The organism is Streptomyces sp. NPDC016677 (genome assembly GCF_055562815.1).
Window position 1 is genome coordinate 57,672 of sequence record NZ_JBVHEO010000018.1, and the last position, 54,759, is coordinate 112,430.

The following is a 54,759-nucleotide window of genomic DNA, read 5'->3' on the forward strand; positions in this document are numbered from 1 at the left end:
GCCCCCACCGCCCGCAGCGAGCCACGCGCCACCCCGGCCCGGCGCAGCAACTCGGCGACGGCGCCCCGCAGCCGCTCCAGCCGCTCGTCGGCCGACGCGTTCTCGTCGACGTCCTTGGCCTGGGCGCCGAGCACCGTGCCGTCCAGGTCGGCCAGGAGCGCGGACACCCGGTGCGGGCCGATCTCCAGCCCCAGCAGATGCCCCGCCTCCGCCCGGAACCGGAACCGCCGGGCGGGCCGCCCCTGCCGCCGGGCCAAGCCCTCCTCGGCCGCCGTCTCCACGACCAGCCCGGCCTCGATCAGCCCGTCGACCACACCCTCCACGGTCGGCCGGGACAGTCCCGTCACCCGGGTGATCTCGGTCAGCGTCGCGCAGTCCGTCGAGCGCAGCGCGTGCAGCACCACCGCGGAGTTGATCCTCCGCAGCAGCGAGGGATCCCCGCCGGTCAGCCGCCCCACGGTCCGTCCTCCCAGCTCGTGCGCGTGTTGGCCGGATCGTACTCGGCACACCGGGCCCCGGCGAGAGCCGGTCCGCCCGGTCCCGCACGGCTCAGCCCGGCGCCACGAACCCCGACTCGTACGCCGCGATCACCGCCTGCGTGCGGTCCCGCGCCCCCAGCTTCCCCAGCACGGCGCTCACGTGCGACTTCACCGTCTCCGTCCCGACGACCAGCTTGGCGGCGATCTCCGCGTTCGACAGCCCGCGCGCCATCAGCCGCAGCACCTCGCCCTCCCGCTCGGTCAGTTGCGCCCGGTCCAGCGCCGCGCGGGCCGCGCGGTTGCCGCGGCCGTCGCCGTACTCCGCCGCCAACTGCCGCACCGACGCCGGGAAGAGCAGCGACTCGCCCTCCGCCACCAGCCGCACCGCGTGCACGATCTCCGCGGGCCGGGCCCGCTTCAGCAGGAACCCGTCGGCCCCGGCGCGCAGCGCCTCGTACACGTATTCGTCGTTCTCGAACGTGGTGATCACCAGGATCTTCGGCGGATCGGCGACCGTCCGCAGCACGGCGCGGGTGGCCTCGATGCCGTCCAGCAGCGGCATACGGACGTCCATGGCGACCACGTCCGGACACAGCTGCCGCACCAGCGGGATCACCGCCGCCCCGTCGGCCGCCTCCCCGACCACCTCGATGTCGGGCTGCGCCTCCAGCACCGCCCGCAGGCCGGCGCGGACCAGGGGTTCATCATCGACGAGGAGAACGGTGACCGGCATCCGGCCAGGGTAGATCAGCGCACCGGCAGCACCACATTGACCTGCCAGTCACCGGCGTCGGGGCCCGTGCTGGCGTGTCCGCCGAGCAGCGCGGCGCGCTCCCGTATGCCGCGCAGTCCGCTGCCCCGGCCCGGACCGGGCACGGCGGCCGCGAGCGGGCTGCGTATCTCCAGGCCGAGAACGCTGTCCTCCACCCGGATGCGGACCCGGACAGGCACGGGTCCCGCGTGCCGCAGCACATTGGTCAACGCCTCCTGGAGAATGCGGTACCCCTCTCTGGACACCGGCCCGGGCACGGTCTCCAGCGGCCCGGTCACCTCCGTGTCGAGCTTCGCCCCGGAAGACCGCGCGGACTCCAGCAGCCGGTCCGCGTCCGCCAGCGTCGGCCGGGCGCTCACCGGCCGCCGTTCCTCCCGCAGCACCCCCAGGACCCGTTCCAGGTCCTCCAGGGCGGCCCGTCCGGTGTCCTCGATGGCCGACAGCGCCCGGTCGGTGAAGTCCGGGTCACCGGCCGCCCGCGCCGCGCCCGCCTGCACGACGGCGACGGTCAGCGCGTGCCCGATGGAGTCGTGCAGTTCGCGGGCGATGCGGTTGCGCTCCAGCAGTTGTTCGGTGCGTTCCTCCATCGTGGCCAGGCGCTCGGCCGGGGAGGGCCCGAGCAGCGCACGGGCGGCCGCGGTGACCAGGACACCGAGGCCCACCACCGCTCCGTACAACGCGACCAGGGGGACCGGCACGAGGAGCGCGTACGCCCAGTGCGGGGCGATCGTTCCGGCGAACGTGTCGATCCGGTGGCCCGAGGCGAGCCGTATCAGCCAGTACGCGGTGATGGGCAGCCAGACGCAAGCGCCCGCGACCAGCAGGCCCAGCGCTACCCGCACTTCCAGCCACACCACCGTGCGCAGCCGGTCCGCCCAGGTCACCGAGGGGGCCGGGGAGAAGCCGGCGCCCTCCTCACCGGGCAGCAGCAGCCACTGCGCCTGCAGCCGCTCACCCCCGCGTACGCCCGCGATCAGCCCCAGCGGGGCCAGCGCCGCCGCCGGCACCCACATCCGTGTGTCGTCGATGAGGATCCACAGGCTCACGACCAGCATCGGCACCCACAGGTGCAGCAGCCGGGTGTACGTCGTTCCCCGCACCAGCGGGCGCAGCAAGCGGACCATGGCGTCATCGTGCCAGCCGCCACTGACACCGGCCCTCCCCCGCACGGGGGAGGCGGACTCCACCGGCGGGGGAGGCCCGGGCCGGGCACGACCGGCCACGCTGTGGTCATGACCAGCATCGAACTGCGGGCCCTCACCAAGGAGTACGGCACCCGACGCGCCGTCGACGACCTGACCTGCACCGTCCAGCCCGGCCGCGTCACCGGCTTCCTCGGCCCCAACGGCGCCGGGAAGTCCACCACCATGCGCCTCGTCCTCGGCCTGGACCGGCCCACCTCCGGCACCGCCACCCTCGGCGGACGCGCCTACCCCGCGCTCGACGAACCCCTGCGGCACGTCGGCGCCCTCCTCGACGCGCACGCCGCGCACGGCTCGCGCACCGCCCGCGACCATCTGCGCGTCCTGGCGGTGAGCAACCGGCTGCCCGAACGCCGGGTGGACGAGGTCCTGGAGGAGACGGGCATCGCGTCGGTGGCCCGGCGCCGGGTGCGGACGTACTCCCTGGGCATGCGCCAGCGGCTCGGCATCGCCGCCGCCCTGCTCGGCGACCCGGAGGTGGTGATGCTGGACGAGCCCTCCAACGGCCTCGACCCCGAAGGCATCATCTGGATCCGGGAACTGCTGCGCCGGCTCGCGGCCGAGGGCCGCACGGTCCTGGTCTCCAGCCACCTCATGAACGAGACGGCGTCCTTCGCCGACCACCTCGTGGTCCTGGGCCGGGGCCGGCTGCTGGCCGACACCCCGATGCGGGAGTTCATCCACGCGCGCGTGCGGCCACGCGTCCGCGTCCGCACCTCGGACCCCACCGCCCTCACCGGCGTCCTCGCCCGCCACGGTCACGACGCCGTACGGCACGAGGCGGGGCACTGGACCGTGTCCGACGCGCGCGTGGAGGACATCGGCCGCGTCCTGTCGGTGGCCGGCGTACCGATCCTCGAACTCTCCGCCGAGGAAGGCACCTTGGAACAGGCCTACCTCGACCTGACGGCCGCCGAGGCCGAGTTCACCGCCCAGCCCCAGGAGGCCTGACATGACACACGCGCCCGTCCTGCGCTCCGAGTTCCTCAAGGTCCGCACCCTGCGGTCGTCGTACGGCGCGCTGCTGGCGGTGGCCGCCGCCACCACGGCGTTCTCCGCGCTGGCCGGTGTCTCCGACACCTCCGATCCGGACTTCGACGCTCTGTTCATCGCACTGTCCGGCGTCCTGCCGGGTCAGATAGCCGCCATCTCCTTCGGTGCCCTGGCCGTGTCGTCCGAGTACCACGGCAACGCCGTCCGGCTGACCCTGGCCGCGGTGCCGCGTCGCGGGCGGTGGTACGCGGCCAAGCTGACGACGATCGCTTCCCTCTCCCTCGCCGTGGGACTCGTCGCCGCCCTAGCCGCCCTCCTGGCCGCACGGGCGGGGCTGGGGCCGGCCGCGAGCGGACTCAGCACGGCCGAGCAGGCACGCGGCGTCGTGGGCTGCGCCGTCTACCTGATGCTGATGACGCTGTTCGCGGCCGGCCTCACCGCGCTGTTCCGCAGCGGCGCGGCCACCCTCTCGGTCATGATCCCGTTCGTCCTCATCGTCTCCTTCGTGATCGGCGATGTGGCCGGTGGCGTCACCGACTTCCTGCCGGACAAGGCGGGCCAGGTGGTCCTGTACGAGACGTACGACGGAAGTGTCGGCCCCTGGACGGGACTTGCCGTGACGGCGCTGTGGACGGCCGCCGCCGTACTGGCGGGCGGGTGGCGGCTGCGCCGCCGGGACGCCTGACGGGCCGCCAGTTGTCAGTGGTGCCCGCTTTACTGGTGCCATGGACATCGCGCGGCACATCACCCTCATCGACGAGCTGTGCTTCCGCCCCTTCCCGGCGGAGCACGGCCACCACCTCGTGGTGCTGAGTGGCAGCCACGGCCTGCGCGGCGGCGGCGACCCGGCCGAGCGTGCGGCGACCGTCGACCAGTACGAGAAGGAGCGGGACGCCGTCGACGCCCGCCTGACCGAGCGCTGGGGCGAGTCGGAGATCCTCAACCTGCTCACGGTCCTGCTGCGCACCGAGCGGGCGGAGGAGATACCCGAGCCGTGGACCGAGCTGAGCGCCCGCGCCCGGCTCGCCTACCTCTGGGAGGTGGCGGGCACCGGCCGCTGGGTCGCGCTCGCCGTCGCCGACCGGGACGCGACGGACGAGGTGCAGTTGCTGGCCGCCGTCACGGAGGAAGCCCCGCCATGAACGATGCCCACGCCCACGCCTGCTTCCACGCCCACGTCCGCAGTTACGCCTGGGCCTGCGTCTACATCTGCGTCTACGTCCGCGCCGCGACCCGCAGCCGCGCGAACTCCTCCGCCATCGTCTGCGCCGTCCAGTGCGCGTTCAGCCCGCTCGGGTTGGGCAGCACCCACACCCGGGTGTCCCCGATCATCCGCTCCTGCGGCCCCACTTGGGCTTTTCTGTCGTCGAAGGCGGCCCGGTACGCGGTGACGCCGACCACGGCCAGCCAGCGCGGCCGCAGCCGCGCCACCTTGAGGGCCAGCTCCCGGCCGCCCTGCCGGTACTCCTCGGCGGTCAGTTCGTCGGCCCGGGCGCTCGCCCGCGCGACCACGTTGGTGATGCCGAGCCCGTACGAGAGGAGTTCCTCCTGCTCGGCGGGCTTGAGCAGCCTCGGGGTGAACCCGGACAGATGCAGTACGGGCCAGAACCGGTTGCCGGGGCGGGCGAAGTGGTGGCCCGTCGCGGCGGTCATCAGGCCGGGGTTGATGCCGCAGAACAGCACGTGGAGACCGTCCGCGACGACGTCCGGTACAAGACGGTCGCGGGCGGCCTCCAGTTCCGCCGGGGTGAAGCGGGGCATGTCCGTGCGCGCGTCAGAGGATCGCGCCGGGCGTGTAGCCGGCCGCCTCGGGGTGCTGCTCGACGATCTCCTCGACCCGGGCCACGACGGCGGCCACCTGGTCGGCGGCGGCACCGGTGAAGGACAGCTTGTCGGCCATCAGCGCGGTGAGCTGTTCCCGGTCCAGCGGCAGCCGCTCGTCGGCGGCGAGCTTGTCGAGCAGGTCGTTGCGCTCGGCGCCCTGCTCGCGCATGGCCAGCGCGGTGGCGACGGCGTTCTCCTTGATCGCCTCGTGCGCGACCTCACGGCCGACACCGGCGCGCACGGCGCCCATCAGGACCTTGGTGGTGGCGAGGAACGGCAGGTAGCGGTCCAGCTCGCGGGCCACGACGGCCGGGAACGCGCCGAACTCGTCCAGCACGGTCAGGAACGTCTCCAGCAGCCCGTCCAGCGCGAAGAACGCGTCGGGCAGGGCCACCCGGCGCACCACCGAGCAGGACACGTCGCCCTCGTTCCACTGGTCGCCCGCCAGCTCGCCGGTCATCGAGGCGTAGCCGCGCAGGATCACCATCAGGCCGTTGACGCGCTCGCAGGAGCGGGTGTTCATCTTGTGCGGCATCGCGGACGAGCCGACCTGGCCCGGCTTGAAGCCCTCGGTGACCAGTTCGTGCCCGGCCATCAGCCGGACCGTCTTGGCCAGCGACGACGGCGCCGCCGCGAGCTGCACCAGCGCGGTGACGACCTCGTAGTCCAGCGAGCGCGGGTAGACCTGGCCGACCGAGGTGAACGCCTGCGCGAATCCGAGGTGCCCGGCGATCCGCCGCTCCAGCTCCGCGAGCCTGCCCGCGTCCCCGCCGAGCAGGTCCAGCATGTCCTGGGCGGTGCCGACCGGGCCCTTGATGCCACGCAGCGGGTAGCGGCCGAGCAGCTCCTCCACCCGGCCGTACGCCACGAGCAGCTCGTCGGCGGCGGTGGCGAACCGCTTGCCCAGCGTCGTGGCCTGCGCCGCCACGTTGTGCGAGCGCCCGGCCATCACCAGTTCCCCGTACTCGCCGGCCAGCTTGCCCAGTCGCGCCAGCACCGCCACGGTCCGGTCCCGCACCAGCTCCAGCGAGAGCCGGATCTGCAGCTGCTCGACGTTCTCCGTCAGGTCCCGGGAGGTCATGCCCTTGTGCACCTGCTCGTGCCCGGCGAGGTCGTTGAACTCCTCGATCCGCGCCTTCACGTCGTGCCGGGTGACCTTCTCGCGCTCGGCGATCGAGGCCAGGTCCACCTGGTCGAGCACGCGCTCATAGGCGGCGATCGCCTCGTCGGGCACCTCGATGCCGAGATCCTTCTGCGCCCGCAGCACGGCGAGCCAGAGCTGTCGCTCCAGCCTCACCTTCTGCTCGGGCGACCAGAGCGTGGCGAGCTCGGCGGAGGCGTAGCGTCCGGCGAGGACGTTGGGGATGCGGGGCTTGGCGGGAGCGGAAGTCACGTAAACGGAGCATACCCGCTGTACACGGCGCCCTCCGCACGTCTTCACCGTGCCTGGAGTCCACGGTCAGTGGTCTGTAGTCCACCCCGCGACACACCGTGTGTGAGACGTGTGTGAGACAGGGCAGCCCCGGACCGGTGGTGGAACACTGCCGCAGGTGGTCGTAGCCGTACCCCTTGTCGCCATGGAGCTTGGCGGGCCGTGCCTCAACGAGATCGCCCGAGCGTCGTTCGAGGCTGAGCTTCTGCCGCACCCGCGGGAGGACCGACTCCATCCACCGCCCAGGGACCTCACGCGTTGACGGGTTGTTTATGGGCTTGCCGGTGATCATCGGTTACGTGTGCCGGACACGGACGCATGCACGGCGTCGGTGATCATGTAGGTGCCGAATCCGCATGACCACGACCGAAGACCCCGTGTGCCGCTTCTTCTCGATGTACGTCACCTCGTCGGTAACGATGCCCCGTATCCCGTTGCCGCCCTCCCGCATCGTGGCCGTCACCAGGCAGTCGCGCAGGTGCCGGACGAACCGGCGACGCCACTGGACCGGAGCCTCCACAGCGGTACGCTGCCGCAGTTCGGCCAGCGAGGCGACCGTCCGCGGCATGCCCCACCGCCCACAAGGCTCACCCCGAGGTCGGGCGACTCCGGCACTCCCATCAGCCGCGCGCCCACTCCACCGTGGGTTCGCGTGACTGTTCCTGGGCCGCGGCCAGATGGACGGCGGCGGGGCGGGCCGGGCCTCGGAGCAGGTGGGGCAGATGGTGGGCGGCACGCGTGAGTCTCGGCAGGTCGAACACCATGAAGTGGTCCGGTCGCTCTCGTCGACCGGACCGCACCGGCCCCGCGCCGGGCAAGCCGGTCTTCCACTCGCTCGAAGGCGAGGCGACCCGTGGCATCGGATGCGACCGCGCTGGGCGGAGAGCGGAAGCAACGTATCCCCGGCCACGACCTGCGGAATCACCGGCCCCATCTCCGTGCCGCGTCATGCGGCGCTTACGAAAAGTAAGTACCTAACGGGCGCTTTGGCGGGTGGGTGATGGTGGCGCCAGTGTGGATGCAGGCTGCTCGCGAGCCGCCCGATCTGATCATTCGTCCAGACCCGGAAGCACACACCATGGCAACCTTGCTGCACATTGACTCCTCCCTGAACCCCGGCACCACCTCGAAGTCCCGCACCGTGGCGATGAGGTTCTGCGACGCGTGGCGGGAGCAGCACCCCGGCGGAGAGATCATTACCGTGACCTTGCCGCAGAGCCCCTGCCGCACCTGGATCAGCACGCCTTCTCCGCGGCGTTCGTGGACGCTGCCGCGCATACGCCGGAGCAGGCCGCGGCCATGGCCCGGCGCGTACAGCTGATCGAAGAACTCGAGCGGGCTGACGCAGTGCTCCTGGGCGCACCGATGTACAACTTCACGATTCCCTCGACCCTCAAGGCGTGGATCGACCACGTCCTCATGGTCGGACGCACGACCGGAGACACCTCCAGCGTCAAGGGCCTCCCGGTGACTGTGATCGCCAGCCGCGGTGGGTCGTATGCGCCGGGCACGCCCAGGGAAGCGTCGGAGTACGTGCAGAACTACCTGCGGTCCATCCTCAACGAGTACATGGGCCTCGAACTGGACTTCATCGTTCCGGAACTCACGGCCGCGCACTCCAACCCGGAAATGGCCGAACTCATCCCGTTGGCTGAGAAGTCCTGGGCGCGGGCCCTGGGCGACGCCGATCTCAAGGGCAAGGAGATCGCTCAGCGCGTCACCGCGGCCTGATCCTTCCGTCGGGCACCGTGCCGTCGGCGGGATGGGCAGAACGTGGTCGCCCGGCCGCTGCCAGAGGCCGGGCGACCACCGTGGCGGCCTTCAAGGCACGAAGGCCAGCCGCATCTGCCCGTGGAAACGCGGCGGAGGGTCATGCCGGGGTTGCGCGTCCTGTTCTGTCCAGACGGCCTTACCGGTGTCGCTGAACCGCGTGCCCCATCGCTGGGTGAGCTGCGCAATGAGGAAGAGCCCTCGCCCTCCTTCGTCGCCGGTGCGGGCGTGGCGCAGGTGGGAAGCCGTCATGCTCGCGTCGGACACTTCACAGAGATCAGCGCCTGATCGCGTATGGCACGCAGGTGCATGGGGCCGTCGGCGTAACGGATGGCGTTGGTGACCAGCTCGCTCACCACCAGCTCGGTGGCAAACCCGTTTCCCTCCAGCCCCCGGACGGCCGGCTGGCGCTGCACCAGGCTGCGGGCGGTGGCCACGATCGCCGGGTCGCTGGGCAAGATCCACGTGTGCGCCTGGTCGTCGTCCAGGGGGTGGGTGCGGAGCGGCAGGAGAACCGCCCCGCTGGGCGTGTGCCCGCTGTCGGGGAAGGAGGTCACGATGGTTTCGCGCAGATCGTCCAGCGGTGTCCCGGTGGCCGAGGCCATGGGGCCTGTAAGCGGAGGGCGATACCATCCGTGAGGCCCGGATCGGACTGGGCGGAGTGGGGACCGTTCCCTGGCGGGCAGGGAGCGGAGCACGTGCCGCGCGGCGCCACAGCCAGTGCCGAGAACGTCCGAGCGGCCGCAGAGGCGGCTCTGGAGGCGCCCGGACACTGCCCGGTACCGCGTTCAAGCGTTCAAGGTGGAGCTGGCCAAGCGCACCCTGGTGCGCACGCTGGAGACCGTGGCAGGAGCCTCGTCATGACCACTCTGGAAGATCCGACGCGCACGGTCATAGGTGAAGGCGTGGACCGTGTCGACCGCCCCCTGAAGACCGCGGGGGCCGCGCACTACCCCAACGACTACACCTATCCGGGCATGGTGCACGCGGCCTTGGTGGGCAGCACGATCGCCGCAGGGCGCATCCGCAGCATCGACGCCGCCGCAGCCAAGCGGGCCCCCGGCGTCCTCACAGTGATCACCCACCTGACCGCTCTCCAGCTGGAACGCGGCCCGATGACCCTGCTCGGGCCTCCGCCACCGGCCCCGATGCAGGACGACCGCATCCTGCACTACGGCCAGCACGTCGCCATCGTCATCGCCGACAGCCCGGAGCAGGCACGGCACGCCGCCTCGCTGGTCAAGGTGGAGTACGAGCCCGCCGAGGCGCTGCTCGACATCGAAGACCCCCGGGCCGAAACCCTCGAGAACCCGTGGGGCCTGGACACCGAGCGTGGTGACGTGTCAGCCGGCTTGGCGCGGGCCGACGTCGTCGTGGACGAGCGCTGCACCACTCCGGACCACACCAACAACCCGCTCGGGCTGTTCACCACCATCGCCTCCTGGCACGGCGACTCGGTCACCGTCCACGACTCCACCCAGTGGCCGCACAACGTGCGCACCTCCTGCGCCCGGTTCTTCCGCATCCCCGAAAGCGGTGTGCGGGTGCTCGCCCCCTTCGTCGGCGGCGGCTTCGGCGCCGGACTGCGCGTGTGGTCCCACACCATCCTCACGGCGAGGGCCGCGCGTGAAGTCAAACGCCCGGTGAAGCTCGTCCTCACCAGGCCGCAGATGTTCACCTCCGTCGGGCACCGCCCCAACAGCGTCCAGCACATCAAGATCGGCGCGACCTCCAGCGGCGACCTGACCGCGATCGAGCACCGCGCCATCTCGTCGGTGGCAAGGGAGGACGACGACTACGAACCGGTCGCCGCCGGATCAGCAGTCGCCTACGCGTGCCCCAACCCCCTGACCCGCGACCGTCAGGCCCGCCTCAACATTCCCTGCCCGGGCTCCCTGCGCACCCGCCGAGGGCCAGGGCAACTGCGCCCTGGAATCCGCCATCGACGAGGTGGCGCACGCCCTCGGCATGGACCCGCTGGAACTGCGGCTGCGCAACGACGCCGAGCAGGGCCCGGTCCTGGGCTTGCCCCGGTCGAGCAAAGCGTTGCGTGAGTGCTACACCCTCGGCGCGGAACGCTTCGGCTGGTCACGCCGCACGCCGGGCATCGGCTCCATGCGGGATGGCGACTGGCTGATCGGATACGGCATGGCCAGCGTGTCCCACCCGTTCTGCCAGGTGCCCTGCCAGGCACGGGCGTCGCTGCGCCGCGACGGGTCCGCCTACGTGACCAGCGCCGCCACGGACATCGGCACTGGTGCCTACACAGTCATGGCCCGGCCGGCTCGGTAGCCCATGACGGTGTGGTGAGGGGTGTGCATCCGTACCGCACCGCCGGCCAGCGCCTGATGCATGAGATCCAGGGATGCCTCGGTGAAGGCGACCATCTGCGCGCCGCGCCGGGACAGGCCGCCCATGAAGGCGATCGCGTCGGGGAAGGCACCGCCGCCGACCCCCAGCTGTACACGGCCGTCGGTGAGGACATTCAGGGAAGCGGCCGCCTTGGCGAGCAGCGCCGGAGGCCGCAGCTGGAGGTCGGCCACGTCGGTGAGGAAGGAAACGCGCTCCGTCGACGCTGAAGGTGACTGAGCGGCGTCCAGGTCTCCAGGTGACCCGGCTGGTACGGGTGGTCCTGGATGGCGATGTAGTCGAGCCCGCCGGCGTCGGCCCGGCGCGCGAGCCGGTGGGTCTCTTCGAGTGCGTCCCTGCCGGGTCGAGGCTCAGGCCGAACGACAGCGGGTGTCCGTAATCGGTCATGGCGTCACAGCGCGACCTCTCTCACGCAAGGCCAAACGCGACGTAAGGCACTAACCTTTAGTAAGTTGATAGGAGGAGATTGTATGCCTCGGCAGCTTGAACGCGGTTCCATCCATGACGAGACCTGCCCCCGCTTTCAGGATGCTCTCGAAATGGTGGGCCGCCGCTGGACCGGGTCCATCCTGATGGCCGCCGTCCAGGGCGCGAGGCGTTTTGGCGAGTACCGGGCAGTGATCGACGGTATCTCCGACCGCCTGCTCTCCCAGCGCCTCAAGGAACTGGAAGCCGAAGGACTCATCGAGCGGACCGTGGTGCCGACCACGCCCGTCCAGATCGCCTACAGCCTCTCCCCCTCGGGGAGAGCCCTCCTCGACGCCCTGCAGCCCCTGGTTCGCTGGAGCATGCGCAAGGCAGCCGAGGACGCCCACACCCCAGTGGATGCAAGCGAGGCGCACAACTGAGCCTCCGCCAACTTGAAGTCCCAGTGCGAAGGGCTGGTGTGACTGGTCCTCCGGGTACTCGTGCTGGTCGTGGGCGGGAGTCCGCGGAGAACATCATCCGTCAATGGTTGACTCCGAGGTTCGTCAGGACGAGCAGGGCGCGCAGAAGTCGGGTGGCTCGGGCGGGATCAGTACGGAGCTTCGTGAGGATCCGCGAGTTCTGAAGATGGGCGAAACCGTGCCCGACCGGTACATATCCGACGGCGAGGACGCCGTGGGTGATCCGGTCTCCTCCGTCGGCCTGCTCGGTCCGCCGGTCTCCGCCGCGCTGCTGCCCGCCACCTGCCGGGCGGCCGACGTGCCGCCCGGACAGTTTCCCGAGGGGCTGTGCCCCGGCGGGCAGCCGAGCCCGACCGCGCCGAAGGGCATCGTGACGTGGGCCATACCGCCTATACCTAGTGATGACTAAGTTTTGGGAACGCGTCATACACACCAACCGTCGTCGAGTGCCCGAGTGCCCGAGTGCGGCGCCCCGGTCGAGAAGCCGAGATACTCCTGTAAAACTCCCCGTCCAGCCGGTCGTCCCCGGCTTCCATCCGGACCCCAGCGTCTGCCGCGTGGGAGACGACTACTACCTGGCCTGTTCCAGCTTCGAGTACGCCCCGGGTGTACCGGTCCACCACTCGACCGATCTGCGGACGTGGCGCCGGATCGGCCATGTGCCGGACCGCCCCGCGCAGTTGCCGCTGCAGGGGGTGGCCTCCTCGGCCGGCATCCTGGCGCCGACCCTGCGCCACCACGCGGGCCGCTTCTGGATGGTGACCACCTTGCTGTCCGCCGGCCCACCGACCTTCCTGGTGACCGCCGACGACCCGGCCGGCCCCTGGTCGGACCCGGTGTGGATCCCGGGGGCCCGGGGCATCGACCCCGACCTCGCCTGGGATGACGACGGGACCTGCCTGCTCACCTGGACCGGCTTCGGCGAAGGGATCGTGCAGGCCGCACTCGATCCGCAGACCGGGGAACTGCTCGGCGAACCCCGCCGTCTGTGGCAGGGGACGGGCGGGAAGTTCCCCGAGGGCCCTCACCTCTATCGAGTCGGTGCGTACTGGTACCTGCTGCTCGCCGAGGGCGGCACCGAACGCGGACACGCCGTCACCGTCGCCCGCGCGTCCTCACCGGCCGGGCCTTACGAGGCATGTCCGCACAACCCCCTCCTCACCGCGCGGGGGACCGGCGCTCCGGTCCAGAGCACCGGGCACGCCGATTTCGTCGAACGGCCCGACGGCACCTGGGCGATGGTCTACCTGGGCACGCGGCCGCGGGGCAGCAGCCCCGAGTGGCACGTCCTGGGACGGGAGACCTTCGCGGCGGAGGTGAGCTGGAGCGACGGCTGGCCCGCCGTGTCGGGGCCGATCGAGCCCGACGCGCCCGCAAAGACCGTCGAGGACCTGCCCGACGGGACGCTGTCGTCGGCGTGGGTGGCACCCGGAGCCTTCCCGGACGCACTGCTCCACTGGAGCGACCAGGGCTGGCGGCTCACCGCGGCGGACGGCCCCGCCTTCGTGGGCCGCCGCCAGGAGCACCTGCACATGCGGGCGCGGGCTGTGGTCGCCCCGCAGGAAGAGCGAGTGGAGGGGGCCACCTGCGCCGGAGGGCTGGAACTGCGCATCGATCCTCGGCACGCCGTCCGCATCGAGGTACGGGGACCGCGCGTGCGCGCGGTCGCTCTGATCGGCGGGGCGAGCGTCTTCCTGGAGGAGACCGCCGCCACCCCGGAGACGGTGCTGGAACTGCGCGCCGAGCCGCACAGTGCCCCCACCGCCTTCGGGGTCGACATGGGACCCGACGAGATCGTGGCCGGAGTGTCCGGACCCGACGGTTTCGTCGAACTCGGCCGTCTCGACGGCCGGTACCTGTCGACCGAGGTCGCCGCGGGCATGACGGGCCGGATGATCGGGCTGGTGTGCTCGGAGGGCGAAACGCTGTTCCGGTCGTTCACCTACAGCGGCGCGGACGACCCGAAGGCGCTGTTCGACAACTGACCCCCGGCGGCTCACACCGGTCCGAACGGTCCGTGTACGGAATGACGTGACACCGTGTCATTGCCGGGCGAAGGAGACAGGGGGCGCAGGCGGACCGCATGCGCCCCGGTTTCTGCACGCTCTGCTCGTCCTGACGAACCTCGAGACCTTGTGTCGCGCGGTAACCGTGGCCCGCCGGGGTGAATCTGCCTCGTATCGTATCGAGGTGAGATGCCCGATCTGGAACGGGTCGGTGAGGTCTACGCCCGTACGTCTCGCCGGATCTGATCGGCCAGAGCATCGGCCGGTCTCTCTGATCAGCGGCCGATCTGGTGGTTTCCGCTCACCGCAACCGGACGGCCTTCTACCATCCGGTCCATGCTGGATCCCGGGCTGCTCGAACGGATCACCGCGCGTCGCGCGGAACCGGACGGCGTCATCTGAAGGCGATTCGGTCCCGGTGGCGGATCCTGCCACCGGGAAAGATCGCGGTGATCGTCCTGACCGTACTGGGGCCCCAGTAGTACTCGCCGACGAAACAACGGAGTAGCCCTGACTTGGCCCCTTGCTGTGGAGCCGGTGGCTCGTTGGGCTGAACGAGCGAATCCGGCGGCGAGAGGGACGGGCAGATGGCAACGCGGGTGTTCTCCGATGAGGAGTTGGGGGCCCTGCGTTCGTTCCCGGCGATCGGCAAGGACGAACTGATCCGCTACTTCACCCTCACCCCGGCGGATGAGGGGTTCTCGCGGAAGTTCGTGCGTCCCCAGACGGTTCTCGGCGCCGCGGTGCAGTTGTGCACGCTGCCGGCTGGGCTTTGGCCGGACGAAGTGCCATCGGCACCGTCGGCGGCGGCGGTGGGGCGGCTGGCCAGGCAGCTCGGCCTGCCGGTCGAGGTGTTGCGCGGCTACGTGGTGTCCCGGGAGCAGACGCGTACGGATCATCTGCGACAGGTGGCGAAGTATCTGGGGTGGCGGTCGGCGAAGTCGCTGGAGCTGAAGGACCTGGACGAGTTCCTGCTGGCCCGCGCCATGGAACACGATTCCCCGTCGCTGTTGTTCCGCCTGGGGTGCTAGGGATCGTATTGAGTTCCGATCAATGGGTGGCTCGGGTGAGGTCCTTGAGCCAGATCATCGAGGCGCGTAGGTGGAGGCCGGCGAGGTAGCTGTCGGGAGACTTGTCGTACCGGGTGGCGAGGCCACGCCAGGCCTTCATCTTGTTGATCAGCCGCTCGACGGTGTTCCTCTCCTTGTAGAACTCGGCGTCGAAGTCGACGGGCCTACCGCCCTGGGAGCCCTTCTTCCTGCGGTTGGCCAGCTGGTCCTTCTTCTCCGGGATGACCGCACGGATACGGCGTTTGCGCAGGTGGGCGCGGTTGGCACGGGAGGAATAGGCCTTGTCGCCCGCCACGGCGTTCGGCCGGGTGCGCGGACGGCCCACGGGCAGACGGACGCGCATCTGGTTCAGGACGGGGATGAACTGAGAACTGTCGGCGGCCTGCCCGGCGGTCAGGAGCAGCACCTGCGGGCGGCACCTGCGGTCGCCGGCGAGGTGGATCTTGCTGCTCTGCCCGCCCCGGGAGCGGCCCAGCGAAGCGGCCTTCAGCCGCAGCCGGTGCCGGCGCCGGACGCGGCGCCGCTCCTGTCGTCCGGGGTCGGTGTCGATGTCCTGTCCGGTTCGTCCGTTGTTGTCGCCCCCTTTGACCTGGCTTTTTCTTTGGCCGCGGCCTTCTCCAGCGCGGTGAGGACGTCTGGGCTCAGGTGCATGCCGGGCGCGTCCTGGTGGGCGCGCACGGTGGTGGAGTCGATACTGACCAGGGACAGGTCATCCTCGTCCCGCCGGGCCGCCTCCGCGATCAGCCCCTCCAGCAGGGCCTGGAAGACGCCCGCGTCGCGCCACTGCCTAACACGGTTGTGCACGGTGGGCCAGGCACCGAACTCAGCCGGCATCTCCCGCCACTGCCCACCGGTCCTGAACCGCCAGATCACCCCCTCGAACTGCTGCCGCAACCGCTCGGGATACGGAACGAACCGGCCGATCGGCGGATAGGACTCGATGAACTCCCATTCAGCGTCGCTCAGTTGCACCTGTGTCATGACACCAGGCCTACCGGCTCACGCCGTGCCGCGAGGTCGAATCCCGCAGATTGATCACAACTGGATACGGTCCCTGGCAAAAACTCAGTAATCACTCGTCCGGTCACAGGCCCAGGACCGTCGCCACCAGTTCGCTGCGGCTGCGGACACCGGTCTTCGCGAACACACTCTTCAGATGGTCCTGCACGGTCGCCGCGGTGATGTGCAGTTCCACGGCGATGGTCCGCGACGGCAGACCGGCGACGACTCGCGCCAGCACGTCCCGCTCGCGCGGTGTAAGCCCGTACGCGAGCAGCAGTATCTCGGCCACGTCGGCGGCCGGCGCCGGATGTACCGTCACGGCGATGGCCGCAGGGTGCGGGCCACCACTCAGCGGCGACGCCTGGACGGAGAGCCACCGGCCCGAGCGGCCGCGGATGCGTCCGTACGCCGGCAGCTCAGCGCCTCTTCCCCGTGCGGCCACCTCCAGGATCGCGGACGGCAGTTCCGCCTGCGACGGGCCCAGCTCGTCCCGCCAGAGTTTCGCGGCCAGGTTCTCCGAGAACAGCCGCAAGTCCTGGTCGAGCAGGAGCACTCCGGCCTCGGACGGGCCCGCAGTGGTGTCGTCGGGTGCCCGGTGGGCGGCCCGGCGCAGGGCCGCACCGACCGGGGCGGACAGCCGCCGCAGGACGCCGACGTCGGCCGGGGTGAAGTCGGGCCGCCGGCCGCCGCGGAAGAGGGCGACGACGCCCCAGCAGCGGCCGTCCACCACGAAGCCCGCCCGCAGCTCGTGCCGTGCGTCGATCATCGGCAGCACGGTCCGGTAGCGGTGGCTGGATTCCGGATCACCGCCGGTGGCCGCACCGAGCGTGCCCGCGGACACCGCGGAGCGGGCCAGCGCCGCGAACTTCAGGACGTCGTCCACCAAGTACTCGTTGTGCGCGGCGGCCGCGGCCGCCTCCGGTACGAGCCCGGCGCTGACTTGGTCGGCGGTCAGCAGCGTCATCGGGTCGATCGTGCTGAAGCAGTAGGAGTCGGCCGGGATGAGGCGTGTCAGCCGGCCGGCGATCCGGCGGCGCAGTATCCGGGAGTCGAGGTCGAGACGGCAGATCGCCTCGATGTCGCGCACGGTCTCGCGCCGGACCATCGGGGAACTCACCCTTGCCACGGTATCCCAGAAATGTGGGAGGGCCGCCCGACCTCCAGGCGCCTACCGTGGGTCCGAGAAACCCCAGGTCACCGGAGGTACATCGACATGTCCCCGTCCATGCTCAACGTCGGACTGGATCCAGCGCTGGTGGACGACGCGCCCTCGTCACGGGCGGCGTTCCCTGAAATCGACGCCGAGGCGGTCCGGGCCGGAATGGCCGCGGGCCGGGCTCGGCTCGAGGAGCTCGGCCTCAGTGTCGATGTCTGCCTGCTCGACTACGGCCGTACGGCCGAGGCGGTCTTTCGCGCCGCGTTGACCGCGAAGGACTACGACATCGTGCTGATCGGCGCCGGCGTCCGGCTGGACCCGGAGCTGACCCCGCTGTTGGAGGTGCTGGTCAACACCACCCACGAGCTGGCACCCGGCGCGAAACTCTGCTTCAACGTCAGCCCGACGACGGCTGTCGAAGCCGTTCAGCGGTGGTGGCCCGAACACAAGCCGCTGGTCTAGGCGCTCCATAGCACTCAAGAGACGATTCGATGAACGGGAGGCGGTCTTCCGCCATGTCTGCAAGAGCACTCGAGGACAAGGTCGCACTGGTCACCGGCGGCAGCCGGGGCATCGGCCGGGCGATCGCGGAGCGGCTCGCCCAGGACGGCGCCGCCGTCGGCGTCACCTACGCCCGCGACGAGACGGCGGCGAGCGAGACCGTCGAAAACATCCGCAAGAACGGAGGACGGGCCTTCGCACTCCAGGCGGGGCTGGGCGAACGCGGCGACGCGGCCCGCCTCTGGGCCGCCTTCGACGCCGCGGGCACGGAGCACGTGCCCGACGGGAAGCTCGACATCATCGTCAACAACGTCGGCATCGGGGATTTCGCATCCCTGGAGTCGTTGACCGAGGACGCCTTCGACAAGGTCTTCGCCGTGAACGTGCGTGCACCGTTCTTCGTCACGCAGCAGGGACTGCCGCGCCTGCGCGACGGGGGCCGGATCATCAACATCTCCAGCTCCGTGGCCCGCCTGGCCACGCCGGGAATGATCGCCTACGGCGCCACCAAGGGAGCCCTGGACAACTTCAGTCTCGCCCTCGCCAAGGAGCTGGGCCCCCGGGGCGTCACGGTCAACTCGGTGGCCCCCGGCACCGTCCTCACCGATGCCAGCGCGGCCACCCTGCTGGGCGATCCGCATGCCGAGGCGCAAGCGGCGTCTCTTGCCGCCCTCGGCCGGATCGGGCGGCCGGAAGACATGGCCGACATCGTGGCCTTCCTCGCCTCCGACGACGCACGCTGGGTAACCGGCCAGGTCATCGACGCAACGGGAGGCATGGCCCTCTGACGTGCTAAGGAGAGGAACACCGTCGAGCGGCTGATCAACAAGATGAAGGCCTGGCGTGGCATCGCCACCCGGTACGGCAAGTCTCCCGACAGCTACCTCGCCGGCCTCCACCTACGCGCCTCGATGAGCTGGCTCAAGGACCTCACCCGAGCCACCCATTGATCGGAACTCAATACGGTCCCCAGCACCTGCGCTCGGCGACGGTGATCCGGCCCGGCGTGGTCACGCTGCTGGAGAAGGTGGGCACCGCCCGCCAGGCCGCCGAGCAGCAGACCCACGCCCGTGTGGCCCATCTGCTCAGTCCTGAGCGGGCGGAGGCTCTGGACGGGCTGCTGGTCGTCGATGCGACGCTGAAGTCCTCGCGCCTGCACTGGCTGGTCGCCGGACCGGTGCGGGCGTCGCCCAACAGTGTGGGCGGCGAGGTCGAGAAGCTGAAGTTCCTGGGCGGCCTGGACACCGACACGCTCGATGTATCCGCGCTGCCCGCCGAACGTGGCCGTCACCTCGCTCAGATCGGCGTCCAACTCGGCGATTCGCTTCCGGAGACGGTCCATCTCCGGGCGTCACAGAAAGGGCGGCCGCGGCCAACTGCGGGGTAGCAGGATCATCGGCCGTAGAAACAACGGATATCCCTGACCGGCGGCGTTGGGACATGGGGGTGAGCAAGAGTCTCGCTGGCTGACGTAGAGACGGAACGTTTGGCACATCGTTCTGACATCAGCTTCTGACTCGCGCTGGCCTGCGGATATTCGGCCGCGGTACGCCACCGACAGTCTGTGTCAGAACCCTGCTTCTGACACAGACTGTCCACCTTGGACCACGGCGGCCGGCTTGCGGCGTCGACCAGCAGCTTCCAGACGATTTCACCCGTCGAGGAAACGCAATAGCTGGGCGGTGACGAACTGGGGGTTCTCCTCGACGAGCCAGTGCCCGGCGTTCGGCACGTCCACCGCCCGCACGATGTTGGTCATGCGCGGAGCCACTGTGCCCTGGACCGCGTTGAGCTGCCCTTGGGCGGTCATGAGCAGGGTCGGGACACGTATCGGTGCTGCTGCCACGGTGTCGCGGACGTCTTTGTCGAGGGCGCGGTAGAGCTCGAAGCCGCCCGACAGGACCTTGGGCCGGCTGTAGGTTCGTGCGTACTCGTTGATCTCGGTGATGGTGAACGGGGACCGGTCAGAGGTGCCACCGAACGCCGTGCCACCGAACGAGACCTGGGGATAGAAGAGTGCCAGGTACTCGCGGACATCGTCGCCGACGACCGCCTCGGGGACCCGTCGCTGGGAGTGGAAGGCGATGTGCCAGCTCAGTGAGCGGTAGGTGGGCGCATCGATCGCGGGCCCAGGCAGCGGCAGGTCGAGGTAGCCGAGGCGTGCGGTGTCGTCGGGGAATTGGCTGGCGTACTGGAATGCCACTGCGGCGCCGAAATCGTGCCCGATGACACGGGCGTCCCTCACCCCGAGATGATCGGCGATCAGCGTGTGCACATACCGCGCCAGCGTGGCTTTGTCGTAGCCGGTCGGTGAGCCGGTGCTGTCACCCAGTCCGGGAAGGTCAACGGCGTAGACGGTGTGGTGCTTGGCGAGTTCCGGCATGATCGGCCACCAGCCGTACCAGGTCTGTGGCCAACCGTGTATCAGCACGACTGGCGTGCCGCTGCCGCCGGTCACGTAGTGCATACGGACGCCGTCTACGTCGGCGAACTCGTGGCGGAAGGTGTTCTCGAACCGGGGATCGTCCTGGGTGGCGGCGGCGTAGACGGGAACGTCGTCGCCGGCTGTCGGCGTGGAACAGGCTGCGATGCCGATCGTGAGCAGGAGGCTGAGCATGACGGTTGCCACCGTGTGCGCGGATCGGAGGAAGCGGCGCGGTAACGGCCGTGGTGCTGTGATCATGTGTTCCCGTCCTGGAGAAGGTGGTCAGCGGCCGGTCGTGCCGTCGATGAGTTCGCGGAGGATGTCCGCGTGGCCCGCGTGTCGGCCGGTCTCCTCGATCATGTGAGTGAGTGCCCAGCGGATGCTGGGAGCGGGGCGGTCCGGGCGCGGTCGGGGGACCGGTGCGCCGAGATCGGCGCACCCGTCGAGAACGTCGTTCGCGCGCTTGACCGCGTCTCGGTAGCGGGCGACGACATCGGCCACGCTGTCCGCCGGTGCGGCTTGGAACGTCGCCTGCCAGTCGGTGACGTCGTCCCCGAGGAACATCGAGCGCTCGACGAAAGTCAGGTGGTTGAGCAGGCCGAGCAGGTTCGTGCCCGATGGCACTGCGGCTGTTCGCACCTGCGGTTCATGGGCACCGTCGACCTTCGCGGCGATCGAGGTCCGGAGGTAGTTGAGGAATCCGCGCAGGACCTCGGTCTCGTTGCTTCCGGTCCGGGGCGGCGGGGTGTCGCGGCGGCGGTTGCGGCGGGTGGTGCTGGGCATCGTGGTCTCCCTTCCTCTGTCGGGGGCGGGCGCCGGCCGCCGTGTCAGGCGGTGCGGCGGATGAGGAGGACGTGGTCGGTGACCTCAGCGGTGCGCCCGTCTGGTCCGGTTGCGATCCGGCGGGGTGCGTTGGCTCGCTCGACCGTCCATGTCTCCGGGGCCAGGCCGATACCCGCGGCGACTTCCCGCGGGCTCGGGTAGCGGATGTCTTGATCTTGGTTCCACGACCACGGCGCGGCCGAGCCGTGGTCGACGACCAGCAGCCGCCCGCCCGGGCGCAGCGCGTGCGCGGCCGAGCGCAGTACGGTTGCCCGGTCCAGGTCAAAGGGGGTGTGCAGGTAGTGGGCACAGACCAGGTCGAATCCGCTGGGAGGGAAAGACTTGTGCAAGTCGGCCCGCACGGTGGTGACGCGGTCACCCAGGCCGTGTGAGCGGGCGAGGGCGGCGAGCCGCTCGACCGCCACGGCCGAGATGTCGGCGGCGGTGACCTGCCACCCCTGGCCGGCGAGCCACAGCGCGTCGCCGCCGTCGCCGCATCCGAGGTCCAACGCGTCACCGGGCGGCAGGCCCGTCACCGTCTCGGTGAGGCGAGCATTCGGCTGCGGGTTGCTGGCCGCCGGTCGGGCCGCGTAGACGCCGTCCCAGAAGGCGACCGCTTCGGTGGTGCTCATCAAGGCTCCTTGTGCCGGTAGGCGCTCAGTCTTGCCAGGCGCACCACGACTTGGCGCGAAATCTTGCGGTAATGGCAAGATGGCCTGATGGATCGCAAGACGGACGACGACGTGCTGGACGCGGTGGGGCCGCGCCTTCGTGCGCTGCGTCGTGACCGCGGCATCACCCTCGCCGACCTCGCGGCGAAGACCGGCGTGTCGGAGAGCAGCCTGTCCCGGCTGGAGAGTGGGCAGCGTCGGCCGAGCCTGGAACTGCTGCTGTCGCTGGCCCGTATCTACGACGTTCCGCTGGACGACCTCGTCGGCGCCCCGCGCACCGGCGACCCCCGGATCCACCTCAAGCCGATCAGGCGGTTCGGAATGACCTTCGTGCCCCTGTCACGGCAACCGGGCGGGGTGCACGCGTTCAAGATGATCATCCCCGCCCAGCCGGAACCACTCGAACCGACCCCGCAGACCCACGAAGGCTTCGAATGGCTCTACGTGCTCAACGGACGCCTGCGGCTCGTGATCGGCGACCGCGACCTGACGCTGCCGCCCGGTGAGGCGGCCGAGTTCGACACGTCCATGCCCCACTGGCTGGGCAGTGCCGACGGCGGCGTGGTTGAACTTCTCATCCTGTTCGGCCTGCAAGGGATGCGTGCGCACATACGCACCGGCCCTCATCGGTCGTCTCAGGCCCGGAGTCGGCGGTGAACTCGGGGTGCCGGTAAGAATGCTGTCACCAGCCGCAAACGGCGAGGGTCACGTCCTACGACGTGCGGCGGGGTCGCGTTCGGCGACGTGTCGGGCGACCGAGTCGACGCCGGGGGCGGGCGTACCGCTCCAGGGAGCGGACGGATGCGTGGCCGGAGCGTGCCAGCAGCATCGGGGTGGAGGTGCCGTCTTCCGCGTCGTGCGTCAGGGCACTGTGACGGAGCCGGTGAAGCGTCCAGCCGTCGAGATCCTCGATGTCGTCGGATGAGGCGAGGGGGTTGGCCGGCAGCCGGGTGTTCTCCTCGAAGACCTCCTCAGCGCGACGGTAGGAGAGCCGGGCCCGGCCGGTCTCGGGGCACACGTCGAGCGTCGGTGTTCCGGCGAGGGCCTGGCGGTCGGTGAGGAACAGCGGGCCGCGGGTACGGCGGGCGATGAGGCGGGGCAGGATCTGGGCGGTGCCGGACTGCCCGTGAGTCCACTCCGTCGCCCCGCCCTCGGCAGTGATTTTCCCTCGCTTGTCCTGCGAGTACAGGTCTTCGACGTTCAGGCACAGCACCTCGTCGGCCCGTGCGGCGGACTCGTAGAGCGTCTTCCACTGCGTCTTCTCCCGTAGGGCGACGTCCAGGCGCCACGGGGCGGCGATCTGGTTCTCGGTCAGGGCCTTGGCGCGGTCCGGCGGCGCCGGCCGCCGCTCGATGCCGATCGTCGGGTCGCCGTCGATCCAGCCCTGGCGCTGCCACCATCCGACCGCCTTGCGGGCGATGGACAGTTCCCGGTTGACGGTGTCGGCGTCCATCTCGTCCGCCCGTGCCGCCGCCGGCTCGGCCAGAGCCTCCGGCAGCGCCGGGTCGTCGATCGCGGTGACGGGGAAGACGGGCGGCTTCGCGCCCCGGCGGGCGGGTCCGGTCGGCGCCGGTTCCCCGGCGAGCATCCACCCCCACGTCGTCAGCGAGATCCGGTAGACCGCGCGGAGGACTTCGCGATCCCGGCGCCGGTGAGGTATCGCTCGACCGCCGCGGTGTACGACGCGGGCGGGGCGGACAGGGGCACCACCTGGGCGCGCGGCACACGCAGCACGCCCCCGCTCCCGAGTTCGGTCACCGGTTCGCTCGCCACGTCCGTCCCGCCCCTCCGGTCCTGCCGCAGTAAATGCGTACACCTCGCCTGCGGCGGTCGGAGAGTCCGCCGCAGGTCGCGAAGATCACGGTGACATGCATCTGTCGGCCGGGTCGTCGTTCGCGTCGGCCCCGTGCCCGCCTGGTGGTCGGCTCAGACCGGGAGCGGCAGACCGGCGGCGTGGAAGAGCCGGTCACGGGAGGCCGCGGCCTCGTCGAAGACGGCGTCGCCTCCCTTCAGTACGCCGTTCTCCTTGAGGATGGCACCGGCCACCACGACCAGGTCGACATTGCCGGCGTGGCCGCCCGCGACGATCGTGGCCGCGACGTCCGTGGCGGGCAGCATGTTGGCGTGATCGAGGCGGATCATGATCAGGTCTGCCTCCTTGCCCGGGGTCAGGCTGCCGGTGCGGTCGTCGATCCCCGCGGCCCGTGCGCCCTCGATGGTCGCGAAGGACAGCAGGTCGGCGGCGTTGAACGTGGGCAGGCCGGGAACACGGTCCATGGGCCCGGCCGCACCGGCGAGGATCAGCTGCTGGTAGGCGAGGGTCGCCCGCATGACGCCGAACATGTCACCGCTTACGATCGTCTCGGTGTCCACGCTGAGGCTCGGGCGGACACCGGCGGCCAGCAGCCGGTTGGTGGCGGGCTGGCCCAGGCCCGGCATGAAGACCTCGAGGGCGCCGGCCACGGACGCGGTGGCGCCGCGTGCGGCCAGCATTCTCAGCTCCTCGTCCGTCGACGTGCACAGGTGGATGAACGTCATGTCGGAGGCGAGCAGCCCGGCCTCCTCCAGTTGCCGTACGGCCTGCTGCTTGGCCCCCCACTCGCCGAGGCCCACGTGCATGCTGATGCGCAGGCCCAGTTCACGGGCGAGCCGGATGTCACGCTCGGACACATCGGGGGTGGACAGCTCCGGTCCGCGGAGCATTGCGTTGAGGGTCACCCGCGCCGAGTCGTCGGAGAGCACCTCGTTGCGGATGCGCCGAATGTCGTCGGGGTGGGTGCGGGAGCTGCCGAACTGCCACTGTTCGGCCTCCGTCGACGGCCAGCCGTGGTCGAAGACGGCACGGATGCCCGACTCCCAGTGCGCGGTGATCGCCGCGTCCGAGTGCTCGGGGCTGTTGCTGATGTGCGATTCGTCCCGAACGGTCGTCACCCCGGAGTCGAGGGACATCAGGTCCGCCGCCAGGTTGCCGATGTGTACGTCCCGGGGGTCGAAGTACTGTCCGAGGCCGATTTGCACCTGGCTGCGGTACTCCTGGTAAGTCCAGGCGGGGCCGAGATTGCGCAGCGCTCCCTGCCAGTTGTGGCGGTGGGTATCGATGAAACCGGGCAGCACGGCGTTCCCTGTGCCGTCGATGACCCTGGCCCGGTCGTCGGACAGGTCCCGGCCGGCCTTGAGGATCCTGCCGTGGGCGATGAGGATGTCGCCCACGAAGTTACCGAGCTGATCGTCCTGCGTCATCAGGTATGCGCCCTTGATCAGGATGCGTTCGTTGTTCTGCGGCTGGTTCTGGGACACCTGTGGTTCCTTTCGTGCCGTGGGCGGCACTGTGTTGCTTCTCCATCGAGAGAGGGGTGGTGGTCGGGTCCGCGTCCGGTCGGGGCGCGGACGTGGATCACTTCGCGGTGGTGTCACGAGGGCGTCGGGAGGCAATCCAGACGGCGCCAAACGTGAGCAACGCACCGAGGACGGTGAGGACGGAGGGGGACCGACCGCCCGAAGGGGCCAGGAAGTCCAGGGCGATCGAACTGGCGAGCTGCCCCGCGATAGAGGCCATGCTCAGCAACAGGACACCGATCCGGCGCACCAGGAACGCCGAGGCGCCGATGAACACCACGCCGCACAGACCACCGAGGTAGACCCACAAGCTGGTGGGCAGCGGGTCCCCCGCGGTCCCCTGCACGAGTGTTTTCACCCCCCAGGCCGCGGCGAGGAACACCGCACCGACAAGGAAGTTGAGCCAGGTCGCTGCGATCGGCGAGCCCGACGCGGCCGTCGTCGCTCCGTTGAGTGCCTGTTGCACACCGAGGAGGAAGCCGGCGGCGAGGGCGGCGAGGGCCGGCAGGATGATCGTGGCCGGCGCGAGGGTGTCGGCGAAACGGGGCAGGGCGGACACGACTGCGGCCACCAGGATGACGGCCGCTCCCGTGAGCCGGGCGGCGCCCGGGCGCTGCCGCAGGCCGCCGCCGATACCCCGGCTGTCCACGATCAGACCGCCGAAGGTCTGACCGGCGATGGCCGACACGGTGAACACGGCGACTCCAGTGACCAGCGCGGCGGTGGACTGGGCCAGGGCGAACGTGCCGCCGAGCACACCGGCCAGCAGGTACCGGCGGGGGAGCCGGCCATCCCGTGAAGCGCCGGCCAGGCGGCGCAGCGCGCCGCGCAGCCCGGGGGAGAAGAGCGCGAGGAGGGACAACAGGACGAGTCCGCCCGAAAAACTGATCGCCGCCGCGGCGATGCCGTCGTCGAGGCGATGACTCAGCTCGCCGTTCAGACGGGCCTGTACCGGCACCACCATGCCGGCTGCGATGGCTGCCGCGACGGCCAGCGAGCCGCCGCGAGGCACGGATGGGCGGGACTGTTCCGCCGACTGGGGACCGGGCCCAGCGGGACGGCGATGACCTGACCCGGTGGGAGCGGGGGGAGTACTCATGTCGAAGTTCCTCAAGAAGGGTTGCGGCCGGGCAGGGCCCGGTCGGCCCGGCCGCCGACGGCCGGTCGGGTCCCGCCTGCGGCGGGACCCGGGGCGCGGGCCTTTCTCAGAAGTCAGTACGCGCGATGTCGTCGAGGACCGACGGTCCCGTGGGGGTCCACCCCAGGACACGCCGGGCCGTGTCGCCCGAAGCCTGCTGGTCGAGGAGAAGGGCCTCACCGAGCAGGCCGAGCCGGTCGAGCGTCTGCACGACGGGTTCGGGCTCGACGCGTCCGGCCAGGCCGACGGAGCGGCTCACCGCTTCGGTGATCTCCCGTACCGTCGGGTTCGTACCGCTGGCACCGATGAAGTACGAACCGGCCGGGGCCTTCTCCAGCGCGAGCACGTAAAGCTCGGCCAGGTCGTCCACGTGCACGGTGCTCCAGTGCTGGTCACCGGAACCGATCATGGTGAGCGCCGGGGTGTTTCCGGCGGTCCGAGGACCGGCGGCGACGAGGTTCAGCAGACCGCCGCCGTGGCCGTACACCACTGCCGGTGCGATGACCGAGGTCCGGACGCTCTGCGCGTCGCGCACGAGCTTGCCGAGCGGCGCCCGCCAGGCGGTCAGCCGCGGGGCGTTCATTCCGGACGACTCGGTGATCGCCGAACCGCTGCCGTGCAGCCACACGCCGGTGGTGTGCACGAACGGCCGGTCCGTGTTCCGCAGCGCGTGCAGGAAGCTGGTGACGGCCACCTCGTCGACGGACGCGCTGGTCTCGTCGCCCGGCGACGCCAGGTGGATCACGCCGTCGCTCGCAGCCGCGAGTTCCTCCAGGGCGTGGCCGTCTGCCAGGTCGGCAACCGCAGGCTCGGCGCCCTTGGCCCGCACCAGCTCGGCCTTCTCGGCCGAGCGGACCAGGGCAGTGACCTGGTGGCCGCCGGAGATGAGCCGATCGAGCACCGCGGCTCCGATGTAGCCGGTGCCGCCGGTGAGCAGTACGCGCATGGTCATCCTCTTTCGCTGACGTCTCCAGGTCCGGGCGTTGGCCCGCACGACAACAGTCGCCCTGCCCGGCTATCGTGTCCAACGAATGTTTTCTAATATTCGATCGGATCTACCGATGAATGAGGTGAGTGTGGACCAGAAGCGGCTGGAGTACTTCATCGCCGTCGCCGAGGAGCTGAACTTCACGCGGGCGGCCCAGCGGCTGCACGTCACTCAGTCCACGCTCTCGGCCGGCATCAAGGCCCTGGAGCACGAACTCCGGACCGAACTGCTCCTCCGCTCCACGCGGTCGGTCAGGCTGACGGAGGCCGGCTCGGTGTTCCTCCCCGAGGCGCGGACCGCGATCGAGGTACTCGACCGGGCCCGGGCGGCAGTGGAGCCGCTCTCCACGGGGCTGCGCGGCAGCCTCACCGTTGGCGTCCTCAGCGGGCTGACGGTGATCGACGTACCCGCGCTGGCCGGTGCGTTCCACCGCCGTCATCCCGAGGTCCGGTTGCGTACCGAGACCTCCCAACGGGGAACCTCCGGGCTGATCGAGCGGATCAAGGAGAGCCACGTCGACGTGGCCTTCGTAGGAGCCGACATCAAGGACGAACACCTCAGATCGAGGGCCATCAAGAGGTACGAGGTCCAGCTGCTGGTCCCCGCCGATCACCCACTGGCCCGCCGGAAGCGTGTGCGGCTCAGAGACATCGCCGGGGAATCCTTCGTCGACATGCCCGCCGGCTTCGGGCAACGCCAGATCGCGGACGACGCGTTCACGAAGGAGGAGCTGTCCCGGCGGGTCCTCATCGAGGTCTCGGACATCACCACGATCGCGGACTACGTGGCGCACGGCTTGGGCGTGGCGCTGTTGCCCCCGGACTTCGCCGCGGCGGCCGGGGACGCCGTTTGTACCGTCCCCCTCGCGGATGCCCGACTGGCCTGGACGCTCAGCGTGGTCGCCTCCGCGACGCGTCCGCCGACGCGGGCGCTGCATGCCTTCCTCGACCTGATCCCACACCACATCCGGCGCGACCGCGTGTTCTGAACGGACATCCGCGGCCGTGTCCGGATCACTTCCCGAGATCCACCGGGCTCGCGTGGGCGGGGTACTTGCGTTCCTGTCCCGTCCGGCGGAGCTTGCTGCTTCTCCTCGTACCAGTCCAGGGCGTTCTTCTTGAACTCGCGGTGCGGTGGTGTCACCACGCGCCCGCCTGTCTGGACTCCCAGACCCTGGTAGCCGGCATCCGCGAGCGCCAGCGCAAAGCGCACTCCTCGCGGCGTATCCGCGTCGAGCACGGCATTGCGCACCTGAAGAACTGGCGGGCGCCGGCCCGCCGCCTAGGCCGCCGCGAGCACATGAGCGACACCGTGCAAGCCGTCGCCGGTCTGCTGTCCCATCAGCAGACCGCGGACCGGATCCCGGCACGGCAGGTGTGAACACCAGGGCCCCGCTGAGGTCCTCGGCGTCTCACCGCCAACCGTGCACCAGCTCGTTAGGGAGCAAGCAAGCTGATTCGATCGCTCACGGGTGAGAAGAGCTGATGCAGACCCTCGGAACCCAGCTCCCTCTCAGCCGGCCTGCCAGGATGTGCATTACACGGAATTTCGGGGCCTCTCGACGAGGTTGTCGAGCGCCGCGTTCATACCCGCTCCCGCCCAGCCGCGGATTACCGGAGAGCGGCTCTCGCCGGTCAGGAAGGGAATCAGAGATTTCTCGATCTGCCGGAATTCGCCATCTCGATTCGCTGTCGTGAGTGCGTGCGACGTGCTGGATGGGGCTCGCGTACGTGCAGACGGCGCCGAAGCGGAACTGAGTCTTCCCTTTATCGCCGTCGGCTTTTTGAAGTGGCCCCGAGGGTACAGTGCAGGACAGGACCAAAAGGGCGGGGATCATGATGCACCCGCACCAGGCACCTGTCATTTTCCTGTCGATCTCAACGGCACGGTACGGCATGCGAGATTTCGATGTTCCACTTGGAGTCGATCTTCGAAGCAAGCGCTATTGATGGAGAAGTGCGGGCCCCCTGCTGTCGGACAAAATGCGAGCCCTACGGAGGTGTACGGTGCCCAGCCATCAGCTGAAGCGGCTCGTCGACGCCTTCTTCCGCAGCAGCCCGGAAACGACCGGCGCGTTGCGGGAGCGAATGGAATGGCTGACCGGCTCGTGAGTCGGGCGGAGGTTCCTGGGCGTGAGCATGAATGCGGGCAACTGGATGATCTGCTCGACGCTGTTCGCGGTGGTGAGAGCCGCGTGCTGGTCCTCAAGGGCGAGGCGGGGGTGGGGGAGACCAGATTACTTGAGTACGTGGTCGCTCGTGCACGAGGCTTCCAGACGACTCGTGTCAAGGGTGTCCGGTCGGAGACAGAACTTTCCTACGCTGGGTTGCACCAGTTGTGTGTGCCCATGATGAACGGCCTGAGCGGCCTTCCGCCAGCGCGGCGCGACGCTGTCAGTGGGGCCTTGGGACTGGGGTCACGCCGTGCTCCCGACGGTTTTCTCGTGGCCCTCGGTGTCCTCGGCCTGTTGTCCGGGGCCGCTCGGGACCGGCCCCTGCTGTGCGTCGTGGACGACGCCCAGTGGCTGGACCGCGCCTCTACGCAGGCCCTGGCCTTCACGGCGCGGCGCCTGCTCGCCAAGTCGGTGGCCCTCGTTCTCGCGGTCCGGGTGTCGGAGGACGCACCGCACGGAGCCACAGAGCTCGCCGGCCTGCCGGAGCTGCCGGTAGGAGGACTGTCCCGGCGTGAGGCCGAGGCCCTGCTGCGTTCCACGCTGCTGGGCCCGTGGGACAAGCAGGTCCTCGACCGCATCCTCGCCGAGACCCGCGGTAACCCGCTCGCGCTCCTGGAACTCCCGACGGCGTCGACACCAGTGGCCCTGGCCGGTGGCTTCGGCCTCCCCAGCGCTTATCCCGTCGTGGAGCACGTCCGCGAGTCCTGTCTGCGGAGAATCGCGGGACTACCGAAAGAGACGCGTGACTTCCTGCTGGCCGCAGCGGTGGATCCGACCGGTGAACCGACACTGCTGTGGCGCGTGGCGGAGAGGCTGGGCGTTGACATCGATGATGCCGCGGACGCCGCGGCAGCCGGCCTCCTCCGCATCGGCGATCGAGTGGGGTTCCTCCATCCCACGATGCGCTCCGCCGTCTACTGCGCGGCCTCGCCCGAGGAACGGCGCAACATGCACCGCACGCTGGCGGACGCGACCGCCCCTGCGGCGGACCCCGATCGCCGCGCCTGGCATGCGGCGCACGGCGCGTCCGGCCCCGACGAGTCCCTCGCAGCGGCACTCGAACGCTCGGCCGGGCGGGCATGGGCACGCGACGGGGTCGCTGCGACGGCCGCGTTCATGGCACGTGCGGTGGAACTGACACCCGAGCCCGCCCTCCGCCAGGGGCGGGGACTGGCTGCTGCTCGCGCGGCGCATGAGGCGGGCAGCCCCGCTCTCGCTCTGCGGCTGCTGTCCCTCGTCGAGACAGGTCCCCTCGATGAACGTCGCCGCGGTGAAGTGGCCCTGGCGCGTGCCCGGATCGCGTTCACCTCCAACCACGGCAGTGAGGCTCCAGGCCGGTTACTCGAAGCCGCCGGTCAGCTCCTCGCCGCCCACGACATCACAGGTGCCCGGGAGACATACCTGGAGGTCGTCACCGCGACGATCTTCGCCGGCCCCCAGGCGTACGCCGACGGCCAGTACCAAGCAGCCAGGGCGGCGCGCGCGACGCCGACCTCTCAACCACCCCGCCCGACCGACCTCTTGCTCGACGCCCTGGCAACGCGCATCATCGACGGCCATACGGCCGCAGTGCCCGGTCTACGAGTAGCCTTGAGCGCCTTCAGTGAGCCGAGCCTCCCCCCGGACGACGGGCTGCGCTGGCTCTGGCTGAACTGCGTGACCGCCATGGGCCTGTGGGACCACGAGACCATGTCCCTGCTCGCCACCCGGCATCTCAAGCTCGCGCGGGATGCCGGACAGGCCATGGCACTGCCATACGCGTTGACCATGCGGTGTGTGGTGCACGTCCTCGACGGCGAACTCACGCAGGGCGCGGCGCGGGCGGAAGAGGCACAGACGGTCGCCGAGGCCATCGGTACTGCTGCCCCCGTCTACGGAGCACTCTTCGTCGCGGCCTGGAGAGGACGGGAAGCGGATTGCAGGGACCTGGGCACAGTCGCCGACACCGGGGCCAGACAGCGGGGAGAAGGCACCGGACCGGTCGTGAGCCGGTGGGCGCGGGCGCTGCTGTACAACAGCCTGGGACGGTATGCCGAGGCGGCCGAGGCGGCGGAGGCGGCCGCCCGGGACTACAGCCAGCTGGAGATGGGTGTCCCGGTGTGGTCCCTGGTCGAATACATCGAGGCGGCCGCCCGGTCCGGGACACCCGGAAAGGCCGCTGACGCACTCGGCCGTTTGACCGAGTCGACTCGGGCGAGCGGAACGGACTGGGCCATGGGCATCGAGGCCCGTTCGTGTGCTTTTCTGAGCGAGGGAGACGAGGCCGAAGCCCACTGCCTGCGCGCGATCGACGCCCTCGGCCGCACCGGCATTCGCGGCGAGTCGGCCCGCGCCCACCTCGTCTACGGCGAGTGGCTGCGCCGGAACGGACGCCGCCGTACCGCGATCGAGCAACTGCGCGCGGCCCACGATCTCTTCGTGGCCATGGATATGCGGGGCTTCGCCCAGCGAGCCGTGCGTGAGCTGGCAGCCACCGGCGAAACCATCAAGTCACACGGGGGCCGGACCGACACCGGCCTGACACCCAAGGAGACCCGGATCGTCAGACTGGTGCGTGAAGGCCTCACCAACCCTGAGATCGGCGCGCACCTCTCCATCAGCGCACGTACCGTCGAATGGCACCTGCGGAAAATCTTCGGGAAGCTCGGCATCACCTCGCGCAAGCAACTGCGGGCCCGTGCAGGCACGCACTGAGTGTTCCCTGGCCTCGATCTCGCACAGTGGCCCGCCGGTACGTCCGGCGGGCCACTCGCCTGCGGGGCGACCGATGAGGTGCCTCGCTGCTTGCGAGGGCACGAACCGGCCGGGTCCGCGAGGGACGTCCGGCGGCCGCTCAGCGGGCGGATTCAACAAGCCCGGTCATCCGCGGGCCGTGTCGGCAGCTCGCGGCACCACGTGCGGCCAAAGCGGTGGCTGCCACCGCGAGACGGCGGCCGGCCCCGCCCCGTGGGCACCATCGGCTGTGCACCAGGACGTGCCCGGCGCGGCGAGGATCCGGTTCCGCACGTGCCCCGGGGATTCGACCAGTGTTCCTCCCGGGTGCGACCGGGGTCACAGCCCGGGGATAGTCGTCCCCGTCCCACAATGCCAGGGGGCCCTGACTCCTGGCGAAGGTTGTCGTTGATGCTTGAAGTCGACGGAGGAGGCATGCACGTCTCGCTCCGGGCGTGCCACTTGTCGGACTGCCCCACGGACTCGCGTGCGTGGCAGCACGAGAACACTCTCCCGTGGGGTGTGTGACTCTCGGGCGTCTCCGCCAAGCGCCTTCAGATGCCGGCCGAGCGATGCGAGCACGACCCGCAGAAGCGAAGGCGTGCAGCCTTCGGAGCATCGGTACCCGCATCGTGCGGTGTCGTACGCGGTGGGGAAGTCGCCGGAGAGACGGGCGAGGTGGGCCGGTCCGCGGCGGGCGGCGGGGGCGAGGCGGCCGCCGCCGGCGGCGACGAGTTGCATTCCGCGCCGGGAGGCGGCGGAGTCGCGGTGGGCCTTGGCCCAGCTTGTGTTACAGGCATGGTGTCCCGATCTTGTCCCGGGCCCGGCGGGCGGCATAGCGGAAGGAGTTCTCGCGGTGAACACAGCGTCCCTGACGTCGTCCTCGCCGCGTGGGCTGGGCACACCAACGCTTCGTTCATGAAGCGCATGTACGTCACCGTCGACGTCGAGGACATGAGGGCCGCGGCGGAGGCGTGGGACGGCTTCCATGGGGAGTGATCGAAGGGTCCCTGTGTGTGCGTGAGAGACGATCTCCCCGGAGATCGCTCCTAGGGGGTCTGACCTGCGGAACCTGTCGCGACGTAGAACTGTGGACGGATTCTGCTGGCGATTCGTGCAGGCCGGCGCCGAGGGGGGAACTGGGGGAGCCTACGAGAACCCCCTCCGGCCCGGCGTCCCCCTGCGCGCGGTGAGTGAATGGGTGGCCGACGCACCGCCTGACCCGCTTCCCCCTTCCCCCGGTGCGGCCGTCTCCGCTCCACACCCCTTCGCTTTCGCGTGCCTGCGTGGTAGCACCGTGGTCCGGTGACGGGCGCCCGGCGAATTGACGGCGTCCCGGAGGGCCGCGCGGGCCGGCGGCCCAGATCCATATCCGGGTGTCGAAGTCCTGACCGGAGTGGGCGCTTCGGGATGCGCGACGAATGGATCGCCTTACGTTGTCGTCACCTCCGTGAAGGCGATATGGGTGATATCCGCCGTAAGCTCTCTTTTAGTTCCTCTGCGCTACCCAACGCACCGAAATGCAACCGCCGGTTGATCCCCGGCGCCATCACGAGGGACACTATCCGGCGGTTGCGTGTCCCCGGCCGAGTGGCGCTCGCTTCGGTATCCTCCCGTGCAGGTCATCCGAGGTCATTCACCCAGAGATTACTGGGCAGTTGACCTCACGTTTTCGTGGTAGCGTCCTTGTTCGGAGGGACAGTGCAACCTGAAAGGGAAATCGTGAACACGGAGAAGATCGCCGCTCGCCGCCTCTCGCTGGAAGAGGTGACGAAGCTCGGCGTGAAGGACAAGCTCTTCGTTTCCGCCGACACGGCAGAACTCAAGCTTCCCGACTGCTATGTCCCTGCTTTTCTGACCAAGTCCGGTGAGGATTTCGAGGGCGGCTCGGTAACGGCGCGAACCGTATTCCAGGAAGAAGTGTCCTGCCTTCCGGACGACGAGAACGACGCCGGGATCTACGTGGCCGACGAGAACGGCCCGGTGACCATCGAGGTCCTCCAGTCCGCCGGTGTCGTGCTGGACCTGGCGCTTTTCGTCCCTGGTGGGGACAAGGGGGCCCTCTCGGCCCTCTACGCCGCGGCCCGGCAGGCGTTCGGCGCCGACGTCGTGCAGATCTGGCGCCAGGGCCTCAAAGAGGTTCCCGATGTGAAGGTCGACATCTTCGAGGAGCAGATTCCCCGGGGGCGCAAGGCGACCGACAGTCCCAAGCGTGACCGTCGCGCGATCGACACCTACCCCACCCGTGCGGACTTCATCGAGTTCTCCGCGGGGTGGAAGCCGGTCGTCGAGATTCACCGGCCGATTGTCGACGACACCCCGACCATCTGAGGCCGCGTAATCTCCCGGTCCCGGCCTGAGGGAACGCGGAGAACGCATGCGCCGGGCCGCTCGGACTGATGCGCGAGTTGTCGCCCGAGGGGTGAAGGTCGGAACAGGACGACGAGGCCCGGTTCTCGCGTGCGCATTGTCTGGCCTCGCACTGTCGTGACGGTCCGCCGACGGAGTCGGTGGACCGTTTTCGTGCCGTGGACGTCACGGTCCGCTGACTGGTAGACGGTCATCCCGGGCTCGGCGGGCAGTTCCTGGGACTCGACGTCCAAGCCGAGTCGGCCCGCTGTCGGATGGCGTACACGCGTGCGGCCGCACCGGTGCGGCCGCACGGCCCGAGATGCCCACCGCCGCGACATCTCTGGCCGCCTCCGGGTCCGGGCAGACGAACCGCGCTGTGTTCGTGGGCCGTCGCGGGTCGGCCGGCACCGGATCTTCGACCCGGCGGTGCCGCCGTAAGCGGGCAGGATCGCCTGCCCGGGTGGGATGCGGGCGCGACGCGAGCCTGCCGTCGCGGAGGTGGGCGAGAGCGAGAAGGGCCTGTCGGCCCCCGCGCAGGCGCCGCCGGCGGGGGCCGAGCCTTCGGCGGCGCTGACGGAGTTCGGCGGACAGGGAGCGCGGGGCGGAACGGCCTCGGGTCAGTGCCCGACCCGCAGCCAGTCCGTCACCGGGCCGGGGTTCACGCGGTCCGCGGGGGTGACCCAGAACGCCTTGCCCAGCACAGCGTCGAACTGGGCGCCTGTCCGGCCGTCCCCGGAGGAGCGGCCGGTCAGCCGGCGGCCGATCCACGGCAGCAGGTGCATCCGGGCGAACCGCAGGTCGGCGCTCCGCCGCAGCATCCAGCCGGGAGGCGGCGTCGTCGGTACCGGCGTGCGCCACTCGGGGTCCTCGGCCTCGTACCCGAGCGTCTGCCACACCGCCTCGGCGACCCTGCGGTGTCCCTCGGCGGTCAGATGCAGCCGGTCCACGTCCCACAGCCGCGGGTCGGCCAGCGAGGGCGCCCCGTACAGGTCGACGACCACGGCACCGTGCCGGGCGGCGAGGTCGTCGACGACGGTGAAGAGCGCCTCCATGCGCGGGCGGAACCGTTCCAGGACCGGGCCCTGGCGGCCGGGGCTGCGCATCAGCACGAGCTGCTTGCAGTTCGGGGCCAGCCGCTCCACGGCCTCCGTCAGCAGGTCCCGCACCCGCCCCATGTCGCACTTGGGGCGCAGGGTGTCGTTGAGACCGCCGACCAGAGTGATCACGTCGGCGCCCATCGCGGCGGCGACGTCCACCTGCTCGTCGACGATCTGTCCGATCAGCTTGCCGCGCACGGCGAGGTTGGCGTAGCGGAAGCCGGGGGCGCGGGCCGCCATCCGGGCGGCCAGGAGATCGGCCCAGCCCCGGTAGGAGCCGTCGGGCAGCAGGTCCGACATGCCCTCGGTGAAGGAGTCGCCGACCGCGACCAGGCTGGTGAAGGTGGGGTTCGTCTGCATGGCGACGGAAATGGTATCCCGAGGCACCCAACGGCATACCCGCCGGTCGGTACCCGGGGCTGCCGGCCGGTGTCCTCACGTCCGCTGCCCGAACAGCTCCCGCAGGACGTCCTCCATGGTCACCAGCCCGGCCAGCCGTCCGTCGGCCTCCAGGACGGCCGCCAGATGGGTGCGGCTCGCGCGCATCGCCGTCAGGACGTCGTCCAGCGGGGTGCTCTCCCGTACCCGGGCGATGGGACGCATGTCACCCGCCCGGAACGCCGCGCCGCGCGGGGAGGCGTCCAGGGCGTCCTTCACATGCAGGTAGCCGACGATCCGCCGCCCGTCGTCCACCACCGGGAACCGGGAGAACCCGGACTCGGCCGACAGCCGCTCCAACTGCTCGGGGGTGACGCCCACGCGCGCGTGCACGACCCGTTCCAGCGGGAGCGCCACGTCGCGCACCGGCCGCCGGCCCAGTTCCAGCGCGTCGTGCAGCCGCTCCTGGGCGCGGTCGTCGATGAGCCCCGCCTCGCTCGCGTCCTTCACGATCTCGGCCAGCTCGGTGTCGGTGAAGGACGCCGACACCTCGTTCCGCGCCTCGACCCGCAACAGCTTGAGCAGCGCGTTGGCGAACGCGTTGACCGTGAAGATCACCGGACGCAGCGCCCGGGACAGGGCCACCAGCGGCGGCCCGAGCAGCAGCGCGCTGCGCACCGGCTCCGCCAGCGCGATGTTCTTCGGCACCATCTCGCCCAGCAGCATGTGCAGATACGTCGCCAGGGCCAGCGCCAGTACGAAGGAGACCAGGTGCCCGGCCCCGGACGGCACCCCCATCGCGTGGAACACCGGTTCCAGCAGGTGGGCGATGGCAGGTTCCGCGACGATGCCGAGGACCAGCGTGCACAGCGTGATGCCGAGCTGGGCCGCGGCCATCAGCGCAGACACGTGTTCCAGCCCCCACAGCACGCGCTCCGCCCGCCGGTCGCCCGCCTCGGCGTGCGGCTCCACCTGGCTGCGGCGCACGGAGATCAGCGCGAACTCCGCGCCCACGAAGAAGGCGTTGACGACCAGCGTCAGCAGACCGATCAGCAGCTGTACGACGGTCACCGCCCGGCCTCCCCGTTCCCTGGACCGGAGCCCGCGTCTCCGGTCCGCTCGCCCGCGAGCGGTGCGCGCAGCAGGACGACGGCGGCCCGGCGGCCCGTGGCGTCCAGGACGTCGAGCCGCCAGCCCGCCACCTCCACCCGGTCACCGACTGCCGGGATACGACCCAGCTCGGCGGCGACCAGCCCGGCCACCGTCTCGTACGGCCCTTCCGGCACCCGCAGCCCGACCCGCTTCAGCCGGTCCACCCGGGCCGAGCCGTCCGCCCGGAACAGCGCGTGCCCGTGCTCGTCCGTCCCGGCCGGGGCCAGCTCGGGCGTCTCGTGCGGGTCGTGCTCGTCCCGCACCTCGCCGACGACCTCTTCCACGATGTCCTCCAGCGTCGCCACGCCCGCCGTGCCGCCGTACTCGTCGATCACCACGGCCATGGTGCGCCGCCCGGAGAGCCGGTCCAGGAGCCGGTCGACGGTCAGTGTCTCCGGGACCAGCAGCGGGTCCCGCATCAGCTCGGAGACCGGGACCTCGGCGCGCCGCTCGGCGGGCACCCCCAGGACGTCCTTGATGTGCGCGGTGCCCACCACCGCGTCCAGGGTGTCCCGGTAGACGGGGAACCGGGACAGCCCGGTCGCCCGCGTCGCGTTCGCCACGTCCGCGCAGCTCGCGCCGGCCTCCAGGGCGATCACCTGGACGCGCGGTGTCATCACGTGCTCCGCGGTGAGGTCGGCGAGGTTCAGCGTCCGGACGAACAGTTCGGCGGTGTCCGCCTCCAGCGAGCCCTCCCTGGCCGAGTGCCGGGCGAGCGCCGCCAGCTCCTGCGGTCCGCGCGCGGACGCCAGCTCCTCGGCGGGCTCCACACCGAGACGCCGTACGAGACGGTTGGCGGTGTTGTTCAGATGGGTGATGAAGGGCCGGAAAGCGGCGCTGAACCAGCGCTGCGGGGTCGCCACCCGCTTGGCCACGGCGACCGGCGACGAGATCGCCCAGTTCTTCGGGACCAGCTCGCCGACCACCATCAGCACCACCGTGGACAGCGCCGTACCGATCACCAGCGCGATCGAGGAGGCGGTCGACGGAGCAGCGCCCAGGTCCCGCAGCGGACCCGCGAGCAGCGCGGCGATCGACGGCTCGGCGAGCATGCCGACCACCAGATTGGTCACCGTGATGCCGAGCTGCGCGCCCGACAGCTGGAACGTCAGATTCCGTACGGCCTTCAGGGCGCCCGCCGCGCCGCGCTCCCCGCGTGCCGCGGCCCGCTCCAGCGCGCCGCGTTCGACGGTGGTCAGGGAGAACTCGGCCGCGACGAAGGCGCCACAGGCCAGCGCGAGCAGGACGGCCACCAGCAGCAGGAGCACTTCGGTCACCGGTTCACCTCCGTCCCACGATCGCCCGTCATGACGCGATCGTCCGTCGTCCCGTGCTCGCCCGTCGCCCTGCGCTCGCCGGTCCCACGACCGTGCGTCCTTCGGTCGTCCGTCCCATGATCGGGCAGGGCGGGGCGGCCCGCGCGCTGTCGCACGCCGGCCGGCGGTCCGTGGACAGAGGCTCGGCATCCGTCATGGTCGCGCGAGTGCCCGCCCCGGGCCGGATGAGGCCACGGAGCCGAGGCGCCTCAGGAGACGAGGTGCTTCACCCAGCGCCGCCACTGCTCCTCGGGCTCGTAACCGGCGGCCCGCCACGCGTGCTGCGCCCGCTCGTTGCGCACCAGCACCATCGCGTCCCCGCGCCGCCCGCCGAGGGCGACGAAGCGTGCCTCGGCTGCGGTCAGCAGCGACGTGGCGACGCCCTGGCGGCGTCGGTCCGGGTGCACCGCGAGCCGGTACAGATGACACCGCCAGCCGTCGAAGCCGGCGATCACCGTGCCGGCCAGCTCGCCGTCGACCTCGCCCAGCACCAGGGCCTCGGGGTCGCGGGCGACCAGGCGCTCGACGCCCGCCCGGTCGTCGCTGATGCTGGTGCCCTCGGCGGCCACCTTCCAGAAGGCCAGCACGGTGTCCAGGTCCGCGGGCCCGGCGGCCCGTACATGAAGATCGGTCATGAACCGATCCCATCAGCCGCGCAGACGGGTGACCAGCGATTTCCGGTATGTGGACGGCGGCGTGCGGTCGGCGGGGATCACTCCCCGCGCAGCGCCCGCAGCACCGGGGCGAAGGCATCCATGTACGGCTCCAGCACGGTCAGGTACGAGAAGCCGTACCGCTCGCGCTGCGTCCGCACCTGGCCCGCGATCTCCTCGACGGTCCCGGCCAGCAGGGTGGGCAGCTCCAGCAGCTGCGTGGTGGTCAGTCGCGGTACGTGCTCCGCGAACGGGCGGACGGCGGCCTCCCGGTCCTCGGTGACCAGCACCATCTGGATGAGCAGGTTCAGCTCCGTGGCCGCCTCGTCCGCCGTCCGCGCGCGGTAGTCGGCCACGCTCGCGTCCAGTTCCTCGGCGGTGCGCGGGACCAGCCGCCCCGTCGTGCTCCCCGGCACCGCACGCGCGCCGGTGAACGCCGCGATGTCGGCGTGCCCGGCGGCCAGTTCCAGCATGCGCGGACCGCCCGCGCCGATCAGCAGCGGCACCCGGTGCCGTGCGGGCCGCGGCTGGTGATCGGCGGACTCCAAGAGCCGCTTCAGCTCCCGTACCGTGTGCCGCACATGGTCCACCCGCTCACCCGGCGAGCCGAACGGCAGTCCGGCCGTGTCGTGCTCCGCCCGCACGTACCCCGCTCCGATCCCCAGCTCCAGCCGGCCGCCGGTCAGCGCGTCGGTGGTCGCCACCTCGCGGGCCAGCAGCGCCGGGTTCCAGAAACCCGCGTTCAGCACGAACGTGCCCAGCCGTGGCCGCGCGGTGGCCTGCGCGGCCGCGACCAGGGCCGGGAACGGCGCCACCATGCCCAGATGATCGGGGACCAGCAGTACGTCGTACCCCAGCTGCTCCGCCCGGCGGCACTTGGCACGCCACTCCTCGGCCGGGGCCGGCACGGTCAGGCTGACACCGAAACGGAACGGTCGCGACATCAGCTCTCCCCAGTGCTCGGCGACGTGGGAACGTACCGACGACTTGAGAACGTACCGAGTCGATCACTCGGACCCGACGCCCGTCAGGACGTCCGTCCGCGACCCCGCGACCCCGCGGGGCCTAAGGGGCGACGTCTTCGTGGCCGTACGGCGTCCCGCCGCTCAGCGCGTTGGCGCCGTGCCGGTCCCCGACCGCCAGGCGGTGCCCAGTACGCAGTACGACGTGGGCAGCCGTGGGCCCTTCTCCGGCATCAGGGTCCGCCGGTAGGGGCCCAGCGTGAACCCGGCCTCGCGCAGCGCGGCGAGCGGGTCCCGCGACACATGGCAGCCGCCGGCCAGCGGCGGCCACACCGTCCGGTCCAGGGCACGCTGGGTGAGCGTCATCAGCCGGCCGCCGCCCCGTCCGTGCTCGAAGAACCGCACCTCGCCGCCGGGCCGCAGCACCCGCCGCAGCTCCGCCAGCGCCCGGGGCACGTCACGGACGCTGCACAGCACCAGGGAGACCACGGCCGCGTCGAACCCCTCGCTCTTGACCGGCAGCGCCTCGGCGGTGCCCGGCACCACGTCGACGGGCGTCTCCGCGCGCAGCGCCGCCTCCACCGCCAGCTGCCGCAGCACCCGCTCCGGCTCGATGGCGACGACCTCGGAGACGGTGCGCGGGTAGTGGGTGAAGTTGAGGCCGTTGCCCGCGCCGATCTCGATCACCCGCCCGGAGACTCCGGTGAGCAGCCGGTCGCGGACCGGCCCCATCCCCATCCGGGTCTCGGCCCTCACGCTGAGCCGGGCGTAGCGGCGCGCGAACCACGGGTGGTGCACGGCGTCCCGTGGCATGGCCGGGTCGCGGGCGGAACGGAGCGGCATGGGACCTCCCTCGCCGAGGGACGTGGAAGCGGACGCGCTACCGCGATTGTCCCCCGTACCGGGGCGGCGCACCCCTGCCCAGGCCCTTTCTTCGCCCGGACCGCGCGGGCGGTCCCGGTGCCGACGGGCGGGCGCGGCGTGCCGTCGTGGGGGTCGCGGGGGCTGCGGCCAGGACACCGCACGCCCGCTCAGGCTCCCTCCCGCCTCCGGAACGCCTCCGCGTCCCAGGTGCCGCCCACCTCCGGCGCCAGCCAGCTCCGCGCCGCCGCCCGGAAACCGGCCGGGGCGCGGGTGGCCGCCCCCGCGGGCACCGCGCCCAGCAGTGGTGCGCCGGCGACGTCCGGCAGGTCCGTGACGTTGCAGCGCGCGGCGAGGTCCGGACGCGCGGGCCAGCTGCCGATCACCACGCCCAGCGGGACCAGCCCCCGTACGCGCAGTTCACGGGCCGTCAGCTCGGTGGCGTTCAGCGTGCCGAGACCGGCCGGTGCCACGATCAGCACCGGCGCGCCCAGCGTTGCGGCGACGTCCGCCAGCGTGCCGCCCGCCGCGTCGAACCGTACGAGCAGCCCGCCCGCCCCCTCCACCAGCACCAGGTCGTGCGAGGCGGCCAGCTTCTCCGCGGCGTCGGCGACGTCGTCCGGCCGCACGGGAGCCAGGCCGGCCCGCCGCGCGGCCGTCGCGGGCGCCAGAGGTTCGGGATAGCGGGCCACCTCCGCGGTGGTGACCGGGCCCGCCAGCCGCGCGACCTCCTCGGCGTCCCCGGGCTCACCGGGCGCCACCCCCGTCTGCGCGGCCTTCAGCACCGCCACCGACCGGCCGGCCGCCACGGCCGCCGCGGCGAGGGCGGCGGTCACCACCGTCTTCCCGACCTCCGTGCCGGTCCCCGTGACCATGAGCACGGTCATGTCATCCATACCGGGAATCCCCTCCTGTCCGCCGGGCCGCCGGGTGCACCCCGTCCGGTCACGTCACCCCTCCCGCGCCGCCGCGCACACCGCGCGGCCGATCCGGGCCACGTCCGCGTCGTCCGTGACGTACGGCGGCATCGTGTAGACCAGGTCGCGGAACGGCCGCAGCCACACGCCCTCGCGCACGGCCGCCGCCGTCGCCGCCGCCATGTCGGCCTCGTGGTCGAGCTGGACCACGCCGATCGCGCCGAGCACCCGCACGTCCCGCACCCCCGGCAGCGACGCGGCCGGCGCCAGCCCGTTCCGCAGCCCCGCCTCGATCCGCCGCACCTCGGCGCGCCAGTCCTGTTCGAGCAGCAGCCCGATCGAGGCGCAGGCCACGGCCGCCGCCAGCGGATTGCCCATGAACGTCGGCCCGTGGGCCAGTACGGGAACCTCGCCGCGCGAGATGCCCTCGGCCACCCGGGACGTGCACAGCGTGGCCGCCATCGTCAGATAACCGCCGGTCAGCGCCTTGCCCACGCACATGACATCCGGCGCCACCGCCGCGTGCTCCGCCGCGAACATCGCCCCCGTACGCCCGAAGCCAGTCGCGATCTCGTCGAACACCAGCAGCACACCGTGCGCGTCGCACACCTCGCGCAGCACCCGCAGATACGCGGGGGAGTGGAACCGCATCCCGCCCGCCCCCTGCACCACCGGCTCGACGATCACCGCCGCCAGTTCCCCGGCGTGCCGTTCGACCAGCGCCCCCAGCCGGGCGGCGTACGCCTCGTCGTACTCCGCGGGCGGGGCGTCGGCGAAGACCTGGCGCGGCAGCAGTCCCGCCCACAGCCCGTGCATCCCGCCCTCGGGGTCGCACACGGACATCGGCTGCCAGGTGTCGCCGTGATAGCCGCCGCGCCAGGTCAGCAGCCGCCGCTTCGCCGGCCGGCCGAGCGAACGCCAGTACTGGAGACACATCTTCACCGCCACCTCCACCGACACCGAACCGGAGTCGGCGAGGAAGACGTGTTCCAGGCCGTCGGGCGACAGGTCGACCAGCAGCTTCGCCAGCCGTACGGCGGGCTCGTGGGTGAGCCCGCCGAACATCACGTGGCTCATCCGTTCCAACTGCTCGCGCGCCGCCCGGTTCAGCACCGGGTGGTTGTAGCCGTGCACGGCCGACCACCAGGAGGACATGCCGTCGACCAGTTCGCCGCCGCCGTCGGCGAGCCGCAGCCGCACCCCGTCCGCCGACGCCACGACCAGCGGGTCGCGCCGGCCGGGCATCGGACCGTACGGATGCCACACGTGCCGCCGGTCCAGGGCCAGCAGTTCCGCCACCGTCAGGTCAGGCATTGGGCGCGAGGTCCGTCCCGGCCCCGCGACGGCGTACGGCCACCAGATCGGCGCGTTCACCGCCCGCCCGGTGCTCCGGCAGGGTCGCCTCACCGGCGCCCTCCACCTCGAAACCGGCGTCCGCGATCATCTCCAGGTCCGCCCGGCCCGCCTGGCCCTCGCTGGTGAGGTAGTCGCCGAGGAAGACGGAGTTGGCCAGGTGCAGGGCGAGCGGCTGCAGGGTGCGCAGATGGACCTCCCGGCCGCCCGCGACGCGCACCTCCACGTCCGGGCAGACGAACCGCGTCATCGCCAGGATGCGCAGGCACCGCTGCGGGGTCAGGTGCCACTCGGTGGCCAGCGGCGTCCCCTCCATCGGGATCAGGAAGTTCACCGGCACCGAGTCCGGGTCCAGCTCGCGCAGCGAGAACACCACGTCCACCAGGTCCTCGTCGCTCTCGCCCATGCCCGCGATCAGCCCGGAGCAGGCCGACAGACCGGCGGCGTGCGCCTTGCGCACCGTGTTCACCCGGTCGGCGTACGTGTGCGTGGTCGTGATGTCCCCGTACGTCGCCTCCGACGTGTTGAGGTTGTGGTTGTAGGCGTCGGCGCCCGCCTCGCGCAGCCGCTCCGCCTGACCGTCGGAGAGCAGGCCCAGACAGGCGCAGACCTCCACGTCCTCGTGCCGCTCCTTGATGGCCGCGATGGTCTGCGAGACCCGGTCCACGTCCCGGTCGGTCGGGCCGCGCCCGCTCGCCACCAGGCACACCCGCTTGGCGCCCCCGGCGACCCCCGCGGCGGCGGCCTCGGACGCCTGGTCCGGCTTGAGCCAGGTGTACTTGAGGATCTCCGCCCCCGAGCCGAGCCGCTGCGAGCAGTAGGAGCAGTCCTCGGGGCACAGGCCCGACTTGAGGTTGACGAGATAGTTGAGCTTCACCCGGCGGCCGAACCAGTGCCGGCGCACCTTGCCGGCCGCGGCCACCACATCGAGCAGATCGTCGTCCGACGTGGCGAGGACGGCCAGCGCCTCCTCGCGGGTCGGCGGTTCGCGCCGCAGGCCTTTGTCCACCAGCGTGTTCAGCAGTGTGCTCAGCAGGTCCATGGCAGGCGATCCTGGCCCATCAACAGCCTCCGGCGAAAGGAGGGTTTCCACAACACGTCCAATTCGACCTGTGGGGATTGCCACACCGTGAGCCACTTGCCGGGCCGCTAGGGTCTGTTCGCTGTCTACAAACCTCCGCGTCTACAGACCTCTGCTCACAGACCACCCGGAAGGACCGTCCCATGGCGTTCGACTGGATCGACACGCAGCGGGAACTGCGCCGGCGCTCCGGGCTGCTGCGGAGCCTGCGCCCCCGCCCGGCCGAGGACCCGCTCCTCGACCTGGCGAGCAACGACTACCTGGGACTGGCCCGGCACCCCGAGGTGACCGAGGGGGCGGCCCGGGCGGCCCGGATCTGGGGCGGCGGCGCGACCGGCTCCCGGCTGGTCACCGGGTCCACGGAACTGCACGCGGAACTCGAACACGAACTGGCCGCCTTCTGCGGCTTCGAGGCCGCCCTCGTCTTCTCCTCCGGTTACGCGGCCAACCTGGCCGCCGTCACCGCGCTGGCGCCGCACGGCTCGCTGCTGGTCTCCGACGCGGGCAACCACGCCTCGCTGATCGACGGCTGCCGGCTGGCCCGCGGCACCACCCAGGTCGTGCCGCACGCCGCGCCGGACGCGGTGCGCAAGGCGCTGCGGACGCACGACGGGCCCGCGGTCGTCGTCTGCGACACGGTGTTCTCGGTCGACGGCGACGCCGCCCCGCTGACCGCGCTGGCCGCGGTCTGCCGGGAGCGCGGCGCCGGGCTGCTCCTCGACGACGCCCACGGCCTCGGCGTACTCGGCGACGGCGGCCGGGGCGCCCCGCACGCCGCCGGACTCGCGGGCGCCGAGGACGTCGTCGCGACGGTCACGCTGTCGAAGTCGCTGGGCAGCCAGGGCGGGGCGGTCCTCGGCCCGGCGCGGGTGATCGGCCAGATGGTCGACACGGCCCGGACGTTCCTCTTCGACACGGGACTGGCGCCCGCGGCGGCGGGGGCCGCGCTGGCGGCGCTGCGGCTGCTGCGCCGCGAACCGGAACGGGCCGCGCGGGCTCGCGCGGTGGCGATGGACCTGCACGCGCGCCTGACGGCCACGGCCGGGACGGCTCCGGCCAGGACGGCCGCGGGCGGTCTGGAGGCGGTGCGCCCCGACGCCGCCGTGGTCTCGGTGCGCGCGCCGTCCTCGGTACAGGCCGTACGGTGGGCGGCGGACTGCCGTACGGCCGGCCTGGCCGTGGGGTGCTTCCGTCCTCCTTCCGTGCCCGACGGCATCTCACGGCTCAGGCTGACCGCCCGGGCGGACCTCACCGAGGGTCAGATCGAACGTGCTGTGCGGACGATCCACGAAACGCGGCCATGAGTCGGCGTGACACGGCCGTGCGTCGTCGGCTGCCGCACGGGGTTACTCCTGGCGGAGCCCAGCGGTGAAGTCCGTCCAACTCCCGGGGGAGATGAGCAGAGCCGGTCCGGCGGGGTCCTTGGAGTCGCGCACGGCGAGGAGTCCGGCCCAGGGGCCGGCCGACGGACGGGCCGTCTCCACGCAGTTGTTGGCTCCGGTGCTGTAGCTGCTGCGCAGCCACCGGACACCGTGCAGTCGGGTACTGGAAGGGACGTGCCGCGGAGGTGTTGACATGGTGCCTCCTTACGCGCCGGCCGCTGTCGCGGCGATGAGATCCAATGAGTCGTCGGGCGAAAGGGCGTGAACCTGCAGGGCGTTGAAAGCCTCGGTGTAGGCCTCCAGGTCTTCTTTCCGTTCCAGATAGAGGCTACTCGTCAAGTGGTCGAGAACTACCACGTCTAGATCAGAAGTGCTCGAAAATGAGAAGATAACGAAAGGCCCCGTGACGCCGATGTGGGCCCCGGCGGCGAACGGCAGCACCTGGAGCCGGACATGGGGCAGCCGCGCCGCGTCGACCAGCCGTTCCAGCTGGCGGGCCATCACGCCCGGCTCGCCGACCGTCCGGCGCAGCACCGCCTCGTCCAGTACGGCGCTGAGGTGCAGGGGGGTGGCGGAGCGCAGTACGTCCTGCCGGGTCAGCCGCACCTCGACCAGCGCGTCGATCCGCTCCTCCGGCAGTCCGTCCATCGCGGCGCGGGTCACCGCACGGGCGTACTCCGGTGTCTGGAGCAGGCCGGGGACCACGGTGGTCTCCAGGGTGCGCATCGTGCTCGCCTGGGACTCCAGGCTGATGAAGTCGCGGTAGGCCGGCGGCAGCACGCCCCGGTAGGGGTGCCACCAGTGCTGCCGGCCGCCGTTGTCCTCGGACCCCGCCAGGGCGAGGATGACCTCGCGCAACTGGGCGTCGGCCACGCCGTAGACGTCCAGAAGTAACCGCACGTCGCCCGGTTTCGCGCCGCTCGTGCCGGTCTCGATCCGGCTCACCTTGGACTGGTGCCATCCCGCCAGCCGGGCCGCCTCGCCACTGGTGATCCCCGCCTCCGTGCGCAGCGTGCGCAGTTCGGCGCCCAGTTTCCGGCGGCGCACCACGGGACCGTGCCGCATGGGCCAACTCCTTTACTCCTTATGAGCCGCGCAAAAAGGGTCTGCAGTCGCAGAGTTCACCGCTTCGAGCGACAGATATATGCATATCTTGGGGGATCGCCACCCTTCACCGGCGTGGTGATGGCACTCTGGCGACCAAGCACAGTCCGGGACCGTACTCGAACCATCCGCTCCGTGTGGGGCTGCGGTCCCGTCGGAAGGGACGACGTCGCCATGGCAGACCACCTGGAAGCATCCGTCACTCTGCCGAGCGATCCCGCCTCGGTGTCCGCCGCCCGGACCTACGTCGTCGGCACGCTCGCGGAGTGGGGACTGTCCGCCGGCACGGAAGTGTCCGACACCATCCGGCTCATCGTCTCGGAGCTGGCGACCAACGTCGTGCAACACACCCTGGGACAGTCGCCCACCTTCACGGTGGACCTGGCGCTCGACCGTGACGAGCACCTGCGCATCGGTGTCACCGACAGTCACCCGCGCTTCCCCAAGCGTCTGCCCGCGGCCGTCCAGCAGGACAACGGCCGCGGCATGGTCATCATCCGCTGCCTCGCCGCGGAATGCGGCGGGCGTCTGCGGGTCCGCCCCACCCGGGAGGGCGGCAAGACCGTCTCCGTCGAACTTCCCTGGACGCCCCCGGCCGAGCCGCTCCCGACGACGGTGCGGCGCGATCGGCGACGGTGACGGGGGTGGGGGCGCCGGACCACCCGCCGGGTCCGCGCCACACCTGAGGGCTCCCGTACGCCCGCGTACGGCTTCGTACGCCTCGCACGCACCCGTACGCCCCGTGTGCACCCGTACGCGTCCTTACGGCACCCATACTGGCCCGTATCGGACCCGTGAGGTCCCTGCGGCGTCCGTGGGGCCCGTATGCCCGGTACGGCGCCATACGGGACCCGTACGCCCGGTACGGCCCCTACGCCCCAGAGGGAGCGCGCCCCGCCCCGGCAGGGTGGGCGGCGCGCCCCCTCGGGCGGATCACTTCACCCGGCCGTACCAGACGCTCTTCGTCCAGATCTTCTGCAGCCGCACCACGTCACCCGTCTTCGGGGCGTGCCAGATCTTGCCCTTCCCGGCGTAGATGCCCACGTGGTAGACGCTGCGGCCGGAGTGGAAGAACACCAGGTCGCCGGCCTTGCGGCTGGAGGCGGAGACATGGCGGGTCCGGTTGTACTGCTGGGCCGCCGTGCGGGGCAGTTTCTTGCCGGCCTTCTTGAACGAGTACAGCGTCAGCCCTGAGCAGTCGAAGCGGGACGGTCCGGTGGCCCCGTACCGGTACGGGGCGCCCTTCTTGGAGGCCGCGATCTTCAGCGCCTTGGTCGCATGGGTCGCCGCGGCGGCCTCGGAGGCGATGCCGGGGACCACGATCGAGCCGCCCACGGCGGCGATGGTGAGGGCCGAGGCCGTACCGGCCCGGACCATGAGCGACGGGACACGATTGAGCGCAGTCATGCGCAACCCTTCGTCAGCCGCCTGTGAAGGATGACCTGTCGGATTCGGGCTGGCGAAGTTGCCCGGCCGCACGAGTGCGGCTTCACCCCAAGGGCTGCTCGGTTCCGGTCATGGCGTGACCGGGCCGGCGACCCGTCGTGCTCGGGTCCTCCACTCCTGCCGATCCACTCCTGTCGACCGGTCATCCGGGCGGCGGCAGGACTCGGCGTCCGCCCGGATCGCCCCGCCGCTGCGGCGGGGTCTTGTCGTCAGTCAGGGATCTTGACGCACCGAAGTGGGAAAATCCCAACGGAACGTGGAGTTTGTGTTGTTACTCACCACTCATCCGTTCGGGTGGACGGTGTCCCGTTCGGGCCACCCCCGCCGGGGCCGACGACCTTCCCACCAGCGGCGGAATGCCCATTTCGCCGACGAACCGGGCGCGTTGCGCAAGCCGGACGGTCCCCGAAAGGGACGTGAACCTCCACCGATGGGGGGTACGCCGTTCGGCCTGTTCCGGCTCCGATCGGCCCCGCGCGATACGAACCCGGAGCGGGCGCCGGAAACCGGCCTCGGCGCCCACGCGTCCGCTCGGGCCGCCCCCGCGTCCGCGTGAGCCCGTCCGCGCGCGCCGTCCGCGCGCCGTCCCTGCGTCCGCCCCCCGTCCGTCCCTCCCCGTCCGTTCACGCGCCCGTCCCCCCCGTCCGTTCACGCGCGGGCAAAGGGACGCCCAAGAAGTAGCCCCGGGCAACGAAAAGTGATCTTGGGCGGGTTAACGTGAGCGAAACCCGGTGCAACTAGCCTGCCGCTCCGGCCACCTGGGACGTCGCCCCGTGGCCGAGGCGACCGGACCCGGCACGGTCCGGAGCGAGGACTGTGAGGTGGGACGTGCGACTGACCCCGCATGAGCAAGAGCGGCTGCTGATCCACGTGGCGGCCGACGTCGCCGAGAAGCGCCGGGCGCGCGGCCTGAAGCTGAACCATCCCGAGGCCGTCGCCCTCATCACGTCGCACATCCTGGAGGGCGCGCGGGACGGCCGCAGCGTCGCCGAGCTGATGTCCTCGGGTCGCAAGCTGCTCACCCGGGACGACGTCATGGACGGCATCCCGGAGATGCTCCACGACGTGCAGGTCGAGGCGACCTTCCCGGACGGCACCAAGCTCGTCACCGTCCACGACCCGATCGTCTGAGGGGGAGCCGCGCCGTGATACCCGGAGAGATCCTGTTCGCCGACAGTCCGATCGTCTACAACGAGGGCCGCGAAACGACGCGGCTGACCGTCCTCAACGCCGCCGACCGTCCCGTCCAGGTCGGCTCGCACTACCACTTCGCCGAGGCCAACCCGGGACTGGAGTTCGACCGCGCCGCGGCCCGCGGCAAGCGGCTCGACATCGCCGCCGGCACGGCCGTACGCTTCGAGCCCGGCATCCCCGTCGAGGTCGAGCTCGTCCCCGTGGCCGGCGCCCGGATCGTGCCCGGACTGCGCGGGGAGACCGGGGGTGCCCTCGATGCCTGAGATCTCCCGCCCCGCCTACGCCGACCTGTTCGGCCCCACCACCGGCGACCGGATCCGCCTCGCCGACACGGACCTGCTGGTCGAGATCGAGGAGGACCGCTGCGGCGGCCCCGGACGCGCCGGCGAGGAGGCCGTGTTCGGCGGCGGCAAGGTGATCCGCGAGTCGATGGGCCAGTCCCGCGCCACCCGTGCCGACGGCACCCCCGACACCGTCGTCACGGGGGCCGTGATCATCGACCACTGGGGAATCGTCAAGGCCGACGTCGGCATCCGCGACGGCCGGATCACCGGCATCGGCAAGGCCGGCAACCCGGACACCATGGACGGTGTCCACCCCGGCCTCGTCATCGGCCCCGAGACCGAGATCGTCGCGGGCAACGGGCGGATCCTCACCGCCGGGGCCGTCGACGCCCATGTGCACTTCATCTGCCCGCAGGTGGCCGACGAGGCGCTGGCGTCCGGCGTCACCACCCTGGTCGGCGGCGGCACCGGACCGGCCGAGGGGTCGAAGGCCACCACCGTCACGCCCGGCCCCTGGCACCTGGCCCGGATGTTCGCGGCGATGGAGGCGTACCCCCTCAACATCGGCCTGCTGGGCAAGGGCAACACCGTCTCCCACGAGGCGATGCTCTCCCAGATCCGGGGCGGTGCCGCCGGTCTGAAGATCCATGAGGACTGGGGCGCGACCCCGGCCGCCATCGACGCCGCCCTCACCGTCGCCGACGCGACCGGCGTCCAGGTCGCCATCCACACCGACACCCTCAACGAGGCCGGTTTCGTGGGCGACACCCTCGCCGCGATCGGCGGACGCGGCATCCACGCGTACCACACCGAGGGCGCGGGCGGCGGCCACGCGCCCGACATCATGACGGTGGTCTCCGAGCCGCACGTACTGCCCAGTTCCACCAACCCGACCCGGCCCTACACCGTCAACACCGCCGAGGAACACCTCGACATGCTGATGGTCTGCCACCACCTCAACCCGGCCGTCCCCGAGGACCTCGCCTTCGCCGAGTCCCGCATCCGGCCGTCCACCATCGGTGCCGAGGACGTCCTGCACGACCTGGGTGCCATCTCGATCATCTCCTCCGACTCCCAGGCGATGGGCCGGGTCGGCGAGGTGATCCTGCGCACCTGGCAGACCGCCCACGTCATGAAGCGCCGGCGTGGCGCGCTGCCGGGCGACGGCCGCGCGGACAACCACCGCGTCCGTCGCTATGTCGCCAAGTACACGATCAACCCGGCGCTCGCCCAGGGAATGGCCCGTGAGATCGGCTCCGTCGAGACCGGCAAGCTCGCCGACCTGGTGCTGTGGGAACCGGAGTTCTTCGGCGTCAAGCCCCTGCTGGTGATCAAGGGCGGCCAGATCGCGTACGCGCAGATGGGCGACGCCAACGCCTCCATCCCGACCCCGCAGCCGGTCCTGCCCCGGCCGATGTACGGGGCGATCGGACGGGCCCCGGCCGGCAACTCGGTCAACTTCGTGGCCGGCCCGGCGATCGACGACGGGCTGCCCGAACGCCTCGGCCTGGGCAAGGGCTTCACGGCGATCGACTCCACCCGCGCGGTCACCAAGGCCGACATGCGGGAGAACGACGCGCGGCCCGATGTACGGATCGACCCCGACAGCTTCGCCGTGCACATCGACGGCGAGCTGGTCGAGGCGGAGCCGGCCGCGGAACTGCCCATGACCCAGCGTTACTTCCTCTTCTGATGTCCAGGGCCGCGCTTCTGGTCCTGGCCGACGGCCGCTTCCCCGCCGGAGGACACGCGCACTCCGGGGGCGCGGAGGCGGCCGTACGCGCCGGACGGATCACCGGGGCCGAGGACCTCGAAGCCTTCTGCCGGGGCCGGCTGCATACGACGGGACTGGTGTCGGCCGCGCTCGCCGCGGCGGCGGCCCTCGGCGTGGACCCGGTGGCCCTCGACGCCGCCGCGGACGCCCGGACGCCGTCACCCGCGCTGCGCACCGCCGCCCGGAAGCTGGGCCGGCAGCTGATGCGGGCGGCCCGCGCCACCTGGCCGTCCGCCGAACTCGCCCACCTCGCCGGGGCCTTCCCCAAGGGCGCGCACCAGCCGGTGGTGCTCGGGCTGACGGCGCGCGCGGCGGGGCTCGGCCCGGACAACGCGGCGTACTGCGCGGCGTACGAGAGCGTGAGCGGGCCGGCGACGGCCGTGGTGCGGCTGCTGAGCCTGGACCCGTTCGACGCCACCGGGGTGCTGGCGCGGCTGGCGCCGGAGCTGGACCGGGTGGCCGACCGGGCCGTCGAGACGGCCCGCGAGGCCGTCGGCGCGGGGACGGAGGCGTTGCCCGCGGCCTCCGCGCCACTGCTGGAGATCCTCGCGGAGGCGCATGCGGCGCGGCCGGTGCGGTTGTTCGCTTCCTGAGCTGCCGACCTGAGGGGCTGCGCCCCCCGATCCCCCCGTTCGAAAAGGAGTCGTCATGCACCTCGATCACCCCCACTCCCACGGTCCCGCCGCCGTCAGCGCCGACGCGCACCGCCCCGACGGCACCCGCCGCGCCCTGCGGATCGGGCTCGGCGGACCCGTCGGGTCGGGCAAGACCGCCACCGTCGCCGCGCTCTGCCGGGCGCTGCGCGACGAACTGTCCCTCGCGGTCGTCACCAACGACATCTACACCCGCGAGGACGCCGAGTTCCTGCTCCGCGAGGCCGTGCTGCCGCCCGAGCGGATCGCCGCCGTGGAGACCGGGGCCTGCCCGCACACCGCGATCCGGGACGACATCTCCGCCAACCTCGAAGCCGTCGAGGACCTGGAGGACGAGGTCGGCCCCCTGGACCTGATCCTGGTCGAGTCCGGCGGGGACAACCTGACCGCCACCTTCTCCCGGGGCCTGGTCGACGCGCAGATCTTCGTCATCGACGTGGCCGGCGGCGACGACATCCCGCGCAAGGGCGGCCCCGGCGTGACCACCGCCGACCTGCTCGTCGTCAACAAGACCGACCTCGCCCCGTACGTCGGCTCCGACCTGGCCCGGATGTCCGCCGACGCCAAGGCGCAGCGCGGAGAACTGCCCGTCGTCCTCCAGTCGCTCCGGGCGGAGACGGGCGTGGCGGACGTCGCCGCCTGGGTCCGCTCCCGGCTCGCGGCGTGGACGGCGTGAGCCGCACGGACGTCGCCCGGGAGACCGCCGGTGCCCGGGGAACCGCCGGCGTCCGGGCCACGGCCCGCGTCCACGCCCGCCGCGACGGACGGGGCGGCACCGCGCTGCCGGTGCTCGACGGAGAGGGCCCCCTCGCGCCACGCCGGACCCGGTCCGCCGGGGCCGAGGCGCGGGTGACGCTGGTCGGCGCGATGAGCGGGCCGCTCGGCGGGGACCGCCTCACCGTAGAGGCGGACGTCGGCGAGGGCGCCCGGCTGCGCGTCGGATCGGCGGCGGCAACCATCGCGCTGCCCGGCCAGACCAAGGACGAGGCCCGCTACGACGTCCGCCTCACCGTCGCCGACGGCGGCGAACTGTACTGGCTGCCCGAGCAGTTGATCGCCGCCCGCGGCAGCGACCTGTACGTCACCACCCGGGCCGACCTCGCCGCCGGCGCCCGGCTGGTGCTGCGCGAGGAACAGGTGCTCGGCCGCGCCGGTGAGGAACCGGGGCGGCTCACCAGTCGGCTGACGGTGCGAAGCGCGGGCCGGTGCGTCCTCGACCAGGAACTGGCCTGTGGCCCCGGTGCCCCCGGCGGCTGGGACGGCCCCGCGGTGCTGGCGGGACAGCGCGCCGTCGGGCAAGTCGTCGTCGTATGTCCGGAGTTCGCCGAACGGCCGCCGTCGGCCCGGACGGCCGGGGAGGGCGCGGCCGTGCTGCCGCTCGCCGGGCCGGCCGTCCTCGTCACCGCCGTGGCCCCCGACGCGCTGCTTCTGCGCCGGCTGCTGGACGAGGCGCTGGCCGGCCTCGACCGGGACTGAGACCCGTACCCCGCCGATCGAACGGGTGGTGCCGTTTATCGGATTGGCAAAGAAGTCGGGTCGTCCCTGTCCTCAGGGAACCCACAGCCGAGAGGATCCCCGTACCTATCGCAAGGATGTACGGGGAGGCCCACTTGAGGATGAGACGACTGAAGCGGAGCACGGCCGCGCTCGGCACCGTGGGGCTGCTGGCCTCCGGGATGCTGACGGCCGGTGCCGTCACCGCGCCCGTGGCCAACGCCGGGCCGGCCGCCCGGCACGGGAACACCCAGGACCTCCAGGCGTACGGCGCCGCCGTCGCCGCGGCCCGCGCCGCCAAGGCCGGGATCGACTGGCAGGACTGCCCCGCCGACTGGAGCCTGCCCGCGCCGATCCAGTGCGGCTACGTCACCGTCCCGCTCGACTACGCCAAGCCGCACGGCAAGCAGATCAAGCTCGCCGTCGACCGCATCGGCAACACCGGCACGAAGGCCCAGCGCCAGGGCGCCCTCATCTACAACCCCGGCGGCCCCGGCGGCTCGGGCCTGCGCTTCCCGGCCCGTGTGACCGCCAAGAACCCCCTGTGGACGAAGACGGCCGAAGCGTACGACTTCGTCGGCTTCGACCCGCGCGGCGTCGGCAGGTCGACGCCGATCTCCTGCGTCGACCCGCAGGAGTTCGTCAAGGCGCCCAAGGCCGACCCGGTGCCCGACTCCGAGGCCGACAAACGCGCCCAGCGCAAGCTGGCCCGCGAGTACGCCGAGGGCTGCGCCGAGCGCAGCGGCGAGATGCTGCCGCACATGACCACCCCGAACACCGCGCGCGACCTGGACGTCATCCGCGCGGCCCTCGGCGAGAAGAAGCTCAACTACCTCGGTGTCTCCTACGGCACCTACCTCGGCGCCGTCTACGGCACCCTCTTCCCCGGCCACGTCCGCCGCATGGTGGTCGACAGCGTCGTGAACCCCTCCCGGGAGAAGATCTGGTACCAGGCCAACCTGGACCAGGACGTCGCCTTCGAGACCCGCTGGCAGGACTGGCAGGACTGGGTCGCGAAGAACGACGCGACGTACCACCTCGGCGACACCCGTGCCGAGGTCCAGGCCCAGTGGCTCAAGCTGCGCGCCACCGCCAAGGAGAACCCGATCGGCGGCGTCGTCGGCCCCGCCGAACTGCTCGGCTTCTTCCAGAGCGCCCCGTACTACGACTCCGCCTGGGCGACGGTCGCCTCCGTCTTCAGCGCCTACGTCGCCGGTGACACCCAGGCCCTGGTCGACGCCGCCGCCCCGGACATGTCCGACATCGCGGGCAACGCCTCCTCGGAGAACGGCAACGCCGTCTACACGGCCGTCGAGTGCGCCGACGCCAAGTGGCCCACCGACTGGAAGACCTGGGACCGGGACAACACCCGCCTGCACGCGGACCATCCCTTCCTCACCTGGTCCAACGCCTGGATGAACCTGCCCTGCGCCACCTGGCCCACCAAGCAGAACACCCCGGTGAACGTGAAGACCGGCAAGGGCCTGCCGCCCGTGCTGATCGTCCAGGCGGAGCGGGACGCGGCCACTCCGTACGAGGGCGCCGTCGAACTGCACCAGCGGTTCAAGGGCTCCCGG

The 54,759-nt window shown here is 71.3% G+C and carries 54 protein-coding genes, 3 pseudogenes and 1 riboswitch (2 of these 58 running past the window's edge); of the genes and pseudogenes, 27 read left to right on the plus strand and 30 right to left on the minus strand.

Features of this window, described 5'->3' with window-relative positions; genetic code table 11:
• The 3 genes from ACZ3IG_RS31700 to ACZ3IG_RS31710 all read right to left on the minus strand — a co-directional run.
• Positions 1–458, minus strand: partial view of an ROK family transcriptional regulator gene (locus ACZ3IG_RS31700; protein ID WP_467436398.1) — the 5' portion only. The gene continues 697 nt to the left of window position 1, outside the view; 458 of the gene's 1,155 nt are visible here — the first part of the coding sequence; its start codon is at positions 456–458; its stop codon lies beyond the left edge, outside the window.
• A 91-nt stretch (positions 459–549) separates the two neighbouring features.
• Entirely contained in the window at positions 550–1,212 is a 663-nt protein-coding gene (locus tag ACZ3IG_RS31705; protein WP_467436399.1) for a response regulator transcription factor, read from the minus strand.
• A 14-nt stretch (positions 1,213–1,226) separates the two neighbouring features.
• Positions 1,227–2,375, minus strand: coding sequence for a sensor histidine kinase (locus ACZ3IG_RS31710; protein ID WP_467436401.1), 1,149 nt, complete (start codon positions 2,373–2,375; stop codon positions 1,227–1,229).
• A gap of 108 nt (positions 2,376–2,483) precedes the next feature.
• On the opposite strand from ACZ3IG_RS31710, the gene ACZ3IG_RS31715 reads away from it, so the two are divergent.
• The 3 genes from ACZ3IG_RS31715 to ACZ3IG_RS31725 are packed head-to-tail and all read left to right on the plus strand — an operon-like array spanning position 2,484 to position 4,588.
• Positions 2,484–3,404: an ABC transporter ATP-binding protein gene (locus ACZ3IG_RS31715; RefSeq protein WP_467436402.1), complete on the plus strand. Its 921-nt coding sequence runs from the start codon at positions 2,484–2,486 to the stop codon at positions 3,402–3,404.
• A 1-nt stretch (position 3,405) separates the two neighbouring features.
• A complete protein-coding gene (locus tag ACZ3IG_RS31720) occupies positions 3,406–4,131 on the plus strand; it encodes an ABC transporter permease (protein ID WP_467436404.1) in 726 nt (241 codons plus the stop codon).
• A gap of 40 nt (positions 4,132–4,171) precedes the next feature.
• Positions 4,172–4,588, plus strand: coding sequence for a hypothetical protein (locus ACZ3IG_RS31725; protein WP_467436406.1), 417 nt, complete (start codon positions 4,172–4,174; stop codon positions 4,586–4,588).
• Between the two features lie 73 nt (positions 4,589–4,661).
• Here the strand turns inward: ACZ3IG_RS31725 and mug are convergent, their stop codons facing one another.
• The 3 genes from mug to ACZ3IG_RS31740 all read right to left on the minus strand — a co-directional run bounded on the left by mug (position 4,662) and on the right by ACZ3IG_RS31740 (position 7,466).
• The gene (gene mug / locus ACZ3IG_RS31730; RefSeq protein WP_467436407.1) at positions 4,662–5,207 is read right to left on the minus strand and encodes a G/U mismatch-specific DNA glycosylase; all 546 of its coding nucleotides are present in this window, start codon (positions 5,205–5,207) and stop codon (positions 4,662–4,664) included.
• 13 nt (positions 5,208–5,220) lie between these two features.
• On the minus strand, positions 5,221–6,663 hold the full coding sequence (gene purB, locus ACZ3IG_RS31735; RefSeq protein ID WP_467436408.1) for an adenylosuccinate lyase: 1,443 nt from the start codon (positions 6,661–6,663) through the stop codon (positions 5,221–5,223).
• A gap of 659 nt (positions 6,664–7,322) precedes the next feature.
• On the minus strand, positions 7,323–7,466 hold the full coding sequence (locus ACZ3IG_RS31740; protein ID WP_467436410.1) for a hypothetical protein: 144 nt from the start codon (positions 7,464–7,466) through the stop codon (positions 7,323–7,325).
• Positions 7,467–7,780: 314 nt separating this feature from the next.
• On the opposite strand from ACZ3IG_RS31740, the pseudogene ACZ3IG_RS31745 reads away from it, so the two are divergent.
• Positions 7,781–8,433, plus strand: a pseudogene (locus ACZ3IG_RS31745) (FMN-dependent NADH-azoreductase).
• A 287-nt stretch (positions 8,434–8,720) separates the two neighbouring features.
• On the opposite strand, the gene ACZ3IG_RS31750 reads toward ACZ3IG_RS31745, so the two are convergent.
• Entirely contained in the window at positions 8,721–9,077 is a 357-nt protein-coding gene (locus tag ACZ3IG_RS31750) for a hypothetical protein (protein ID WP_467436411.1), read from the minus strand.
• 255 nt (positions 9,078–9,332) lie between these two features.
• On the opposite strand from ACZ3IG_RS31750, the pseudogene ACZ3IG_RS31755 reads away from it, so the two are divergent.
• Together ACZ3IG_RS31755 and ACZ3IG_RS31760 are read left to right on the plus strand one after the other, a co-directional pair.
• A pseudogene (locus ACZ3IG_RS31755) lies at positions 9,333–10,410 on the plus strand (xanthine dehydrogenase family protein molybdopterin-binding subunit); the annotation flags it as partial.
• A gap of 108 nt (positions 10,411–10,518) precedes the next feature.
• Complete coding sequence (locus ACZ3IG_RS31760; RefSeq protein ID WP_467436511.1) at positions 10,519–10,764, plus strand: molybdopterin cofactor-binding domain-containing protein; 246 nt, start codon at positions 10,519–10,521, stop codon at positions 10,762–10,764.
• On the opposite strand, the gene ACZ3IG_RS31765 is transcribed toward ACZ3IG_RS31760, so the two are convergent.
• A complete protein-coding gene (locus ACZ3IG_RS31765; protein ID WP_467436512.1) occupies positions 10,734–11,072 on the minus strand; it encodes an LLM class flavin-dependent oxidoreductase in 339 nt (112 codons plus the stop codon). The genes ACZ3IG_RS31760 and ACZ3IG_RS31765 overlap by 31 nt on opposite strands.
• Before the next feature lie 240 nt (positions 11,073–11,312).
• Between ACZ3IG_RS31765 and ACZ3IG_RS31770 the strand changes: the two genes are divergently transcribed.
• The 4 genes from ACZ3IG_RS31770 (at position 11,313) to ACZ3IG_RS31785 (ending at position 14,766) form a co-directional block, all read left to right on the plus strand.
• On the plus strand, positions 11,313–11,690 hold the full coding sequence (locus ACZ3IG_RS31770; protein ID WP_467436412.1) for a winged helix-turn-helix transcriptional regulator: 378 nt from the start codon (positions 11,313–11,315) through the stop codon (positions 11,688–11,690).
• Positions 11,691–11,895: 205 nt separating this feature from the next.
• Positions 11,896–12,138, plus strand: coding sequence for a hypothetical protein (locus ACZ3IG_RS31775; RefSeq protein WP_467436413.1), 243 nt, complete (start codon positions 11,896–11,898; stop codon positions 12,136–12,138).
• 37 nt (positions 12,139–12,175) lie between these two features.
• Complete coding sequence (locus tag ACZ3IG_RS31780; protein ID WP_467436415.1) at positions 12,176–13,714, plus strand: glycoside hydrolase family 43 protein; 1,539 nt, start codon at positions 12,176–12,178, stop codon at positions 13,712–13,714.
• Between the two features lie 608 nt (positions 13,715–14,322).
• Positions 14,323–14,766 carry a DUF4158 domain-containing protein gene (locus ACZ3IG_RS31785; RefSeq protein WP_467436416.1) on the plus strand — a complete coding sequence of 148 codons (444 nt, stop codon included), beginning with the start codon at positions 14,323–14,325 and terminating at the stop codon, positions 14,764–14,766.
• Positions 14,767–14,785: 19 nt separating this feature from the next.
• Here the strand turns inward: ACZ3IG_RS31785 and ACZ3IG_RS31790 are convergent.
• Positions 14,786–15,786: pseudogene (locus ACZ3IG_RS31790) on the minus strand (IS5 family transposase).
• Positions 15,787–15,889: 103 nt separating this feature from the next.
• Positions 15,890–16,924 carry a helix-turn-helix transcriptional regulator gene (locus ACZ3IG_RS31795; protein WP_467436417.1) on the minus strand — a complete coding sequence of 345 codons (1,035 nt, stop codon included), beginning with the start codon at positions 16,922–16,924 and terminating at the stop codon, positions 15,890–15,892.
• Positions 16,925–17,020: 96 nt separating this feature from the next.
• Here ACZ3IG_RS31795 and ACZ3IG_RS31800 point away from each other — a divergent pair, with 96 nt between their 5' ends.
• From ACZ3IG_RS31800 to ACZ3IG_RS31810, 3 genes are all read left to right on the plus strand, one after another.
• A complete protein-coding gene (locus ACZ3IG_RS31800) occupies positions 17,021–17,425 on the plus strand; it encodes a hypothetical protein (protein ID WP_056792618.1) in 405 nt (134 codons plus the stop codon).
• A gap of 53 nt (positions 17,426–17,478) precedes the next feature.
• Positions 17,479–18,252: an SDR family oxidoreductase gene (locus ACZ3IG_RS31805; protein WP_467436419.1), complete on the plus strand. Its 774-nt coding sequence runs from the start codon at positions 17,479–17,481 to the stop codon at positions 18,250–18,252.
• Between the two features lie 158 nt (positions 18,253–18,410).
• Positions 18,411–18,851 carry a hypothetical protein gene (locus ACZ3IG_RS31810; protein ID WP_467436420.1) on the plus strand — a complete coding sequence of 147 codons (441 nt, stop codon included), beginning with the start codon at positions 18,411–18,413 and terminating at the stop codon, positions 18,849–18,851.
• A gap of 264 nt (positions 18,852–19,115) precedes the next feature.
• Here the strand turns inward: ACZ3IG_RS31810 and ACZ3IG_RS31815 are convergent, their stop codons facing one another.
• The 3 genes from ACZ3IG_RS31815 to ACZ3IG_RS31825 form a co-directional block, all read right to left on the minus strand.
• Complete coding sequence (locus tag ACZ3IG_RS31815) at positions 19,116–20,081, minus strand: alpha/beta fold hydrolase (RefSeq protein WP_467436421.1); 966 nt, start codon at positions 20,079–20,081, stop codon at positions 19,116–19,118.
• Between the two features lie 90 nt (positions 20,082–20,171).
• Positions 20,172–20,672, minus strand: a complete 501-nt coding sequence (locus ACZ3IG_RS31820) for a DinB family protein (protein WP_467436423.1) — start codon at positions 20,670–20,672, stop codon at positions 20,172–20,174.
• Between the two features lie 44 nt (positions 20,673–20,716).
• Positions 20,717–21,343 carry a class I SAM-dependent methyltransferase gene (locus ACZ3IG_RS31825; protein WP_467436424.1) on the minus strand — a complete coding sequence of 209 codons (627 nt, stop codon included), beginning with the start codon at positions 21,341–21,343 and terminating at the stop codon, positions 20,717–20,719.
• A gap of 87 nt (positions 21,344–21,430) precedes the next feature.
• Between ACZ3IG_RS31825 and ACZ3IG_RS31830 the strand changes: the two genes are divergently transcribed.
• The gene (locus ACZ3IG_RS31830) at positions 21,431–22,039 is read left to right on the plus strand and encodes a helix-turn-helix domain-containing protein (protein WP_467436425.1); all 609 of its coding nucleotides are present in this window, start codon (positions 21,431–21,433) and stop codon (positions 22,037–22,039) included.
• 55 nt (positions 22,040–22,094) lie between these two features.
• Here ACZ3IG_RS31830 and ACZ3IG_RS31835 read toward each other — a convergent pair whose 3' ends face one another.
• The 4 genes from ACZ3IG_RS31835 to ACZ3IG_RS31850 all read right to left on the minus strand — a co-directional run bounded on the left by ACZ3IG_RS31835 (position 22,095) and on the right by ACZ3IG_RS31850 (position 26,802).
• Positions 22,095–22,970, minus strand: coding sequence for a tyrosine-type recombinase/integrase (locus ACZ3IG_RS31835; protein WP_467436426.1), 876 nt, complete (start codon positions 22,968–22,970; stop codon positions 22,095–22,097).
• A gap of 338 nt (positions 22,971–23,308) precedes the next feature.
• Positions 23,309–24,679 carry an amidohydrolase family protein gene (locus ACZ3IG_RS31840; RefSeq protein WP_467436428.1) on the minus strand — a complete coding sequence of 457 codons (1,371 nt, stop codon included), beginning with the start codon at positions 24,677–24,679 and terminating at the stop codon, positions 23,309–23,311.
• A 97-nt stretch (positions 24,680–24,776) separates the two neighbouring features.
• Positions 24,777–25,730 (minus strand): DMT family transporter, encoded by a 954-nt coding sequence (locus ACZ3IG_RS31845; protein WP_467436429.1) that lies wholly within the window; start codon positions 25,728–25,730, stop codon positions 24,777–24,779.
• Positions 25,731–25,923: 193 nt separating this feature from the next.
• Positions 25,924–26,802, minus strand: a complete 879-nt coding sequence (locus ACZ3IG_RS31850) for an NAD-dependent epimerase/dehydratase family protein (protein WP_467436430.1) — start codon at positions 26,800–26,802, stop codon at positions 25,924–25,926.
• A 115-nt stretch (positions 26,803–26,917) separates the two neighbouring features.
• On the opposite strand from ACZ3IG_RS31850, the gene ACZ3IG_RS31855 reads away from it, so the two are divergent.
• From ACZ3IG_RS31855 to ACZ3IG_RS31870, 4 genes are all read left to right on the plus strand, one after another.
• A complete protein-coding gene (locus ACZ3IG_RS31855; RefSeq protein WP_467436432.1) occupies positions 26,918–27,832 on the plus strand; it encodes a LysR family transcriptional regulator in 915 nt (304 codons plus the stop codon).
• Between the two features lie 92 nt (positions 27,833–27,924).
• On the plus strand, positions 27,925–28,224 hold the full coding sequence (locus ACZ3IG_RS31860) for a hypothetical protein (RefSeq protein WP_467436433.1): 300 nt from the start codon (positions 27,925–27,927) through the stop codon (positions 28,222–28,224).
• A 712-nt stretch (positions 28,225–28,936) separates the two neighbouring features.
• Positions 28,937–31,711: a helix-turn-helix transcriptional regulator gene (locus ACZ3IG_RS31865; RefSeq protein WP_467436434.1), complete on the plus strand. Its 2,775-nt coding sequence runs from the start codon at positions 28,937–28,939 to the stop codon at positions 31,709–31,711.
• 1,740 nt (positions 31,712–33,451) lie between these two features.
• Positions 33,452–34,060 (plus strand): hypothetical protein, encoded by a 609-nt coding sequence (locus tag ACZ3IG_RS31870; protein ID WP_467436436.1) that lies wholly within the window; start codon positions 33,452–33,454, stop codon positions 34,058–34,060.
• On the opposite strand, the gene ACZ3IG_RS31875 is transcribed toward ACZ3IG_RS31870, so the two are convergent.
• From ACZ3IG_RS31875 to bioB, 10 genes are all read right to left on the minus strand, one after another.
• On the minus strand, positions 34,024–34,548 hold the full coding sequence (locus ACZ3IG_RS31875; protein ID WP_467436513.1) for an MmyB family transcriptional regulator: 525 nt from the start codon (positions 34,546–34,548) through the stop codon (positions 34,024–34,026). The two genes, ACZ3IG_RS31870 and ACZ3IG_RS31875, sit on opposite strands and share 37 nt — an antisense overlap.
• Before the next feature lie 150 nt (positions 34,549–34,698).
• Complete coding sequence (locus tag ACZ3IG_RS31880; protein ID WP_467436437.1) at positions 34,699–35,538, minus strand: SGNH/GDSL hydrolase family protein; 840 nt, start codon at positions 35,536–35,538, stop codon at positions 34,699–34,701.
• Positions 35,539–35,613: 75 nt separating this feature from the next.
• Positions 35,614–36,627, minus strand: a complete 1,014-nt coding sequence (locus tag ACZ3IG_RS31885; RefSeq protein WP_467436439.1) for a hemolysin family protein — start codon at positions 36,625–36,627, stop codon at positions 35,614–35,616.
• Positions 36,624–37,985, minus strand: a complete 1,362-nt coding sequence (locus ACZ3IG_RS31890) for a hemolysin family protein (protein ID WP_467436440.1) — start codon at positions 37,983–37,985, stop codon at positions 36,624–36,626. Before ACZ3IG_RS31890 ends, ACZ3IG_RS31885 begins: the two co-directional genes overlap by 4 nt.
• Before the next feature lie 248 nt (positions 37,986–38,233).
• Positions 38,234–38,659, minus strand: coding sequence for a GNAT family N-acetyltransferase (locus ACZ3IG_RS31895; protein ID WP_467436441.1), 426 nt, complete (start codon positions 38,657–38,659; stop codon positions 38,234–38,236).
• Between the two features lie 77 nt (positions 38,660–38,736).
• On the minus strand, positions 38,737–39,621 hold the full coding sequence (locus ACZ3IG_RS31900) for a TIGR03621 family F420-dependent LLM class oxidoreductase (protein ID WP_467436443.1): 885 nt from the start codon (positions 39,619–39,621) through the stop codon (positions 38,737–38,739).
• Positions 39,622–39,783: 162 nt separating this feature from the next.
• Entirely contained in the window at positions 39,784–40,482 is a 699-nt protein-coding gene (locus ACZ3IG_RS31905; protein ID WP_467436444.1) for a class I SAM-dependent methyltransferase, read from the minus strand.
• A 188-nt stretch (positions 40,483–40,670) separates the two neighbouring features.
• Positions 40,671–41,387, minus strand: a complete 717-nt coding sequence (gene bioD / locus ACZ3IG_RS31910; RefSeq protein WP_467436515.1) for a dethiobiotin synthase — start codon at positions 41,385–41,387, stop codon at positions 40,671–40,673.
• A gap of 63 nt (positions 41,388–41,450) precedes the next feature.
• Positions 41,451–42,731, minus strand: coding sequence for an adenosylmethionine--8-amino-7-oxononanoate transaminase (locus tag ACZ3IG_RS31915; RefSeq protein ID WP_467436445.1), 1,281 nt, complete (start codon positions 42,729–42,731; stop codon positions 41,451–41,453).
• Positions 42,724–43,812 (minus strand): biotin synthase BioB, encoded by a 1,089-nt coding sequence (bioB, locus tag ACZ3IG_RS31920; RefSeq protein WP_467436447.1) that lies wholly within the window; start codon positions 43,810–43,812, stop codon positions 42,724–42,726. Before bioB ends, ACZ3IG_RS31915 begins: the two co-directional genes overlap by 8 nt.
• Before the next feature lie 182 nt (positions 43,813–43,994).
• Between bioB and ACZ3IG_RS31925 the strand changes: the two genes are divergently transcribed.
• Positions 43,995–45,155 carry an 8-amino-7-oxononanoate synthase gene (locus tag ACZ3IG_RS31925; RefSeq protein WP_467436448.1) on the plus strand — a complete coding sequence of 387 codons (1,161 nt, stop codon included), beginning with the start codon at positions 43,995–43,997 and terminating at the stop codon, positions 45,153–45,155.
• Positions 45,156–45,197: 42 nt separating this feature from the next.
• Here the strand turns inward: ACZ3IG_RS31925 and ACZ3IG_RS31930 are convergent, their stop codons facing one another.
• Positions 45,198–45,428: a DUF397 domain-containing protein gene (locus ACZ3IG_RS31930; protein ID WP_467436449.1), complete on the minus strand. Its 231-nt coding sequence runs from the start codon at positions 45,426–45,428 to the stop codon at positions 45,198–45,200.
• A 9-nt stretch (positions 45,429–45,437) separates the two neighbouring features.
• Positions 45,438–46,298, minus strand: coding sequence for a helix-turn-helix domain-containing protein (locus ACZ3IG_RS31935; protein ID WP_467436450.1), 861 nt, complete (start codon positions 46,296–46,298; stop codon positions 45,438–45,440).
• A gap of 213 nt (positions 46,299–46,511) precedes the next feature.
• Here ACZ3IG_RS31935 and ACZ3IG_RS31940 point away from each other — a divergent pair, with 213 nt between their 5' ends.
• Positions 46,512–46,976: an ATP-binding protein gene (locus tag ACZ3IG_RS31940; RefSeq protein WP_215172587.1), complete on the plus strand. Its 465-nt coding sequence runs from the start codon at positions 46,512–46,514 to the stop codon at positions 46,974–46,976.
• A 294-nt stretch (positions 46,977–47,270) separates the two neighbouring features.
• Here the strand turns inward: ACZ3IG_RS31940 and ACZ3IG_RS31945 are convergent, their stop codons facing one another.
• Complete coding sequence (locus ACZ3IG_RS31945; protein WP_215172589.1) at positions 47,271–47,744, minus strand: C40 family peptidase; 474 nt, start codon at positions 47,742–47,744, stop codon at positions 47,271–47,273.
• A 3-nt stretch (positions 47,745–47,747) separates the two neighbouring features.
• Positions 47,748–47,880, minus strand: a riboswitch (cyclic di-AMP (ydaO/yuaA leader).
• 731 nt (positions 47,881–48,611) lie between these two features.
• Here ACZ3IG_RS31945 and ACZ3IG_RS31950 point away from each other — a divergent pair.
• The 7 genes from ACZ3IG_RS31950 to ACZ3IG_RS31980 all read left to right on the plus strand — a co-directional run.
• Positions 48,612–48,914, plus strand: a complete 303-nt coding sequence (locus ACZ3IG_RS31950; protein WP_467436452.1) for an urease subunit gamma — start codon at positions 48,612–48,614, stop codon at positions 48,912–48,914.
• Between the two features lie 14 nt (positions 48,915–48,928).
• Positions 48,929–49,240: an urease subunit beta gene (locus ACZ3IG_RS31955; RefSeq protein ID WP_467436454.1), complete on the plus strand. Its 312-nt coding sequence runs from the start codon at positions 48,929–48,931 to the stop codon at positions 49,238–49,240.
• A complete protein-coding gene (locus ACZ3IG_RS31960) occupies positions 49,233–50,954 on the plus strand; it encodes an urease subunit alpha (RefSeq protein WP_467436455.1) in 1,722 nt (573 codons plus the stop codon). Before ACZ3IG_RS31955 ends, ACZ3IG_RS31960 begins: the two co-directional genes overlap by 8 nt.
• Positions 50,954–51,628, plus strand: coding sequence for an urease accessory protein UreF (locus ACZ3IG_RS31965; protein ID WP_467436457.1), 675 nt, complete (start codon positions 50,954–50,956; stop codon positions 51,626–51,628). The genes ACZ3IG_RS31960 and ACZ3IG_RS31965 overlap by 1 nt, the downstream gene beginning before the upstream one ends.
• 55 nt (positions 51,629–51,683) lie before the next feature.
• Positions 51,684–52,364, plus strand: coding sequence for an urease accessory protein UreG (gene ureG, locus ACZ3IG_RS31970; protein WP_215172599.1), 681 nt, complete (start codon positions 51,684–51,686; stop codon positions 52,362–52,364).
• On the plus strand, positions 52,361–53,164 hold the full coding sequence (locus tag ACZ3IG_RS31975) for an urease accessory protein UreD (RefSeq protein ID WP_467436458.1): 804 nt from the start codon (positions 52,361–52,363) through the stop codon (positions 53,162–53,164). Before ureG ends, ACZ3IG_RS31975 begins: the two co-directional genes overlap by 4 nt.
• Positions 53,165–53,304: 140 nt before the next feature.
• On the plus strand, positions 53,305–54,759 hold the 5' portion of the coding sequence (locus tag ACZ3IG_RS31980; RefSeq protein WP_467436459.1) for an alpha/beta hydrolase. 147 nt of this gene lie beyond the right edge of the window; the window shows 1,455 of its 1,602 coding nt (coding positions 1–1,455); the start codon lies at positions 53,305–53,307; its stop codon lies beyond the right edge, outside the window.

What these genes read in the sequence shown, in the direction of transcription:
- ACZ3IG_RS31785 (WP_467436416.1), top strand. Translation starts at nt 14,323, where the DNA reads ATGGCAACGCGGGTGTTCTCCGATGAGGAGTTGGGGGCCCTGCGTTCG.
- ACZ3IG_RS31770 (WP_467436412.1), top strand. Translation starts at nt 11,313, where the DNA reads ATGCCTCGGCAGCTTGAACGCGGTTCCATCCATGACGAGACCTGCCCC.
- ACZ3IG_RS31930 (WP_467436449.1), bottom strand. Translation starts at nt 45,428, where the DNA reads ATGTCAACACCTCCGCGGCACGTCCCTTCCAGTACCCGACTGCACGGT.
- ACZ3IG_RS31925 (WP_467436448.1), top strand. Translation starts at nt 43,995, where the DNA reads ATGGCGTTCGACTGGATCGACACGCAGCGGGAACTGCGCCGGCGCTCC.
- ureG (WP_215172599.1), top strand. Translation starts at nt 51,684, where the DNA reads ATGCACCTCGATCACCCCCACTCCCACGGTCCCGCCGCCGTCAGCGCC.
- ACZ3IG_RS31705 (WP_467436399.1), bottom strand. Translation starts at nt 1,212, where the DNA reads ATGCCGGTCACCGTTCTCCTCGTCGATGATGAACCCCTGGTCCGCGCC.
- ACZ3IG_RS31880 (WP_467436437.1), bottom strand. Translation starts at nt 35,538, where the DNA reads ATGCAGACGAACCCCACCTTCACCAGCCTGGTCGCGGTCGGCGACTCC.
- ACZ3IG_RS31835 (WP_467436426.1), bottom strand. Translation starts at nt 22,970, where the DNA reads ATGCTCGCCGGGGAACCGGCGCCGACCGGACCCGCCCGCCGGGGCGCG.
- bioB (WP_467436447.1), bottom strand. Translation starts at nt 43,812, where the DNA reads ATGGACCTGCTGAGCACACTGCTGAACACGCTGGTGGACAAAGGCCTG.
- ACZ3IG_RS31775 (WP_467436413.1), top strand. Translation starts at nt 11,896, where the DNA reads ATGGGCGAAACCGTGCCCGACCGGTACATATCCGACGGCGAGGACGCC.
- ACZ3IG_RS31830 (WP_467436425.1), top strand. Translation starts at nt 21,431, where the DNA reads ATGGATCGCAAGACGGACGACGACGTGCTGGACGCGGTGGGGCCGCGC.
- ACZ3IG_RS31960 (WP_467436455.1), top strand. Translation starts at nt 49,233, where the DNA reads ATGCCTGAGATCTCCCGCCCCGCCTACGCCGACCTGTTCGGCCCCACC.
- ACZ3IG_RS31905 (WP_467436444.1), bottom strand. Translation starts at nt 40,482, where the DNA reads ATGCCGCTCCGTTCCGCCCGCGACCCGGCCATGCCACGGGACGCCGTG.
- ACZ3IG_RS31865 (WP_467436434.1), top strand. Translation starts at nt 28,937, where the DNA reads ATGGCTGACCGGCTCGTGAGTCGGGCGGAGGTTCCTGGGCGTGAGCAT.
- ACZ3IG_RS31725 (WP_467436406.1), top strand. Translation starts at nt 4,172, where the DNA reads ATGGACATCGCGCGGCACATCACCCTCATCGACGAGCTGTGCTTCCGC.
- ACZ3IG_RS31855 (WP_467436432.1), top strand. Translation starts at nt 26,918, where the DNA reads ATGAATGAGGTGAGTGTGGACCAGAAGCGGCTGGAGTACTTCATCGCC.
- ACZ3IG_RS31800 (WP_056792618.1), top strand. Translation starts at nt 17,021, where the DNA reads ATGTCCCCGTCCATGCTCAACGTCGGACTGGATCCAGCGCTGGTGGAC.
- ACZ3IG_RS31820 (WP_467436423.1), bottom strand. Translation starts at nt 20,672, where the DNA reads ATGCCCAGCACCACCCGCCGCAACCGCCGCCGCGACACCCCGCCGCCC.
- ACZ3IG_RS31720 (WP_467436404.1), top strand. Translation starts at nt 3,406, where the DNA reads ATGACACACGCGCCCGTCCTGCGCTCCGAGTTCCTCAAGGTCCGCACC.
- ACZ3IG_RS31715 (WP_467436402.1), top strand. Translation starts at nt 2,484, where the DNA reads ATGACCAGCATCGAACTGCGGGCCCTCACCAAGGAGTACGGCACCCGA.
- ACZ3IG_RS31900 (WP_467436443.1), bottom strand. Translation starts at nt 39,621, where the DNA reads ATGTCGCGACCGTTCCGTTTCGGTGTCAGCCTGACCGTGCCGGCCCCG.
- ACZ3IG_RS31935 (WP_467436450.1), bottom strand. Translation starts at nt 46,298, where the DNA reads ATGCGGCACGGTCCCGTGGTGCGCCGCCGGAAACTGGGCGCCGAACTG.
- ACZ3IG_RS31825 (WP_467436424.1), bottom strand. Translation starts at nt 21,343, where the DNA reads ATGAGCACCACCGAAGCGGTCGCCTTCTGGGACGGCGTCTACGCGGCC.
- ACZ3IG_RS31750 (WP_467436411.1), bottom strand. Translation starts at nt 9,077, where the DNA reads ATGGCCTCGGCCACCGGGACACCGCTGGACGATCTGCGCGAAACCATC.
- mug (WP_467436407.1), bottom strand. Translation starts at nt 5,207, where the DNA reads ATGCCCCGCTTCACCCCGGCGGAACTGGAGGCCGCCCGCGACCGTCTT.
- ACZ3IG_RS31915 (WP_467436445.1), bottom strand. Translation starts at nt 42,731, where the DNA reads ATGCCTGACCTGACGGTGGCGGAACTGCTGGCCCTGGACCGGCGGCAC.
- ACZ3IG_RS31945 (WP_215172589.1), bottom strand. Translation starts at nt 47,744, where the DNA reads ATGACTGCGCTCAATCGTGTCCCGTCGCTCATGGTCCGGGCCGGTACG.
- ACZ3IG_RS31850 (WP_467436430.1), bottom strand. Translation starts at nt 26,802, where the DNA reads ATGCGCGTACTGCTCACCGGCGGCACCGGCTACATCGGAGCCGCGGTG.
- ACZ3IG_RS31815 (WP_467436421.1), bottom strand. Translation starts at nt 20,081, where the DNA reads ATGCTCAGCCTCCTGCTCACGATCGGCATCGCAGCCTGTTCCACGCCG.
- ACZ3IG_RS31940 (WP_215172587.1), top strand. Translation starts at nt 46,512, where the DNA reads ATGGCAGACCACCTGGAAGCATCCGTCACTCTGCCGAGCGATCCCGCC.
- ACZ3IG_RS31895 (WP_467436441.1), bottom strand. Translation starts at nt 38,659, where the DNA reads ATGACCGATCTTCATGTACGGGCCGCCGGGCCCGCGGACCTGGACACC.
- ACZ3IG_RS31805 (WP_467436419.1), top strand. Translation starts at nt 17,479, where the DNA reads ATGTCTGCAAGAGCACTCGAGGACAAGGTCGCACTGGTCACCGGCGGC.
- ACZ3IG_RS31740 (WP_467436410.1), bottom strand. Translation starts at nt 7,466, where the DNA reads ATGGTGTTCGACCTGCCGAGACTCACGCGTGCCGCCCACCATCTGCCC.
- ACZ3IG_RS31710 (WP_467436401.1), bottom strand. Translation starts at nt 2,375, where the DNA reads ATGGTCCGCTTGCTGCGCCCGCTGGTGCGGGGAACGACGTACACCCGG.
- bioD (WP_467436515.1), bottom strand. Translation starts at nt 41,387, where the DNA reads ATGACCGTGCTCATGGTCACGGGGACCGGCACGGAGGTCGGGAAGACG.
- ACZ3IG_RS31965 (WP_467436457.1), top strand. Translation starts at nt 50,954, where the DNA reads ATGTCCAGGGCCGCGCTTCTGGTCCTGGCCGACGGCCGCTTCCCCGCC.